Genomic DNA, 57011 nt, shown 5'->3' on the forward strand with positions numbered 1-57011 from the left:
TCTTCTTGTTGTTAGTTGCTTGGTCCTCGTTCTCAGGAACCAGACTCATGTTGATCACCCGCCACTCATAATAGTTGCAGACCCAAGTTTTTGGGCTTGAGGTCATGCATAAACTGATGGTTGTTCACATCCCTCGTCAGCTACTCAAAATATTCGACAATACCTGACGTTCTCCTCTATAATATCGGTTACCTATGTATCGGATTTTAAATATTATTGACAAAAGTCACAAAAAAGGGCCTTTCGTCCTACAAACGAACAGGCCCAAAAGCATATTGATTTTTGTGTTTACTTCTTTTTCCGCATCATATCAAAATAGGAAACCGGCCGATCCACTTTCATTTGGATCCGTTGGAGCGGGTGACGGGCTGCGTCTAGTTCATTGCCGTCCTCGTCATAAATGGTTCCCACCGTCTGCTTAAAGAACGTTCCCCCAGGGCCGAAAAACTCCACTTCCTGACCGGGTTTAAAATGGTTCCGCTGCTGGATCGTCGCCATCCCGGTCGCTTCGTCGTAACCCATGACCAATCCGGCAAAATCGTAGGGAGCTGCTTTTTCCTCCGGCTCGTAGATATGATCCTCATGATCTGGCGTATCGTAGAAAAATCCGGTGTTCAACGGCCGGTTCGCCGCCTTATTGATTTCATCGATCCACTCCGGCTTCAGGACGTAATTTTCCGGATCCGCCATGTAGGCGTCGATCGCTTGCCGATACACGTTTACCACCGTCGCCACATAATGGATCGATTTCATGCGTCCTTCAATTTTGAAGCTGTCCACACCAGCATCGATCAAATCGGGAACATGCCCGATCATGCATAAATCCTTCGATCCCATTGTAAACGCATTATCGTCTTCCTCAAACATCGGCAACTGCGTTACGCCAAGGCGGAACTTCTCCAGCACCTTGTTTTCGCGAGCTTCTTCCTCGGAGATCCATTCGCCTTCCGCGCGTGCGTCCGTGAACAGGTCATATTTCCAGCGGCAGGATTGGCAACAGCCTCCTCGGTTGGAGTCGCGGTCGGTGAAATGGTTAGACAACACGCATCGTCCCGAAAAAGAGGAGCACATCGCACCATGAATAAACGCCTCAATCTCGATGTCCACGTGGCGTTTGATTTCTTCGATTTCCTCTAGGCTGGTCTCTCGTCCCAGAACAACCCGCGGCAAGCCTTGGTCCTTCCAAAATTCAACGGCCTGCCAGTTGACGGTCGATTGTTGGGTGCTCAGGTGAACCTCCAGCTCCGGGACAACCCGTTGGGCTGTTTCAATGATGACCGGATCGGCCACAATGATCGCCGCGATGCCTACCTCGTACAAATTACGCAAATATTCCTCGATGCCCTCCAGATCCTCGTTGTGGGCATAAATATTTGTGGCTACGAACACCTTCGCGCCATATTTTTTGGCAAACTCCACGCCTTCCCGCATTTCTTCAAAACTGAAATTATCTGCATTGGAACGAAGGCCGTAATGTTGTCCCCCGATATATACGGCATCGGCGCCGTAATGGACGGCGAATTTCAGCTTCTCGAGATTCCCCGCCGGGGCAAGCAGCTCGGGCTTCGCCAGCCGATAACGTTTTCCCGCATATTTCGGAATATGCTTTTCCGCAGTTTGCATCTTCGTTCACCTCTCAACATTTTGTTAGTTTTCAGCACTAGACTTCCTCTTAATAGACTTGTTCTTTGTAGAAGAAGCCGAAGGTAAGCTCCCGCTCCGGGTCCTGCACCTCGCGAATCGCCTCGATCCAGCGCTCATCCAGCTCATACCCTTCGGGATCGCGGAAATAGGCTTCAATCGCCTGACGGTAGGAGGAAATCACGATTTCGTTATAGGCCGGCGGCTTTAACAACGTCTCGATTTTGAAGCTGTCCAGCCCCGAAGCCATCAGCACGTGCAAATCCTCCAAAATGCAGATGTCATCCGAGCTCATGATATGCGTCCCGTTGGCATCCTCATAAATCGGGAATTTCTCGTCCGGCCTTTCCGCCTCGACAAGGAATAAACCGCGCTTCAAGCTCAGATCGCTGCCGGGATCAACCGGTCGACCTTGATGCGTCATATAACTCTGCACCAAACGGCGTTTCGAGTGATAAATATTCGTCATCCCGTGCACCTGAACCTCTGCTTCGATGTTCAGCGAAGCGGGCATCGCGGTGATCTCGTCCATGTTCAGCTCACGCGCCAGAACCACGCGGGATGCGCCTTTCGTTCCCCAATAATTGGCCGTGGCATAGTTGGTGGAGGTCATCTCAGCATTCCAATGCAGCTTCAGCTGAGGAGCAACCTTTCGCACCGTTTGAAGCACAGCCGGGTCGCCGAATTCAACGGCGTCTACGCCGCAGTCCGCTAGCTTCTTCACGTAATCGGGTAAACTCTCCAACATGTCGTTGGTCATCAGGTTGTTCAGGCTAACGTAAATTTTAGCTCCACTTTCGCGCGCCACCTGAACCGCTTCGCCGATGTCCTGGGGCGTCATGTCGCCAGGAAGACGCATGCCATACTGCGCTTCACCGATCAGCGCCGCGTCAGCCCCCGCTGCAAAATATCGCTTCAGCTCTTCCAGCGAACCGGCAGTGACCAACAATTCCGGTTTTTTGCTCATCTGTTACTACCACCTTTAAGAGGTTGTTCAAAAGCTCATCCTTAGCTCACGAGGCAAGTCATGAAGTAATACTCGGCATCGAATCTTGAACAACCGCATCATTATTTATTGGCCATGGCCTTGCTAGTCTCGATGTTCTTCAAATGCTCTTTATAAGTTTTAGCAAACAAGTGCTCCCCGCTGCCATCCTTCTTCGTCACGTAAAAAAGATACTCCGAAGCCTTTGGCGCCAGCGCTGCCTCGATGGATTTGAGGCTTGGCGCGGCGATCGGTCCCGGCGGAAGCCCTTCATACAGATAGGTATTGTAGGGGCTGTCCACGCTTCTTAAATCTGAATTCAGCAGACGCTCCTTCGGTTTATCTAGCACATACTGCACCGTAGCGTCGATTTCCAGCTTCATGCCGTCCTTCAAGCGATTATAAATAACCCCGGCCACCATCGGCCGTTCGGCATCCACAACCACTTCCCGCTCCACCAGCGAAGCAACCGTCATCAACTCGCTTAAGGTGAGGCCGCGAGCCTGCAGCTTTTGCTCGAAATCAGGAATGCCGGCAATCCGCGCTCCCGTCTCCTGCAGCATGCGGGCGATGATATCCCGTTCCGTGCTGCCTTTTTTCAGCTCATAGGTTTCCGGGAACAAATACCCTTCCAGCCGATATGTCAATTGCGCATCCGCCGGGATTTGGGTCAACAGCTCGTTGTCCAAACCGGAGGCATCCTTCGCCAGCTGCAAAAATACCTCTTTGTCGGCTAAACCTTCCTCAGCCAGTTTATCCGCCATCTGCTTTACGCTAAAGCCTTCCGGAATCGTAAACCGGATCATTTCCGCCTTAACAACGTCGCCGCTGTTCAGCTTAGCGATGATTTCATCGTACGTTACACCCGGTTTCATTTCGTAAACTCCGGCCTGAAACCGGCTGCCTTCCGACTTCCATTTTAAATACGAAACGAATAAAAAGGAATTTTTAATTAGTCCCTCGTTTTCCAGTAACTCCGCGATTCCCGCAGTTCCCGTTCCCGATTCGATCGTGAACTTGACCGGCTGCTCCTTCGCTTCGACAGGCGACATGCCTGTGTAAACATAAATCCCGGCCGCTCCCACCCCGATGATCACCAGCAGCAGCAGGACGGACAGCCATTTCAGCGCTTTCTTCAAACGACATCCCCCTTTAACAGCCAAAAAGAGCGGAAATTTCCCGCTCTTCCCGGACTGATCTATCGTGCTTCTGCAACGCCTTCCCGTTACTCCGGAAAGGTCAATTCGTCATAAAGCTCGGATACGTTCTCCCATTCCTCGTCGTCATCGATCGTCACCAGCTCCAACTCGTCCCCGGTCGTTACAATCTTAAAAATCTCCGGTTCCTCATCCTTGGAGGCGTCCTCCGGCAACAGTACCGCGTAGGCCGCACCGGCGATGTCAAACTCCTGAACAACTTGGTAGTAGGAGGTTTTGCCCGATTCGTCCTCCAGCTCTACGATCGGGCCGAAAGCGTCGCGAACCCGCGACGTCAGGACCGCTTGGTCTGCCGTAAAATCAGTCATTGCCATCTTCTCCATCAAACTCGTCGACGAGTGTATTAAACGTCTCCTCGACGATTTCCCATTCTTCGTCGCTTTCGATCGTGTACAGCTTCAGGTCATCGCCGTCTTCCTCGTAACGGAACGCGTATACCTCTTCGCTCTCTTCATCTTCATTCCCTGCGGAATCCAAAGGAACGACCATCATATACTTGGCGTCCGAACCGTCGACTTCGAATTTCATAATCACTTCGAACTCTTCTTCATTGCCCTCTTCATCGGGGATATAAATAATTTCCGGTTCTTCTTCATTTCCGATACGATCTTTAGACATTCGCGATCACCCTCACTTTATACTCTTAGAGTCCAAATAATTTTGCAAAATCAAGCTGGCGGCCATCTTGTCGACGACACCCTTGCGTTTCTTCCGACTTACATCCGCTTCCAGCAGCGTACGCTGCGCCGAGACGGTCGTCAGCCGTTCATCCCAGAGGTGCACGGGCAGATCCAGCCTGCTCCGCAATTCCTCGGCAAACGCCATGCATATTTCTCCACGGGGACCAATCGTGCCGTTCATATTCTTCGGCAGACCGACGACGATCTCCTCCACCTCGTGCAACTTCACCAGTTCGGCGATGCGTTCAAACTCGCTGCCTTCCCTGCGTCGCTCGATGGTTTCAAGACCCTGGGCCGTCCAGCCCAGACTGTCGCTTACGGCCACTCCGATCCGCCGATCCCCGTAATCCAGACCCATAATTTTCATGTGTTGCTCCTTTAAACGCGTTCCGCAGCCTTCAGAACCAAGAAGGTTCCCCGTCTTTACCGGTGGCCTGCCATGTAGAAACGCACCAGCTCTTCGATCAGTTCGTCGCGCTCCTTCTTGCGGACTAAACTTCTCGCATTGTTATGACGCGGTATATAGGCCGGATCTCCCGACAACAAATAACCGACGATTTGGTTAACCGGATTGTACTCTTTCTCCTGCAATGCCTGGTAAACCGTAAGAAGAATATCCTGCGCCGACGCTTCTAGTTCATCGCCTTTGACGTTAAATTTGACGGTTTTATCCATGGAGTCCATGATGACACCTCGCTTCTTCGACATACGCCTTGATGATCGCAGCTATTTTCCTCTTAGCCTAATCATACTATACCATATCATGGGTTCCATAAGGAAATTTTCGGTGGATTCCCTCGTCAAAATCACCGCTTTTTCTTAGGCTTGAGAAGCAATCCATTCCGACGCTTTCTTCAAAGCTTCCTCCAGTTTGCTTGCATCCTTGCCTCCGGCTTGCGCCATATCCGGACGGCCGCCGCCTCCGCCGCCGCAGACCGCAGCGACTTCCTTGACGAGTTTACCGGCATGCAGACCGCGAGCCACTTCCTCTTTCGGCACGACAACGACAAAATTCACCTTGTCCTCGCTTGGCGCCCCCAGCACCAAAACGGCTTCCGGCAGCTTGACCTTCAGCTCGTCAGCCAGCGTGCGGAGCGCATCCATACTTCCGGCTTGCACGTGTGCGGCCAGCAGTTGGGTCTGCCCGACGCGAACCACCTGGCTCGTCAACTCGCCGGCTTCGATCACGCTGAGCTTGCTCTGCAGCGATTCGTTCTCGCGACCCAGCTCTTTTAATTGCTGGAACAACCCTTCGACCCGTTTCGGCACGTCGTTCACGTTGGATTTCAACAAGCCTGCCGCTTGCTTCAGCAGGTCCAGCTGACCATCCATGAACAGGTAAGCGCCGCGTCCGGTCACCGCTTCGATCCGGCGTACGCCGGAGCCGATGCCGCTTTCGCTGACGATTTTGAACAGGCCGATCTCGGCGGAGTTGTTGACGTGGCATCCGCCGCACAGCTCCAAGCTGTAATCGGCGATTTGGACGACGCGGACGATATCCCCGTATTTCTCGCCGAACAGCGCCATCGCCCCCATCGCCTTCGCTTCATCGATCGGTTTCAGCGAGGTCGTTACCGGCAGTGCATTCCAAATCTGCTCATTCACGCGGCGTTCGATTTCCACCAGCTCTTCCGGCGAAATGCTGCCAAGGTGGGAGAAGTCAAAGCGCAAGCGCTGCGGTTCAACCAGGGAGCCGGCTTGGTTAACATGGTCGCCAAGCGTCTCCTTCAACGCCTTATGCAGCAGATGGGTTGCGGTATGGTTCTTCACTGTATGACTGCGTTGTTCCCGGTCCACGGAAGCCGTGATTTCCGAACCTACCCGCAGTTCGCCGCTTTCCACCGTCACTTGATGGACATGCTGCCCGTGCGGGGCTTTAAACAAACCTTCCACGACCGCGCTGCCGGAGCCGCTGCGGAGCGTTCCCTGGTCGCTGACCTGACCGCCGCTTTCCGCGTAAAACGGCGTCGAGGCCAGAATAATTTGGCCCGATTGACCGGCGCCAAGCGTATCCACAAAAGCGTCGTCAGCCACGATGGCCACGATGCTGGTAGTAACTTCAAGCTCATTATATCCAACGAATTCCGTTTTAGTCGTAAAATCAGCCAGAACTCCGCCTTGCACCTTCATGCTTCCGCTTTCGTGACGGGCAGCCCGAGCACGTTCGCGCTGCTCCTCCATGGCGGCTTCAAAGCCTTCACGGTCAACGCCAAGCCCTTGCTCCGCTGCAAAATCCTCGGTCAAATCAAGCGGGAATCCGTATGTGTCATACAGCTTAAACGCATCTGCCCCGCTGATCAGCGTACGGCCGGCCGCTTTGGCTTCACCGCTGATGTCCGCCAGAATCGCCAAACCGTCGCTCAGCGTTTCATGGAAACGCTCCTCTTCCGCACGGATGACCTTCTCAATGAATTCGCGTTTGGTCACGACGTCCGTATAGTAAGCTCCCATGATGTCCCCAACGGTCTCCACCAAGCCGAACATAAACGGTTTGTCCAAGCCAATCAGCTTGCCGTAACGCACCGCGCGGCGCAGCAGGCGGCGAATGACGTACCCCCGGCCTTCGTTGGACGGCAGCACGCCGTCGGCCACGGCAAATGTCACCGTGCGGATATGGTCCGCAATGACCTTCAGCGCAACATCGCTGTCTTCGGCTGCTCCATAGGTAACCCCAGCCATCTGAGCTGTTTTTTGAATAATCGGCTGGAACAAATCCGTATCGAAGTTGGAGTTCACATCCTGCAAAATGGAAGCAAACCGCTCCAGACCGGCCCCGGTATCGATGTTCTTGTTCGGAAGCGGCGTGTAGCTGCCGTCCTTATTATGGTTAAATTGCGAGAATACGAGGTTCCAGACTTCCAGGAATCGTTCGTTCTCACCGCCCGGATAACATTCCGGATCGGACAGATCGCCGTAAGTTTCACCGCGGTCATAGAAAATTTCCGTACAAGGTCCGCACGGCCCTTCGCCGATGTCCCAGAAATTGTCCTCCAGCTTGATGATGCGCTCTGCCGGAAGGCCTACTTTTTCATTCCACAGTTTAAAAGCCTCTTCGTCCTCCGGATACACCGTAACCGACAGGCGCTCCGGATCAAAGCCGATCCACTTCTTGTCCGTCAGGAATTCCCAAGCCCAGGTGATCGCTTCTTCTTTAAAATAGTCCCCGATCGAGAAGTTGCCCAGCATTTCAAAAAACGTATGGTGCCGGCGCGTCTTGCCGACGTTTTCGATATCATTGGTGCGAATGCATTTCTGCGAGTTCGTCAGGCGCGGATTTTCCGGCTTGACCCGCCCGTCGAAGTAAGGTTTGAGCGGAGCCATACCTGCGTTGATCCACAGCAGAGACGGATCGTTATGCGGTACGAGCGAGGCGCTCGGTTCGATTTTGTGGCCTTTGCCAGCAAAGAACTCCAGCCATTTGGAACGAATTTCACTTGCTTTCATCGAATTGACCTCCTAAATTATCCTCTAAAAATAACAAAAACGCCCCTGAAAATCAGGGACGATTGAATCGCGGTACCACCCTGGTTATCGCTCCCGATGCGGCTGGACTTTCGTCCGCCAGCGTCTGCAGCGATCGCCTCGTTGGTCCGGTAACGGGGACCTGCCGGTGAATTTATAGCTCACACTCCGAAATTAGCTTTCCGTCCGCACGAGATTTCAGGTTCTCTCAGCCGCTGCTTTTGGCCTCTCCTGCGGGACACCGCTTGCACCGGAACCTGTCTCTGGCAAATCCGCTTACCGAACGTACTTGATTTCATCAACGTTTTTTTAGAATTTACACATAACATTTTAAGTATATAAGGCGCTTAACGCCGTGTCAATGCGGCTGATTCACATCGCTTTGCGCCGAACGTAATAGGCGTAGAAATGCTGGATGACCACCTTCACCACGGCAAAAAACGGCACGGCCAAAATCAACCCCGGCACACCCGCCAATTCCCCGCCGATTAGCAGCGCCAGAATAATCAGCATCGGATGCATATGCAGGCTTCGTCCCACTACCTGCGGGGAGATGACGTTACTCTCGATCGTTTGGCACAGCATGTTAACGACCAGGACAAGCAGGACCATTTTCCAAGAGATCGTAGTGGCCATGACCATAGCCGGAGCCGCCCCAAGAAACGGGCCAAGGTAGGGAATGATGTTGCACAGGGCTACCACCCCGGCCAACAGCAGCGCAAACGGCATGCCGATAAGCATATAGCCGATGTAGGCCAACACGCCGATGATGACGCACACCAGCAATTGCCCCCGGACGTAATTGCCCAAGGCCATATCGATTTCTTTCAGCAGCGTGATAATCGATTTGCGCCGCGAGCGCGGCAGATACTGCAGCATGAACCGTTCGATCAGCTCGATATCCTTCAGCATGTAGAAGACCAGGAACGGAATAATAAACGCATTAAACACCACGCCGATCGTCGTTCCGATATTGTCCAGGAAGCCGGAAATGGCGCTGGCCAGGCGATTTTCGAATTGATAGAACCAGTTGTTCATCCCCATGCGGATGCTCCCCGGCAAAATCCCGTTGTCCCAACGATTCATCATCTGCTGCGTGTGGATAGTCAGCTCCGGCAAATGCTCGCCCAGCTCCTCCAGCTGTTCGACGAACATCGGGATCACGTTCATAAGCACAACGGATAGGCCGGTCAGAAATACCGCGTAGATCAGCAGCACGGCCATCGTCCGCGGCACCTTGCGCCCACCGAGCATCCGGACGATCGGATTCAAGATATAAGAGATGATAATGGCGATCACGAACGGAGCAAAGACCGCTCTGAGAAATCCATAGACGAGGGCAAACATCGGGCGCAACTGCCACACGAAAAACAGGATGATCAGCCCCAGCAGCAGCCAAACGCCATATCGGAACAGCTTGCTTTTGGTGATCGGTTCCATCGGCTTCACGCCTCCTCTCTCCTTTGCGGCAAATGATCGTATAGATCAGTATTTGCCTGGGGAGGGAAATTTATGAGAGGGGCGGCTGCGAAGGGCCGGGATGTAGGAGAAAAGAGTAGAAGAGTGCTCGGAAGGCCGACGGGTGAAATGTTCTTATGATCGCTGTTGCTCGCGGATTTCTCTGATTGAACAAAATTCCTACGATGTAGAAATTCGCTCGCAAAGGCGACCACTTTCGTTTCTTCAGAATCATTTCTCCCTCTGGCTTTTCGCGCTCTTCTTTGTTTGCTCCGCCTGCCCCCGGGTCTTCGCCGCCGGGCGGGGTAGCCGACTGCCCAGCCATCCAGCGAGGCCTGATTGGCTAGGCTGGCAGGTTAGAGAGTGCGCCTCACGCTGCTCGCTTCCCCCCTAACGGACCTAGGAGACGTTATTGGGTCATTTCCCGGCTATTTCCTGATGTAACGGACTCAGCGGTCGTTATTTAGTCGCAAATGCAGCCAACCGGGACAATTTCGCTGGAATAAGGTCATCTCCGTCCGTTAGGTTTCAAAGGTGCGGTTCTCGCGGCCAATAACGCCTCCTGGGTCCGTTAGCCACGCGTATGGCAAACCGATTCAACCCAAACAGCCCGGACGCATCTTGTACTATAGATGCGTCCGGGCTGCTATCTCATCCACCCGCTAGCGGCGATGTAACGTCCGCATTTGGGAGCCGCTTGTCCTCCTTCCATTTCATCCGTGACAAGCGGCGGACAAGAGCGGCCCGAGGTCGTTATTTGCTTGCGTCGACTCCGCATAAGGGTGTCGCCGCTTAGCGACTCTTCAACTCCTCATAATGCGCCAGAACCGCTTGATGAATTGGGTGCTCTGCGTCGAGGCCGGTGTATTTAGCCAGGGTCTGCGAAGCGCCGACTTCGCGCAGCGACGCTTGCAGTTCCGCGGCCTCCGGATCGTCCGGAGACTCGAACCGGAGCGCCATCGCCATCGTCAGCGCCAGGTAGCCGTATCCAAACTCCCGTTCATACGCCTGCGTCGCTGGGGAGACCAGCCGGTCGCCGGCGGATAGCTTGCGGATCGGTGAACGGCCGACTCGCGAAACCTCATCCGTCAGCGCCGGATTAGCGAAGCGCTCCAGAATGGTATCGATATATGCCTGATGCTCGGCTGGCGAAAATCCATGCTTCGCCACCAGCACCGCCCCGGTCTCCGAGAGGACGGCGCGCACATGCCCAACGACTTTGTCATCATTCATCGCTTCCTGAATCGTGGCATGGCCCTGTAGATATCCCATGTAAGCGGCCGAGCAATGGCCGGTATTTACGGTAAACAACTTACGTTCAATATAAGGCTCCAATTGATCGACGTAGTGAACCCCTTCCACCCGGTGGAAGCCATCAAACATTTGCGATTGGTCGACGGCCCACTCGTAGAAAGGCTCCACGACAACCTGCAGCGGATCCTCATGCTGCTGCAGCGGAACGATCCGGTCCACCGCCGCGTCGGGAAACGCGACATTTGCGTCCGCCCACTGCCGAGTTGGTTCATCCAGTTGAGCATACACATGCTCCTTGAGCTGGGAGCTGCCGCCGATGGCGTTCTCGCAAGCAATCACATGAAGGGGGACACCCGTTCCGTTCGTTCTCCGCAGCATCAGCCCTTGGGCGATCGTCCCCGCGATATGCTTGAGTACCGACACGCCAACCGCCGTCGTTACCATATCCGATTCAGCAATTGCCCGGGCGGCACCAACGGGATCGTTCATGCTGTTGATGGCGGTCACACCGCGTACGATAACGGTTTCGCGCTGATCGCTGGCCAGCGTGACAGGATATTCCTTACGCCGCGCCAGTTCGGACACGAGCTTCTCGTTGACATCCACAAAACAAACCTCGTAACCGGAGTTCGACAACAGCAAGCCGATAAACCCTCTCCCGATATTGCCCGCGCCGAAATGGACCGCCTTCATGCTCCCATGCCCCCTTCCAGAATTTCCGCAATCTCTTCTTCCGTTTGAGCGTTCATGATCCGCTCCAGGTTGGATTCCTCGGTGAACACCATGGCGACGTTGGTCAACACCTCCATATGATCTCCGCCGGCAGCAGCAATCCCAATAACGATAAAGGCTGGTTCATCGCCGCCGAAGTCGACGCCTTCCGGGAACCGAACCACCGATAGCCCGGTCGAGGAAATCAGGCTTTTGGCTTCCTTCGTTCCATGCGGGATCGCTAAGCCGCCGCCCATATAGGTGGAGACGATCTCTTCACGCTCGACCATTTTGTCGACATACTCCTCGGTCACGTGGCCGCCGTCAACCAGCAGTTTCCCGGCCATGCGGATGGCCTCGTATTTGTCGTTGGCTTTTCCATTTAGGATAATTTTCTCTTTAGACAGTAATTTCATGATTGTTCTCTCCCTTTCCACTGATTTTCCTATCTTCCTTTGTTCACAGGTTCTCAAAATAAACCAACAGCTCGGTCGCCAAAAAATTCCGGATCTCCTGACTTTCTCCCGTTTCCAGCAGTTCCACCAGCTCCGGCTTCAGCAGCAGGGCGCTGATTTCGCTAAGGACCTCCAAGCTTTCGCGCGTCAGCTCACGTGGCGCAAGCATAAACAACAGCGCGCCGACCTCCGTACCGCCGTCCAGCAGCACAGGCTCCTCCAACCGAAAAAGAGCCAACGAACGGTAATTGACAAACCGGGTTCGCGTATGGAACAACGCCAACGAAGTGCCGGGAATCACCTGACTAGCCATCTTCTCCCGCTCCAGCAAACGGTCGGTGACGGCCTGCACGTCGGAAACAGAAGGCGGAACGAAAGAGCGGTTGATTTCCTCCAGTGCTACCGTGACCGTCTCCCGCAGAGAAGCTCCCCGATTACTCAGGGTACTTACGTCAAATTGCTCCAGTAAGCTAACGACTTCGTTTAGTACCATCGACAACGAACGCACCTTGTCAAAAGCCCGGGTCTTGGTGGATTCCGGCTCCGTTGTCAGCTTACGCGATTTCAGCGTCGTGTGCTGTACGTATTCCAGCAGCCGCTCGCTGTCCTCTTCCGTAAGCAACGGACTTAATCGGACGTAACGATCCTCCGGAAGAGGCAGATCGATCGTCGAGATGATCAAATCGTAATCGGACTCGGGAAGCCGCTTGGCCTCATACCAAGAGACGTTGCCCAGCACTTCGATTTGCGGCATCTCCTTGGCCAGCCGTGTGGCCAGCAGCTTGGAGGAGCTAAGGCCGCTTGAGCAGACCAGGATCGCGCGCACATTGCGACCGAGCTGGTTCAGCCGCTCGATCGAAGCGCCGAAATGCATCACGAGAAAGCCGATCTCCTCGTCCGGCACGTCCAGGCCGGACGCACTATCGTTCATCGCCTCCCGCACGATGCCAAACAATTCCTCATAATCCTTGCGGATGGCACCCAGCAGCGGATTGCGAATCCGAGAGCCTTCGCGAATCCGTTTAAACGCCGGGCCCATATGCTCCAGCAGGCCGCTGCGCAGCAGGCGGTCTTCCTGAAACGGAATGCCGGTTCGCTTTACGACGTTCTCCGTCAGCCGGAACACCGTCTCGACCAGCTCCATATCCGCTTGGACAAGCTCAGGAGAGGCTTCTTTGGCTCGGTTGAACAAGCCGTTCATATAAGCAATCTCCTCCGGCGGGAACGTTAACTTCAACTGCTCGGCTAAGCGCAGGACAAAGCGGGACGTTTCCGCTTCATCCTGTTCCCCACCTCCGCCGGAACCCGACTTGCCTGGGCCTGCGATGTTTCCCACCAATCTCCCGGCGTGGATCCGATTAACCGAAACGGAGAGATGGATCAGCAGTTGGGTGTACGCATTTTCGGACAAATGCTCCGTCCAATCCCAATTCATGGCCCACAGCGTATTCTCCACCGTCATCAGGTTATGCGTGCCGACGACCTCCAGCAGTTTGGCGGTAGCCGAGGAAACCTGGCTTTCCGGCGAGCCCCCGATCAGATCGGAATAATCGAGATGATCAGCCGCTAATTGGCATAACGCTGCGCGTTTCCCCTGCTCCTCCCCGATCAGCTCCACACCGTAGCCCCGTCGGCGGACCAGCTCCAATCCGAAGCGGCGGGCCCAAGGCTCGACCTCATCCAAATCGCTGCTGATGGTTGCCACCGTCACCTTCAAGCCATGCGCCAGCGTAAACAGCTTGCAAGGCTCCTGCTCCTCCAGCAGACGGCATATCAGCAAGAGCTGCCGATCCTCCCCGGAGTAATCGCTTGGCTTATCCACCAGCAGCAAGCGCCTGGCTTCCTGCAGCTTTTCGCCTTCTTCGCTGCCTCCGGTATTGCTCCATACCGAGATCCCGGTGCCGGATTTGCGATGCAGGGCCAAGCCGAAATAAGCTAATATTTTTTCAATCTCGTCCAATTCCCGGTGCACCGTTCTGACGCTGACGTTGATCTCTGCGGCGATTTCCGCAGCGGTCATTCCGTTTTTGCGCCCGAGCAGGAGGATGAGGATCTGCTTTTGTCGTGCGGTCATTTTCCTCATATCAGTCTCTCCCTAATATAGACGCAAAACACCGGCGAAAAATCGCCAGTGTTCTGCCCCCGCATCGTAACCGGCGCGATTTTAGCCTTTCAGCCGTTCGACCAGTTCATCGTATTTGGGACTCTTCAGGAAATTATCAATGGAGATATGCTCGGCGTCCGGTTTGTTCGCGATGGCGCGATCCGTCAGCGTTTTTTGCGTAATTACGATGTCCGCATCGCTTGGGATTTCGCTGACTGCCGAATTGACGACCGTCACCTTCACACCCGCGTCCTGCATTTTCTTTCTCAGGACCGAGGCGCCCATCGCACTGGACCCCATACCGGCGTCGCAAGCGAATACGATTTTGTTAACCGTTTGTTTTTGCACGCCGCCTGCAGCAGGTGCTGCCGCTTCGGTTTTCAAGCCGGCGGATTTCATCTCTTTCATTTTTGCCGAAGCTTCATCCAAGTTCATGTCCTCATCGTTTTGTTTACCCGTTTTGAGCAGCAACGACGCGACAAGGAACGAAACGATCGTCGCCACGATCACACCGCTTAACATCGGCACATAGCCGCCCTTCGGCGTCATCAGGAAGTAAGCGAAGATACTGCCCGGAGAAGGAGAACCTACCAGTCCCGCACCGGTCAATTGGAACGTGAACGTACCTGCAATCCCACCGGCCATCGCGGCCAGAATCAGGATCGGTCTCATCAAGATGTAAGGGAAGTAAATCTCGTGAATCCCGCCCAAGAAGTGGATGACAACGGCGCCTGGAGCGGATTGCTTCACCATGCCGCGGCCAAAGATCCAGTAAGCGAGCAGGATACCAAGACCTGGACCCGGGTTGGATTCAAGCATGTACAGCATCGATTTCCCGACCCGAAGCGCTTCTTCCGAAGCGATTGGCGTAATGACGCCATGGTTGATGGCATTGTTCAGGAACAACACCTTACCTGGTTCAATCAGGATGTTGACCAGTGGGAGCAATTTGGCACTCACCAGGAAGTCAACGCCGGAAGACAACCCTTTACTAATCGCGGTAACGACCGGACCGATGCCACTGTAGGCTCCTAGAGCCATCAAGCCGCCAAAAATCCCGATCGAGAAGTTGTTCACCAGCATTTCGAAGCCGGATTTGATTTTTCCGTCAATCGTTTTGTCAAACTGCTTGATGAGCCAAGCGGACAACGGACCTACGATCATCGCGCCGAGGAACATCGGAATGTCACTGCCGACGATAACCCCCATCGTTACGATCGCAGCGGTTACGGCACCACGTCTTCCATGGACCATGTGCCCGCCGGTGTAGCCGATCAGAAGCGGCAGCAGGTATTTGATCATCGGATCAACCAAGGCGGCAAGGTATTCGTTAGGAATCCAGCCAGTTGGAATGAAAAGTGCGGTAATTAAACCCCAGGCGATAAATGCGCCGATATTCGGCATCACCATCCCGCTGAGTGCACGACCGAACTGCTGGACTTTCACCCGGGCTCCGCCGGTACCTGCAGACGGTTGTTTCGTTTGTGCTATAGCCATAAAGAGAAACCCCCTTAAAAAAATGTACGGACCATCAACAAACTTGACTTGTTGGATTACCGTGTTTCTAACCTCATCCTAAATCAAAGCGCTTTCTTTCTCAATCAAATCAAAACACGGTTTCGTCATGATTATTGTTGACAACATTTGAAGAGTGATTCTCTTTAAGCAAAAAAAAGCCGTCCCCTCACATTGAAACTAAGGGGACAGCTTCTGCATTTTCACAGGATGAACGGAATATATTGTTACGAGGAGGCGTGCATTTGCGGGAAATCCTGCACCATTTCCTCGCCGAAGAACAGATCGTCCAGCGAGCTGAGCGTACCGTCTTCCTCCACTTGATATACGGACATTTTGTCGCCGTTTACCGTCAATTCGATAAAGCAACCCCAGCAGTAAAACTGGTGGGAGCCGATTTTCCCAATATCCTTGGAATTGCAATTTGGACATTTCATCATAGAACCATCACCTATCCATCCACAAAATTCACGGCTTTTCAAGCAGCTGTTCGCTGCCCAGGGGCACCATGATCACGTTTTCCCCTCGGGTCATTTCCGGCATAAAGGGCAGCAGCTTGCGCCCTTCCATCAGATCGGTGAAAAACCCGTCGCTAATTTCAATTCCAGTAATTGTGTTTCCCAATTCGTGCTCAAAATAAACATCCGTCACGTGGCCCAGACGAATTCCGTCTTCGGTCAGGACAGGCAGTTCTTTTAATTTTCCATTTCCCGTTAAAAAGGTGTTCTGTATGTTCTCGGCTTCCCACTTGCGGACAGCCTGTTGATTGCGAATCATCACGGCATCTTCACCGTAAGCCACGATATCGTCCCATCGCACGGCCTTCACGCCGGAATTCCAAAACAATCGATTCTCCAGCTGGATGCCAACGATCGACCAGTCGTGGTTCAGGAGGATGTCAACAACTTTCCCGACCTGCTTGCCATGCTCCACATCATAGACGGTCAGGCCGATCATTTCCTGTATTCTCATGTTGAAAAAGACACTCCCTGCTTGGGCAATTCATGCTGTTCCGAAAACCCTAACCTCCCCTCCGCAAAAGCCAATTTGAGCCCAAAAAGGTGCTCATTATTTTCTTCTACGAAGACGTTCCAGGATGGTTCCAATTTTTTCGGCGGTTTCAAAAATTTCTTCCCTAGTATTACCCATTCCGACACTAAATCGAATCGCTGAACGCAAAAAACTTGCCGGAAGATGCATCGCTTCCAGCACGTGTGACGGCTCCAAGGACCCTGAAGTGCATGCCGATCCGCTGGAGGCGGCGATGCCTTCCATATCCAAATTCATCAGCATTGTCTCCGAATCCACCTCCGGGAAGCTGAGGTTGATGATATGCGGCAGCCGCTCGGTCGGATGGCCGTTCAGGTGGAAGGCCTCTCGGGTGATCCGCTGTTCCAGCGCGGACAGCAGCTCCCGGATCAGCATCTCATCGTGAACGACGCGCACCTCTCGCTCCGCTGCGGCCAATTCCACGGCTTTGGCAAAGCCGGCGATTCCGGCCATGTTTTCCGTGCCGGCCCGGCGTTTACGCTCTTGCAATCCGCCGTGTTGAATCGGCTCCAGCACCAAATCCTTCCGTACATATAAAGCCCCCACGCCCTGGGGACCGTTGATTTTGTGGGAAGAGAAACTCATCAAGTCAACGGGAAGCTCGCGGCAGGAAATCGGCAGCGAACCCAACGCCTGCACGGCATCCACATGAAAGACGATCCCCCGCTCCCTGGCGATGGCGCCGATCTCGGCAATCGGCTGAATCGTACCAACTTCATTATTGCCATACATCACGCTTATCAGAATCGTATCGGGCCGAAGGGCCTCCCGCACTTGATCCGGATGCACCTGACCATACCGATCTACCGGCAAATAGGTCACTTCGAACCCTTCCTTATTCAAGCGCTCGCAGGAGTGCAGCACCGCATGGTGCTCGATCGCGGTCGTGATGATATGGCGCCCGTCGGCCTTCCGAGCGAATGCCGTGCCAAACAACGCCAGGTTATCGCTCTCCGTCCCCCCGCCGGTAAACACCAGCTCATCCGGGCGGCAGCCGATTCGCGATGCAACCGTATCGCGCGCCCCGTTCACCAGGCGTTTGGCCTCTCGGCCGAAATAATGAACGCTGGATGCGTTGCCCACTTGCTCCTGCATCACCTTCAGCATCGCTTCCGCAACCTCCGGATGGAGGGGTGTGGAAGCGGCGTGGTCTAAATAGATATGCTTCATGGCTCTCACCTTGCCCCAAAAACTTTTTGATAAACGTAAATACCGCCCCGGGATCGGGACGGCTACCGAATCGTGCGTTGATTGTATCCTACCGCATTCATGATGGCAAGTCGGTTTGCGAACTAAATGTAGAACATGTAATTTTCCTTCGTACCGTGTTCCTCGAAATTCACCAGATTCTCCAGCGTTGTCGAATCCAGCACTTCAGCGATACTGTCGCGGATGCGCAACCACAAATCGCGTTTCGCCGGATCGTCCTCTTCGGTGAAATCCACCGGAGAAATCGGCCCTTCCAACACGCGAATGATGTCTCCCGCCGTAATTTCACCGGCTTCTTTGGAAAGAATATATCCGCCGTAAGCTCCGCGTACGCTCTTCACCAGACCAGCGTTGCGCAGCGGGGCGATCAATTGCTCCAGGTAATGCTCGGACAATTGGTTTTTCTCGGCGATGCTTTTCAGGGAAGTTGGCCCTTCACCAAATTTCGCGGCCAGCTCCATCATAATGGTCAATCCGTAGCGTCCTTTTGTAGAAATCTTCAAAGAAGGCACCTCTTTCAATTTTCAAATAAACTTTATATAATTGATCTTTGATCCTTAAAAAGACAATCACGGGCCATGCGCCGCGTTCTTCCGCGACATTCACGCCCAAATCCGGGAATTCCTCCCTATTCCTATCTTTACCCTGTGCTTATCGTAACATATCATATGTGTCTTGGAAAATAAAGCAACAAATATGATAAAATAAACGGCGAGCGAACGCCGCTCAAAGGAGTGATAATCATGGCAAAACCTAATAGCGAAACCCGCGTCGTCGTCGGTATGTCCGGCGGCGTCGATTCCTCGGTGACCGCGCTCCTGCTGAAGCAGCAGGGCTACGACGTCATCGGCATATTCATGAAAAACTGGGACGATACCGATGAGTTCGGTTACTGCACCGCCGAGGCGGACGCCGAAGATGTTCGCCGCGTCTGCGAGCAAATCGATATCCCCTACTACACCGTCAACTTCGAGAAACAGTATTACGATAAAGTATTTGCCTATTTCCTCGAAGAATATAAGCGGGGTCGGACGCCAAACCCGGACGTCATGTGCAACCGGGAAATCAAGTTTGGCGAATTTCTGAACAAAGCGCTGGATCTTGGCGCGGATTACGTGGCGACCGGGCACTATGCGCGAGTCGTGGAAGAGAATGGAACGTACAAGCTGCTGCGGGGTGTCGACAATAACAAGGATCAAACGTATTTCCTCAATGCGCTGAACCAGGAGCAATTGTCCAAAGCGATGTTCCCGATCGGTCACCTGCCGAAACCGGAGGTACGGCGGATTGCCGAAGAAGCCGGTTTGTATACGGCCAAGAAGAAGGACAGCACCGGCGTCTGCTTTATCGGGGAACGCAATTTCAAGGAATTTCTGAGCAATTACCTGCCGGCCAAATCCGGCGATATGGTCGACATCGTCACCGGCGAGGTCAAAGGCCGCCACGACGGGCTGATGTACTATACGCTCGGCCAACGCCAAGGCCTTGGCATCGGCGGTTCCGGCACCGGCGAGCCGTGGTTTGTGGCCGACAAGGATCTGGAGCGCAACATTTTGTACGTTGTGCAAGGCGACAAGCACCCGAGCTTGTACTCAACATCGCTGATCGCTTCCGGCGTCAATTGGATCGCCGGCGATGACAAGCTGCCGGAAGGGCCGTACAAGTGCACGGCGAAATTCCGGTACCGTCAGCCTGATCAAGGAGTGACGTTGATGAAGCAGCCGGACGGAACCGTACGGGTCGAGTTCGATCAACCGCAAAAAGCGATCACCCCGGGACAAGCCGTGGTGTTCTACCAAGGCGAGGAATGCCTGGGCGGAGGCACGATCGAAGCCCCGGCCAAACTGCGGGCGGAGATTCCGGCTGTATAAGCCTAACCATAAAGGGGAGCCCCGCGTCAAACAACTGACGTGGGGCTCCCCTTTTTTATGTAGAGCGGGACTCTTGCAACATTGCTTGCGAGCGTCTGACTTCCCCTTCCCTCGCGCTTCCCTTCTACTTGCCGTTTCTGCGGCGCAGCTCCTGGTTATGCTTGATTTTCGCTTCGTTCCCCTGCTCGGTGGCATGATAGAACGTCCGGCCTTCTAAACGTTTCGGCAGGTACTCCTGCTGGACGTAATGACCGGGGTAATTATGCGGATATTTATAACCTTCGTGTCCGAGCTTCACCGCTCCTTTGTAATGGGTGTCGCGCAAATGCAGCGGCACTTCCGCAGATTTGACCTCCTCGATGGCTGCCAAAGCGTTCCCGATCGCCTCCACGACGCCGTTCGATTTAGGGCTTTCGACCGCAAACAGGATCGCCTGAACGACGTTCAGCCGCGCTTCGGGCCAACCATTGTTCCGGTAAGCGTCCAAAGCACTGATCGCCTGCACCAGCGCTTGCGGGTTGGCCAGGCCGATATCCTCGCTGCTGGCGGCGATCAACCGGCGGATAAAGGTCATCGGATCCATCCCCAGCTTCTCCACGGCGTATAGGAACCAGAACACCGCCGCATCGCTGGAGCCGCGAATCGATTTATGGAACGCCGACAACACGTCGTATTGCGTGGATTCGTCCGCTTTGACGAGCGGCCGGCGGATCGATTCCTCCGCCACCTCAAGCGTAATGTGCACCGTTCCGTCCGGTTGCGGCGGCGTGGTCATCGCAGCCAGCTCCAGGGCATTTAACGCACGCCGAATGTCGCCGTTCGCCATGGCAGCAATGTGCAGCAGTGCTTCCTCGTCAACCTGCAGCGCCATGAAGCCAAGCCCCTTCTCCGGATCCGCCAAGGCTCGCCGCATGGCAATCAGCGAATGCTCTTGGGTCAGCGACTCCAGCTGGAATAACGTAGAGCGGCTCATCAAGGCGCCGTTGACGTAGTGGAATGGATTTTCCGTTGTTGCGCCGATGAAGATGATCGTGCCTTTTTCCACCGCTGGCAGTAAGGCGTCTTGTCTTGAGCTGTTGAAGCGATGCACCTCGTCCAGAAACAAGATCGTTTTCGTGCCGTAAAAAGCTTTATCGTTCTGCGCTTTCTCAATCACCTCGCGAACGTCCTTCACCGACGCATCCACCGCGTTCAATCGGACGAACTCCGCTTTCGTATGGTTGGAAATAATGTGGGCGAGGGTCGTTTTGCCGCAGCCCGGAGGGCCGTACAGCAAAATCGAGGAGACCTGGTCGGCCTCGATCGCCCGCCGCAGCAGCTTGCCCGGGCCAACGATATGCTCTTGTCCGATATATTCATCCAGCGAGGTTGGCCGCATCCGGTCGGCTAGCAGCCGCCCCGCCGGGCTTTGCTCCTGATTAAAAGAAAACAAATCCACCTTTAAGTCACTTCCTTGATCATTAACATGATTAACGTGATGAATACGAATAGCATGTATAGCTTGATAAATGAAAGGATACCAAACTTATTCTAGCATACCTTGCGTAAAAAACACTTATAGTCGTTCTTTCGCTTTTCCCGCCGCCGGAAATATGAGTTAATATAGATGTCGGGCCGACGAATCACGGGAAAGGGGGCTGATCGAAGTGATTTCAGTGAGTGAGGTGGCTGCCGCGTAAGCGGCGCCCAATTAAAACGGGGGGCTGGGAACAGCCTCCCTTATTTATGTTTGACACCACCTGTGTTAAGATAGATCCAGATTCAACCAAATTTTGTATGAAGTTAAATTTCAAAAAGTCAAAAATTCGGCTCTTCAACACCGAGAAGATTGGATGAAGCTAGGGACGGAGTAGCGGAGCGTACATGGAGGTACGTGAGCAACGAAATGTTCGAATCAGGTTCATTGAATCACCGTCGTGATGTAAAGACGAATTTGACTACCTACACTAAATTGAAAGGGGGAAGCGAGCATGTTGACTTATGTCGTAACTGCAATCGAGGATGGACCACGAAATAAGGAGGTACATGATCGTGAATTACAAAAATGGAAAGGATGTTCTTCCCCCTAGGCTGCTGCAGGAGCTCCAAACCTACATTCAAGGTGAGCTGTTGTACATTCCCAAACCGGAACGGTCGAGGGCGTTATGGGGAGAACTAAGTGGATCCCGCATCTCCATCGCCAAGCGGAATGAGGAGATTTTCCGCCTTTATCGCGCTGGGAGCACAGTACGGGATTTAGCCGGTAAATTTCACCTCTCCGATGAAAGCATCCGCAAAATATTAACCAAAATGCGCAGCTTAAGACAACCCGCAGCCGTGACCGAATAATCGGTGACAAGGGAGCATCCCATGACGAATCTCATAAAAAACGATAAGCCAAGACCGGCTGGTCTTGGCTATATTTATGGGGAATCAGGTATAATGGAGTCATATCCTACTTACAGTCTATTCCAAACTGAGGTGACTCCCTTGACGCAGCAGCAGCACCCTGAGCACGTTTCGACTTCCGCGAAAGCGGTAAAAATATGCGCCTATTGCGGCCAATCGAAGCCGCTGGGCGAATTCCTGCGCCGCACCGGCAAGCGCTCCGGCAAAGGCTCGCGCCGCGGGGCTTGCCGCAGCTGCCGCGCGCTGAGGTCGAGGGTCCCGACGTCCGGACCCTGCGCCCGAACCGCAACGGTATGATCCGCCTGCGCGGGCGCACTGACAAAGGCCGGCGCTGGCAGCAGGAGATCGACTATGAGCTGGCCGTCACCCTCGTGCGCGAGCATATGGCCGTCGTCGTGAACCCGTTCACCATCCGGCGGTTATACACGAATAAAGCGTTCCGCCATTATATTTTGACGCGGGATCATTATACTTGCTTCTTTTGCGGGGAGTACGGCGATACGATCGACCATCTGCTGCCCAAAGCCAAGGGCGGCCACACGACCCCGGTCAATTGCGTTTGTGCCTGCAACCTGTGCAATCAGAGCAAAGCCGATCGGTGGCTGGACGACTTTATGCAGGATGACGCGCTGTAAAGTTCCGTCCGGCTCATTCCAAGACCTTGACCTTGCTATGCGAATCTATGCGAAAAATCGAATAGAATTGGGCCGCTTTGGCGATTTTGGCCAAATGTATATGAAATTTCATATACATTTGCGCCTACTGAAGCCATTTGCCCTGAATCTATGCGAAAAACCGAATACAATTCGGTTTTTTTGCTTTCTACGGTATTTTAGATATGAAAAATCGAATACATTCACGCAAGTGCATCATGGTGGCGGGTGGTTCATCAAGGCATCTCCCCAAGCGCCCCCCCGCCCCTCCACTCACGCGACTTCTCTCCTGAACAAACGGGATAATGCTGCAAAGTGTCCCTGAAAGACTACTCCGTCCCCACATCCACTAGCATCCACTCCCTCATTCCCTTCTCCCATAATCATCATCTGATTACACTTGCCCCGCACCCCTGAAGCCTCTCGAACCTAAGCTCACCTTGGAAGCGTACTCCGGTGACTCGTCGATGGAGACATAGTCCGGCAGATGCTCGCCGTGCAGCAGCCACAGTTCGTGCAGTGCGCGGGTGCAGCCGACATACAGCAGCTTGGCGTCCTTGGGCCCGTAATGCTCCCGGTCGACGTCCGTCACAATCACCGCATCGAACTCCAGGCCTTTTGACAAGTATACCGGCAGCACCGAGACACCCCCGGCGTATTGCGTCAGCTCCCCGTTGATCAGGTTGACCTCCAGCCCGCCTTCGCTTAATGCGGCATGCAGCCCCTCCGCCTCCCGCATCGTCCGGGTTAATACCGCCGCCGTACGGAACGCGCCGCCCAGCACCTTGTCCAGCGCCTGCCGAATCAACGGCAGCTGCTGCTCCAGCTTGCCTGCTGCATCCAGCAGCCGCACCGGCTCCCCGCTGCGGAACACCGGCACCGCCAGTAAGTCCGCGCCTACGCCCTTTTCCAGGATATCGTTGGCGAATCGAATGATCTCCATCGTTGACCGATAGCTGCGTGTGAGCGCGAAATAAGCCGTTTCCTCCGGCCGGAACAATTCCTTCATCTCATCCCAATGGCGAACGCCTTTATAGTAATGGATGCCTTGCGACAAGTCCCCGAGAATCGTAAATGAGTGGCCCTTCACGAAGCGGTCCAGCACATGCACCTGAAATGGTGTAAAGTCCTGCGCCTCATCGATCACGACGTGGTCGAAGGTCAGATTGCCGTCGATTTCGTGAATCAGGGTATACAGGTACAGAAGGGCGGCCAGATCCTCCTCCTTGATGGCATTTTTCTTCAAGCGAGCCTGCGTCTCTTTCCAGATGCCTTGCGGAATCTGATCCGAAACATCGGCCATCCCTTCCGTGCCGCTGCCTTTTCGAAGGCCAAACAGCTCCCGGTAGAGGCTCAGCGGCGTCAGCTCCGGCCATTTTTTCGCATAGCTTTTTTCCCGCTGCTGCGCTTTTTTCTTCCGATCCTTCAACGCAGCTGCCGATGGCGCCTTCTTTAGCTCCATTTCGATCCAACGATGAATACGCGCCAGCACCCGTTCCTTGCGCCGGGCCACCGGATAGTGGCGGTATTCCCCTTCGAACCAGGCCAGAATTTCCTTGCGTGGCAGCCGTGCTCCTTCCCAAGGCTCAAAATCGCCTTCAGGGACGCAAGCGGACTCCAGCGTGCTCACCGACGTATCCATGATCTCCTTAAACGCCATTGAGCCCTTAAAGCGTCCCGGCAGCTCCGTATCTTGCCACGTTTCCGCCCCTTTCGCCCCGCCATCAAACCAGCGTGACAAGACCTCCGATCCATCCGACGGCACCTCATCCAGCCCCAGCACCTTCGCCGCCCAATCGCTGAACGTGCTCTGCTGGATATCCCCGACTCCCAGCTCGGGCAGCACTTCGGAGATATAATCGATAAACATATGGTTTGGCGCAAAAATGACCAACCGTTCCGCCTTAATCTGCTCCTTATATTGATACAACAAAAAAGCCAGCCGATGCAGCGCCACGGTTGTTTTCCCGCTGCCGGCTACGCCTTGGATAATCAACGCCGTATTTTTTGCTGCGCGAATGATTTGGTCCTGCTCCGCCTGAATCGTCGAAACGATATCGCGCAGGCGATTGTCTTTGTTCTCCCCAAGCCGGTAGACCAAGAACTCATCCGATACGGCCGGGCCGTCGCTGTCGCGGTTATACGTATCCACCACCCGGTCCAGGATGCCTTTGCGGATGACGATGTTTCGCTTCAAGTAGACTAAGCCTTCAATCAGGCCTTCAGGCGCCAAATATGAGGCGTCTTCCCCGCCGGTAAACGAGTAGAACAGGCTAGCCACCGGCGCGCGCCAATCGATGACGATCGGATCTTTGCCGTCCGGGTCGCCCACCCCAACTTTACCGATGTAGAGCGGCGTTTTTCGTCTCCCCTGCTCCTCGAAATCCAAGCGTCCAAAATACGGCTCATGCACCGACTGCTCCAACTGCTTTCGCTGGGTTTCCCGATTCTCCTCGAGAAGCTGTTCCGTAAAATCCTGTCCGGTGTACACCGGTATCGAACGCAGCCGTTGCAGCTGCTGATCGATCTCTTCCAAGGTGCGGTCCAGCCGCGCCTTCTCTTCTTGATAGGCACTTTGAAAATCATCCATTTCAGTTACCTCCTAAGGTTTTTGTGTACTCCAGACTCAAAAGGAGTTTCATTATACCACTACCTCCGGCTAAAAGGCGAATTTTCTCAAAAAAGAAAGACGTCGATCCGGGTTGCCTAACACACTTCCCAGACTAACGTCTTATTGTTCCCATCTTCCCCTATGCTTTGTCAGACGGGCGTTTCAAACCCAGTTTCAGCTTCTCGATGACAGCCTGCAGTGCTTGGGCCGCTCCTGCCTTACGTCCCGGATCGATCGAAAAACCATCTGCACAAATTCATAACTTCCGGCCTGGTGTTCATCCAGGGCGGTATGCTTCGAGCCTAATCCCAGCTGCTCCATATACCCCGCCGGCGCATCCAGCACAAGTACGCGATCGCTATCCGTGGGTAGCCGCAGCTTCTTCACAAGCTCCGAATTCATGCGCGCACGCCTTCGCGCTCCAGCAGCTCGCGCACCGCCACGCTGACCATGATCAAACCAACTACCGGCGGCACAAAGGAATTGCTGGCCGGCGGCTGCTTGGCCTTGCGGATTTTGGCGCCAGCCGGCGCAATTTTCTCCGTGACGTCCTGCCGAGGCTTCACCGGCGGCTCAGTTGAGAAAACAACCTTAACTCCCTTTTTGATCCCGGCTTCCCGCAGCTTTGTCCGAATCACGCGAGCCATCGGATCCATATGGGTTTTGGAGATATCCGTAACTTGGAATTTCGTCGGGTCCATTTTGTTGGCGGCTCCCATACTGGACAAGATCGGAATCCTCCGCTTCAGGCACTCTTTGATCAAATGAATCTTGTAAATGATCGTATCCGAAGCGTCAAGCACGTAATCAATATCGTATTTAAACAGCTCTTCGTAAGTCTCTTCCGTATAAAACATATTTAACGCGATCGTTTCGCACTCGGGGTTAATGAGCTTAACCCTTTCACACATGAGGTCGGCTTTCTTCTGCCCGATCGTTGTCGTCAAGGCATGAATTTGCCGGTTGATGTTGGTGATATCGACAACGTCCTTATCGATCAGGATGATCCGGCCGATTCCGGTTCGGGCCAGCCCTTCGACCGCCATCGCGCCTACACCGCCGACGCCAAGCACGGCTACCGTGCTTTTCTTCAGAATATCCAGTCCCTCTGCCCCGATGGCGAGTTCTGTTCGCGAAAATTGATGAAGCATGGTCTAGTATACCTCCCGATAGGTTGACATCTTAATCGGTTACTTCTTCGCTTCTACCAGCTTGGCAGCGACCTTGATATGCAGCTGATCCAGCTGGGATCCGTCCACCTCGGAAGGCGCGTTCATCAGCAAATCGGTTGCGCTGGCCGTTTTTGGGAAGGCGATCGTTTCACGCAGGTTGGAACGTCCGGACAGCAGCATCACCAAGCGGTCGAAGCCGAAGGCGATCCCGCCGTGCGGCGGCGTACCGTATTCGAATGCGTCCATCAGGTAGCCGAATTTATCCTGCGCTTCCTCCGGCGACAAGCCGATCGCTTTGAACATTTTCTCCTGCACATCGCGTTTGTAAATCCGCATCGAGCCCCCGCCAACTTCATAGCCGTTCAGCACGAGGTCGTACGCTTGAGCGAGGATTTTGCCTGGATCGCTGTCGAGCAACGGCAGGTCCTCCTCACGCGGACGGGTGAACGGATGGTGCTCGGCGATATAGCGTTTTTGCTCCTCGTCCCAGCCCAACAACGGGAAGTCCACAACCCATGCAAATTTATAGACGCTGTCGTCGATCAAACCGAGATCGCGGCCGATTTTCAAGCGCAGCGCGCCAAGTACGTCGGCAACAACCTTCTTGTTATCGGCGGAGAACAGCAGCAGATCGCCTTCTTCGGCACCGGTGCGTTCCTTGATCGCTTCGATTTCCTGCTCGGTAAAGAACTTCACGATCGGGCCGCGGAATTCGCCCTCTTTCACTTGGATCCAGGCCAGACCTTTCGCGCCATAGCGGGCCGCATACGGTCCGAGATCGTCGATATCCTTCCGGCTCCATGTACCGCAGCCTTTGGCGTTGAGGACTTTCACTTCCCCGCCCTTCTCGATGACGGAAGCAAATACCTTCACTCCGCTAGTTGCTACGAGATCACTTACGTTCACCAGCTCAAGGCCAAAACGCAGGTCCGGCTTATCCGAGCCGTACTTATCCATCGCATCGGCATAGCTCAGGCGCTGGAACGGCGTCGGAATTTCGATGCCTTTCGTTTCTTTGAACAGGCGGACCACCAGCTTCTCCATCATCTCCAGCAGCTCGTCGCGGGACAGGAACGACGTCTCGATGTCGACCTGGGTAAACTCCGGCTGACGGTCGGCGCGCAGGTCCTCGTCGCGGAAGCAGCGGGCGATTTGGTAGTAGCGCTCGATACCGCTGACCATAAGCAGTTGCTTGTACAGCTGCGGCGATTGTGGAAGGGCGAAAAATTCGCCCGGATGCACGCGGCTTGGCACAAGATAATCGCGAGCCCCTTCCGGCGAGCTCTTGGTCAGGATCGGGGTTTCCACCTCGATAAAGCCTTCCCCGTCGAGGAAATCTCGGAACACCTTAGCCGCTTTGGAGCGCAGCCACAACGTTTGCTGCATTTCCGGACGGCGCAGATCAAGGTAACGGTATTTCAGACGCAGCGATTCATCGACTTCGACGCCGTCTTCAATGAAGAACGGCGGCGTCTTCGCGGCATTCAACACTTCGATTTCCGTAATTTGTACTTCAATATCGCCGGTTGGTAGATTCGGGTTCACCGTCTCGGCATCTCGGGCCACCACTTTACCGGTAACAGCCAGAACGTATTCGCTGCGCACGCGGTCGGCGATTTGCAACGCTTCGCCGGAATAAGCCGGGTTAAAGACGATCTGTACGATCCCGCTGCGGTCGCGCAGATCGATGAACAAGACGCCTCCCAAGTCGCGGCGGGTTTGTACCCAGCCGTTTAATGTAACGGTTTCTCCGATGTTCGCGGTGCTCAGCGTTCCGCATTGATGCGTTCGTTTCATCGTAACTCCCCTTTTCGCTTTAGCTATTGTTTATAGGTTAATGTGATTTTAACTCTTGAACCAATTCGCTTAACTTCACCGTACGTTGCTCGCCGTTTTCCATCGACTTCAGGGCGATTTCTCCGCGCTGCAGCTCATCGTCGCCGAGAATTGCGGTATAGCGCGCCTGCATCCGGTCGGCGGATTTCATCTGCGCCTTCATCTTCCGGCCCAGATAATCGCGTTCGGCAGAAATTCCCGCTTGCCGGAGCTTAAACAGCTGGGTTGTGATCTCCTTCTCCGCCGCCTCGCCTAGGGCGATAAGATAGACGTCCAGCGGTTTGACGGCGCCAAGTTCGATCTCCTGTTTTTCCAGAATCAGCGCAATTCGTTCCAACCCGATTCCGAACCCGATACCCGGTTGATCAGGACCGCCCACTTCCGCTACCAGCCCGTTATACCGGCCGCCGCCGCCGATCGTATCGATCGCGCCGATGCCTTGAGCCTTGTATTCGAAAGCGGTGTGCGTGTAGTAGTCCAATCCGCGGACGAGGCGAGGATTAATCTCGTAATCGACCTCCATCGCGCTCAGCAGCTCCTGCACCTTGGCAAAATGCGCCGTGCACTCCTCATCCAGGCTGTCCAGGATGGACGGTGCGCCAACGAATTTGTCCTGGTCCGTCTTGCAGTCCAGCACACGCAGCGGATTCCGCTCGATCCGGGCCTGGCAGTCTTTGCACAAGCTGTCCTTCATCGGCAGCAGGAACCCTAGCAGCTTCTCGCGGTAGACCGCCCGGCTCGCCGGGTTGCCGACGGAGTTAATCTCCACCTTCACGCCCTGCAGCCCCAGTTCGCGACAGAACTGGTAACCCAGCGCTACGACCTCGGCATCGATCGCCGGATCCGTTGCGCCAAACGCCTCGATCCCAAACTGGTGGAACTGGCGCTGCCGTCCGGCTTGCGGACGTTCGTAACGGAACATCGGCCCGATATAGTACAGCTTGCTGACATCCGGTTCGCCGTAAAGCTTGTTCTCCACATAGGAGCGGACGACGCCGGCGGTTCCTTCCGGACGCAGCGTCATGCTGCGCTCGCCTTTATCGAGAAACGTATACATTTCCTTCTCGACGATATCTGTCGTTTCCCCTACACCGCGTTCAAAGAGCGAGGTTTGTTCAAAGATCGGCGTACGGATCTCCCGGTAGTTAAAGCGCCGACACAAATCTCTGGCCTTCTCCTCAATAAATTGCCATTTCTCGACGGTTCCCGGCAGTAAATCCTGCGTGCCCGTCGGTTTTTGAAAAGCCATCTCGTTCATCCTCCATCTCAGACTCGTAAGCCAATATAAAAAATCTCCCGTTCCTGTTTGATCCAAACAGGGACGAGAGATCGGTTCGCAATCACCCGTGGTGCCACCCACATTCCGAATTCGATGTCCCGTCGCACAGGTCGCGCGTCGGCTTTCATGCATCGCATTCGCTTTAAGCGGTTATCGCCCGCCTACGCCGTACGTCTACTCTCCAAGCGATGGAACGCTTCAGGATTTCGCCGCCGGTTCTCGGGGAAGTCTTTCGTGCAATCATCACCGGAATCCTTCCAGCCTGCTTCTTATCAGGGGTAACGGATCATCTGTCCGTTCGACCGCTGCTGAAGTCGGGGATTCCTCTCTGTGGATGTGGGGTTGAACTACTTTCTCCCGTCATCAAATCAATATGAGCACTAGTTCACGCCTCCGGAGGTGACGTCAACTGTTATTTTTAGATTGTATGAAACCACCGCGTTAAAGTCAAGTCCGGGCGCGAAAAATGTCCGAACAAAGAAAAAAACCTGACACCAACGGGGTGCAGGTTCAAAAGGTATTATATTAAAAAGGGGGTCATGCTGTTATTATAAACAGGCAATGTTAAGGGAACATGTATCTAATATTACAGTTATATTACAGAGAACCGCAAAAACTATAAAACGGCCTAAGACTCAGCAATATAAGCTCCTTGCTCGCGTAATTTACGCACGACGATCTCATAATCGCTGTCCTTCACTTTTGCGCTAAGTACGTACTTCCATCCCTGCGGCTCGTCACTGGTGTCGATCAGGGACTCCGATGTCACCGAACGCTCCCCTTCAACTGCCTCGCTGCGCTCTCCTATTAGGGAATCGCCCGCATAACGCTCCCCCATGGCTGCAACCGGCAGCACGCTCTGCACGCCGCGAACTGTTCCGGGAACAGGAACGATTCCGGGGTTGTTTGGGCCCGATGCGCTGATCACCCCATTGTTTAGTGGTAACATCGGGACCTGAAGTTGATCGTCCTCTCCCCATTCGTTTGATACATGTCCCGCCTCGACTTCATTGATGTTGTAGGCTTGTAAAGTGATACGCGCGCCTTCCACCTGATCTTCCGTATTGAAATAGGCCTGAATATGTTGGGTCATGCCCCATACCTCCTTATAATCAACGTCAGCTTCCCGGTCGAGGCAGCCAATCGGCAGAGGGTTTCCCCTCCCGCATCGTGGGATCAAAACGCTCCGGCTCGGCCAAACGGGCCGACATTCGGGCTTCGCTGCGGTGTCCCGCCAAGATAAGCGGAATGGACTGCCAATCTCTCGATTTTGCGGACTGATGCACGGACAGCAACTCCTTTGGTCGTCAAGCTCTTTACCACAAGGTTGTACCAAAACCGGTCCGCTTATCCTTTCCAATCGCAAAACCTTCGTTATAATTAGAGGAAAATTTTTCATCTTGAGGTATAATGGGTCAAAAACCCGCAATAAGGAGGGTCTATACGATGAATCATTTGGGCTTTCAACTTCGCCGCCCTACTCTGGAGGATGCCCCGGCTGTCTGCGAGCTGGTGGCCATTTGCGATACCGAGGATCTCGGCGCGCCTGACATCGTCCTGGAGGATGTGCTAAACATGTGGTCAAGCTTTGACTTGGACCAGAACGTATGGGTGGCCGAAGACGAGAACGCTGCTCTGATCGGTTACGCCTTCCTGGAGGAGGACAGCGAGGAGAAGCTGTTCAGTTATGGCTGCGTGCGGCCTTCTGCCCGGGGAATAGGCGTTGGTACTGCGCTTGTTGCCGCGCTTGAATCGCGGGCTGTTGCGCTCAGGAATGAATCCGGGCAAACCAAGCGGCTTCAGGGGATGATTCCTTCCTCTTGTCCCGATGCCGCAGCTTTGTTTGAGGGTTTTGGGTTCGCGCCGGTCCGCTATTTTAAGCGTATGGCCCTCCATTTGGAAGTCAAACCAGCTCCCGCCGTCCTACCGGAAGGATTCACTGTCGAATCGTTCGTGAAAGGACGGGATGAACAGGCCGTCTATGAGGCTTATATCGAAGCCTTTTCCGACCACTGGGATTTTACCGTGCCTGCTATGGAGAAGTTTGTGGAAAGAACGCAGTTGCCAACCTTTGATGAGCATTGGTGGCACCTCGCTCGGGATACCGAAGGTGCCGTTGCCGGATTTGCATTATGCCGTATGAGTGAGGACTTGCTGTTTATTGAACATCTGGGTGTTCGCCGCCCTCATCGGGGGCGTGGGCTGGCACTGGCCTTGCTGCAACACGTATTTGCGTCTTCCTACCAAGCAGGGCAAACCCATGTCTCCTTGGGTGTCGATGCCGCCAATCCGACGGGAGCCTACCGCCTTTACGAAAAAGTCGGAATGAAACCGGATTACGAAATCAGCATTTATGAGAAACTCATCCCGGTCCCGGTCTCCTAAACCAAAAACGGGCCAAGACGCGTTGATCCTTCCTGCGTCTTGGTCCGTTTCGATTTCTCTTCGTATTTATACCTCGCCACCAGGGCTGTCCACGATCAGGGTCACGGGTCCCCAATTCGTCAGCTCAACGTCCATTTCCGCCCCAAAGACGCCGGTTTCCACCGTCAGCCCTTTGGCACGCAGCAGCTCATTTAACCTCTCGTATAGCGGTTCCGCCATCTCTGGTCGGGCCGCCGCCATGAAGTTGGGACGTCTGCCCTTGCGGCAATCGCCATATAGGGTAAACTGGGACACCGAAAGAATCGCCCCGCCGATCTCCGTTACCGCAAGGTTCATCTTCCCCGCTTCGTCTTCAAAAATCCGCAAGCCGGCGATCTTCTCCGCCAAATAGGCGGCGTCTTGTTCGGTGTCCTCATGGGTCACGCCAACCAGCAGCATCAGCCCAGGGCCGATGGCTCCCACCGTTTCTCCCGCAACGTTTACGCGCGCCTCACGGCAGCGCTGCACGACCACTCTCATCCGGTTCGAATCCTTTCTTGTCCGTTACTGCATGATCCGATGGACCGTGTATACATCCTTCACCCGCTTGATTTTCTCCACAACGGACTGCAGATGATCGGTATTGCGGATCAGGATCGTCATATGCACCAAAGCCATCTTGTTCTTATCCGATCGGCCCGAAACGGCCGAAATATTCGTTTTGCTCTCCGACACGGCCTGCAGCACTTCGTTCAGGAAGTTCCGGCGGTCGTGACCGGTGATTTCGATATCAACGCTGTAGTTCGCCTCGATCGCTTCTTCCCATTCCACGTCGATAACGCGCGCCGCTTCCTCGCCGTCTCCTCCGCCCGGAATGTTCGGACAATCGCTGCGATGCACCGATACGCCGCGTCCGCGCGTAATATAGCCGACGATGTCGTCGCCCGGCACCGGGTTACAACAGCGGGCAAAGCGAACTAGCAGATTATCGATTCCCTTCACGACAACGCCGTTCGTTGGACGATGTCGACGTTCTTCCGGCGCCTTGACCTCCTTGACCTCCGAGGTTAACTCGATGTGTCCGGCGGCCTCTTCCTGCTCTTTGCGCAGCTTCTCGGTCAGCTTCGTCACAACCTGCGAGGCCGTGATCCCGCCGAACCCGATCGCCGACAGCATGTCGTCGATGTCATTGAAGGCGTATTTCTTCGCCGCCTCCAGCAGCTTGTCGTCGCTCATCCACTGGGAAGGCTCGATCCCCGCTCGCTTCAGCTCGCGTTCGATCGCTTCGCGCCCTTTTTCCACGTTTTCTTCGCGTTTTTCCTTCTTGAACCATTGCTTGATTTTGCTGCGAGCATGGGAAGATTGAGCGATTTTCAGCCAGTCCTGGCTAGGACCGTACGAATGCTTAGACGTCAAAATCTCCACGATATCCCCGGTTTTCAGTCGATGGTCCAGCGGCACAATTCGTCCGTTCACCTTGGCCCCGATCGTCCGATTACCGACCTCCGTATGGATGCGGTAGGCAAAATCCAAAGGCACGGAGCCCGCCGGGAGCTCGATAACCTCTCCGGACGGCGTAAACACAAAGACGAGGTCCGAGAAGAAATCCATTTTCAGCGATTCCACGAACTCCGAAGCATCCTTCGCTTCATGCTGAAGCTCCAGGATTTCGTTAAAGAACGTGATTTTATTTTCCAAGCCACCTGTTCCGGTGCCTTCTTTATAGGCCCAATGCGCCGCGATCCCGTATTCGGCCGTCCGGTGCATCTCCCAAGTGCGGATCTGAACCTCCGTGGGTTCCCCGTTTGGGCCAACGACCGTCGTATGCAGCGACTGGTACATGTTCGCCTTCGGCATGGCGATATAATCTTTAAACCGACCCGGCATCGGCTTCCACAACGTGTGGATGATCCCCAGGGTCGCGTAACAATCCTTGATATTGTCCACGATGATGCGAATCGCCAGCAGATCGTAAATTTCGTTGAACTGCTTGTTTTTCATCGTCATTTTCTTATATACGCTGTAAATATGCTTAGGACGCCCCGACAAATCCGCCTGTACGCCCATCTCCTCCAGCTTCTCGGCAATACGGGCGATGACGTTCTTGATGTATTCCTCGCGCTCCGCCCGTTTCTTGCGCATCAAGTTGGCGATTCGGTAATACTGCTGCGGGTTTAAATATCGCAGGGCGATATCTTCCATTTCCCATTTGATGGCGGAGATCCCGAGCCGGTTGGCGATCGGACAGAAAATCTCCAGCGTTTCGTAAGCGATCCGGCGCTGGCTTTCTTCCGACTGGTATTTCAGGGTCCGCATATTGTGCAGCCGGTCCGCCAATTTAATGACGATTACCCGGATGTCCTGCGCCATCGCGATGAACATTTTGCGATAGTTCTCGTTCTGCTGCTCCTCTTTGGATTGGAATTTGATCCGCTCCAGCTTGGTTAGCCCGTCAACGAGCAAAGCGCAATCGCTGCCGAAATTCTCCTGTATCTCTTTTAGAGACACCGTCGTGTCTTCAACCACATCATGAAGCAGGGCCGCAATGACCGACAGCGCATCCATCTGCATGTTCACAACAATATCAGCCACAGCCAAAGGATGAAGAATATAAGGTTCCCCGGATTTGCGAACCTGTCCGTGATGGGCTTCGTCCGCAAACTCGTACGCTTCCCGAATCCGATCGAGATCCGGTTCCTTTATATAGGCAGACGCCTTTTCGAGTAATTGCTCTATGCCCATTGAGATCCTGTTGATTCCTTTCTATATGAAAATATACTGAAAAAACGCATACAAGAGCATAATTCGCCTCATTTTGATTTCCTATAATTATGACTCTTGCGTTCCCTCCCGTCAACTCCAGGTATTGTCTCCCCGTCGCGGACACCCCCCTGCGCCACCCCGCAGATTTCCCGCCTGTATGACGGCAGGCAGTGAAAGGGAAAGATGTCTAGAGAAAAACCAAAAGTCAAGCAAATTTCTGTTGAAAATTGTCGGCATTGTCATTATCCTATTAAGGATAGTTATCTTATGAACGTACCTATAGAGGAGTGAATGCGTTGCAACGTGAAATTCAAGTGAATGAGAAAGTCCCGTTTGGACCGGGCGTGCTGTTAAGCCTGCAGCACTTATTTGCCATGTTCGGAAGCACGGTGCTGGTACCCAACCTGTTTGGCGTAGACCCCGGCATGATCCTGTTGATGAACGGTATCGGCACCCTGCTGTACATCCTGATCTGTAAAGGAAAAATCCCCGCTTATTTGGGCTCCAGCTTTGCCTTCATCGCACCGGTTCAAGCGGTGATCATCAGTCACCCGGGGAACGGTTATGCCATGGCCCTTGGCGCGTTTATCGTCACCGGCGTCATCTTCGTCGTGATTGCGATGCTGATTAAATACGCGGGCACCAAGTGGATCGACGTCGTGTTTCCACCGGCTGCCATGGGCGCCATCGTGGCCCTGATCGGCCTCGAGTTGATTCCGGTTGCGGCCAGCATGGCCGGATGGATCAGCGACGGCTCGGAGGGCTGGACGCCCAACGGGACGCACATCACGCTGTCGCTTGTGACGTTAGGCGTTACGGTACTTGGCGCCGTCATGTTCCGCGGATTTCCGAAGATCATTCACATCCTGATCGGGATCGTGGTTGGTTATGTACTTGCTTATTTCATGGGCGAGGTGAACACCGAAGCCATTGGACAAGCCAAGTGGTTTAGCTTGCCGACGGTCACTACCCCGCAATGGGATACCTCCGCAATCATCTCGATCGTGCCGGTTGCCCTGGTCGTTATCGTTGAGCATATCGGCCACCTGTTGGTGACAAGCAACATCGTGGGTAAAGACCTGTCCAAGGACCCGGGGCTTCACCGGTCGCTGATGGGGAACGGGATCTCCACGATTCTCTCCGGTTTTGTTGGCTCGACGCCGAACACAACCTATGGGGAGAACATCGGCGTCATGGCTTTGACCCGCGTGTATTCCGTGTTCGTTATCGGCGGGGCAGCTATCTTTGCCATCCTGCTGTCCTTCTCCGGGAAGTTCTCGGCGATTGTCGCCAATATTCCTCCTGCGGTGATGGGCGGCGTGTCTCTGCTGCTGTTTGGGGTTATCGCGGCCTCAGGCTTGCGGATCTTCGTAGAGCAGAAGGTAGACTTCTCCAAACCCACGAATATGCTGTTGACGACCGTCGTGTTGGTCATCGGCCTCAGCGGAACCACACTGACCATGGGCCATGTAGCGCTGAAGGGGATGGCCTTGGCCACGATCGTTGGCATCCTGCTCAGCTTGTTCTTTAAGCTGATCCAAGTGCTGAAATTAAGCAATGATCACGAAGACGCCGCACACTAGGAGCCTGCGTCATTCAAATAAAAAAGGGACGGTTCCACACAAGCTTGTGGAACCGTCCCTTTTATTACTATTAATATTGAACCAGTGAGAATACATCGATTCCCGGCAGCTTCTTGCGCCCATCCAGCTCGCTGAGTTCAATGAGGAATGCGGTGCCCACCACATTACCGCCCAACTGGCGAACCAGATTCACAGAGGTCGAAATCGTTCCCCCGGTAGCCAGCAAATCGTCGGCAATCAGCACGTTTTGCCCCGGCTTCACCGCATCGCTGTGCATGGCCAACCGGTCTTTGCCGTATTCCAGGTCGTATTCTACCTCAATCGTTTCGTAAGGCAGCTTTCCGCTTTTGCGGATCGGCACGAATCCAACGCCAAGCGCGTAAGCCAATGGGGCACCCACCACGAAACCACGGGCTTCCGGACCGGCGATCAAATCGATCTTGAGGTGAGAAACCAACTGTTTCAGTTCGTCAACCGCCTTGCGATACATCGCTCCGTCGTTCAGCAGCGTGGTAATGTCCTTGAAACTGATGCCGGGCTGAGGGAAATCAGGAATCACCCGGATGTACTCTTTAAAATCCAAACCAATCTCCTCCTAGTTCAAATGCATGCGAATCGTTTCCATCTCTCGAAAAATCATTTATGAAGCACCCTGAATATGGGTTAGCATCCATTCGGTAATTTCGGGGACCCGGCCGTACTGCAGCATCTGCTCGATTTCAGCCAGCAGTCCCAGTTCCCGGTAACGGCTTGACGTTTCCAGCGCCTGCTTGGAAGGAGACGGATGGATCCGCACCATCCCCGCTGCCCGGATAATAAATCCCAGTTCTTCGAATACCCCAAGCGCCATCTCCACCATCCGTCTGGACCACCCGGTGCGTGTCGCCAGCGCAGCGATCAATTCTTCCTCGCGAAGTCCTTGTCCTGCGCCGCGATGGATTAAGCTGTATACCAGCTTGAAATGATCCCGGGAAGGCGGTTCGATCCGCTCTTGCGGCGCGCGCGGGGAATGCAGCAGATAAATGCGCTCCAGCGCGGTAAACCCGGATACCATCCCGGTCCAGCCCATCGGCGATTCCGGCAGCTCCAGGACGAATAGCGTCACCGCAGCATTGAAACCCACCGCTTGTGCGAGGTCATTGCCAGGGCGCACGCCAACGTTCTTATCATATACCCAAACCGGGGTCTCCTTCAAATCAAGGGTCTGAAAAAATGCGGAACCGTCGTTAAGCACCACGGCCGAGGTTCCCGAACCGCAGGCAGGCAGCTTGCCCAGCTTGCCACGCAGTTCATCCAGCAGCAGCCCCGGGTTCCGGGAGCCGCGGTAATCGAACACCTGCAGGTGTGAGACCGCCAGGTCCTGGATCATCAGCTGCGGCTTACGCGAACCGTTCCATTCGTTGATTCCCGCTTCCGCCACGATATCCACTCGGGCTTCCTCCGTCAGCAGTGAAGCCAATTCGCCTTTACCAAAGGCGACCGCTTCAACGGTTTTGCCGTTCTGGCCCAGAACCAGCTTCAAGTGCTTCCCGTCTTTGCCCATCTGCTTGCACTCCAGGAGCTTTAGGTCGCGGAGAAGCAATCTTGGGCAAGTGTTGGCCATACCAAACGGGGCCAAATGCTGGAGCTGCTCGATAGCCTGCAACGTAACGTCCTTCAAGGAACAAGCCAAATCCGTTTGCAACACCGGCACGAAATGCTCCGGTTGAAGCCGCCCGGCGGCAAAGGCATTCAACCGGCGGCCGAATTCCTCCAGCCGCTCGCGGCCAAGAGACATCCCTGCCGCCGAAGGATGCCCGCCGAAATGATCCAGCAGGTCGGCGCAATCCGTTAACGCTTCGTAGATATCAAAGCCGGGAATGGAACGGGCTGAGCCTTTGCACTCCCCCGTTTCCGGGTGGATCCCCAGCACGATTGTTGGGCGATAATAACGCTCCAGCAATTTGGAAGCAACGATGCCAACGACGCCGGCATTCCAGCCTTCGCCGGCAACGACGATAACGTCAGGCAATCCCTCCGCTTCCTCCTGGCTTTCCAGCTGCTGCAGCGCCTCTTGCACCATGTCCTCAACGAGCATTTGACGCTCTTTATTAAGGACATCCAGCTCCTCGGCAATCACCTCCGCTTCTTCCATGCTTTCCGCCGTCAACAAAGCGACGGCTCGGTTCGCATGGCTCATGCGGCCGCTGGCATTAATCCGCGGCGCTAACCCGAAGGCGACAGACGTCGAAGTCACTTCCCCGCTGGACCAGCCGGATGTCCCAAGCAGCGCCGTCATCCCCGGGAAGGCTGAGTGAGCCATCGATGCGAGACCCGACTTGACGATCACGCGGTTCTCTCCGGTTAGCGGCATCAAATCGGCGATCGTCCCCAGTGCAGCAAGTTCCGTCCAGGCTTCAGGAGTGTCCTCCCCCAGAAGGGCCTGAGCCAGCTTGTACGCTACCCCAACCCCGGCCAACCCTTTAAACGGATACGAGCAGTAAGGCAGCTTAGGATTAATTAAGGTATACGCTTCCGGCAAAATGGCCGGCGGCTCGTGGTGGTCCGTGACGATCACATCCATACCGACCGAACGAGCATAAGCTACCTGATCCACCGCACTGATCCCCGTATCGACCGTGACGATCAGCGTAAAGCCCTTCTTATGAAAATGCTCCAGCACCGGAATATGCAAGCCATACCCCTCTTTGGTCCGGTGCGGAATGTAATAGTCATATGTAGCGCCGAGGCGCCTCATCAGATGGATCATTAAAGTTGTGGACGAAACGCCGTCGGCATCATAATCCCCGTAAATCAGGATCCGTTCCCCGTTCTCCACCGCTTGGCGGATCCGAGGGACGGCTTCCTTCATCCCGCTAAGCAGCAGGGGATCATGTTGGTCTGCAAGACTTCCTTTTAAGAATTGCTCCGCCTCCTCCAGGCGATCCATCCCCCGTGTCACCAGTAAAGACGCAAGGAGCGGGGAAATGTTCAGCTGGCTGGCGAGACGGCTGGCAGACGCTTCGTCACAGGGCAGCTGAGACCAACGATATTTGGCATGAAGCAAAAGCGGCACCTTCTTTCTTCCTGTTGATTCTACCCGGGGCCAGCTTATTGAAGCAGGTTCGGTAAGTCACTGTCGGATTCCTCGGTGTTGCTCTTGTACGGATATCCGGCCTCATAAGGCGCGACTTGGATTCGGACGTCGGTGATATGGGTAAATCGGTTAAGCAACAGCATTTTGGCCCGATTGGCGATATCATGGGCTTCCATGACGGTAATCTTCGGGTTGACGCTGATTTTGGCGGTCACCGTAACGTAATGCCCGCTCTCCTGCGCTTTCAAGTCATCTACGGTAATCACTCCGTGCACCCGCTGCACCGTTTCGACTAAGGAAGCGGCATCCTCTTCGCGCAGATGGGACGAAGGCGAACCGTAAACGGAACGTTTCACCAGCCCATAGACTTGAATCAATACATGCAAGGCAACAAGGATCGCTGCACTTGGTTCAAGATATACTAAAGCCGGCACATCCCAGGCTTGCCCCCCCATCGCTCCAAAAACCCCTGCGAGCACCACGACGGAGGAGAATAGGGAATGGCGGTGTTTCTCGATCAGCGACTGCAAATTGACGTTTGACTTTCTGCGGGATAACCGCAGCTTCACTTGAAACAACGATTCCCGTAAAGCCATCGATAGGAGCACGGCTGCCAAGACGAAGGTCTCCGGTGGAGCGGTGTCGCCCTCGGTCAAGTCCGTGAAAGCCGCAATCCCCAGCTGTACAGCGCCCATGAGCAGAAAAACGGAGAAAAAAATGGCCGGAAGCGGCTCGGGCGACTCTTTGCTCGCGGACAGCGATCCGACTCGCTTCACACGGGTATTCCCCGGTCCGGGCAGCTTTGCGGCAACGCTAGCAGCGGCGTCGTATGCGGAATATAAGGCCCCCGCCAGCAATGCCAAGCTGCCGTAGAACAGACCCACCGTCCCCAAAAAGACAGCCAAAACGATATCCCCCACAATGCCAGTCCAGGATACAGGCTCTGGAATAACGGCTTGTTCTCGTGTCATAATCCCCCTCCTGATGCACGTAAAACGGATAAGAGCCGAAAGCCGCGTCCAGAGACGCGGCTCGATCCTTATCCGGCTAAAAGTATTGGCGGTTCACTCAGGCATAGCAGCCGTTTAGGATGCTTTGGCCGGTTTATGCTTTTGTTTGCTCTTCAATACGAACCAGAGCGGGCTGGCGATAAAGATGGAGGAATACGCCCCGAATAACAGGCCGATTACCATTGCCAGCGAGAACATCCGGATCGATTCCCCACCCAGCAGGAAGAGGAAGAAGGCCGCTACGAACACCGTTAATGCGGTATACAACGAACGCATAATCGTTTGCGACACGCTCTCGTTGACCAGCTTGATCAGGTCCTGACGGGTCTTCTGCTTGGAAAACCGCAGGTTTTCACGAATCCGGTCAAAAATAACGATCGTATCGTTAATCGAATAGCCGATAATCGTCAATACGGCAACGATAAAGGTCAAGTCAACCTCAAGCCGGAAGATCGAGAAGACGGCGATCACCATAAAGGCGTCATGCAGCAGCGCCACGATTGCGGCGAGAGCAAACCGCCATTCAAAGCGGATACTCACGTAGATAATGATCCCGAGGCAGGAAATCAACACGGCATAAATCGCATTACGTGCCAGCTCCCTAGCCATTTCCGGATCAACGGTATTCACTTCAAACGAAGCCTTCTCATCCAACTTCGTAATTTCCGCTTTTAATTTCGCATCGTTATCTTCGTTTAAGACTTTTGTAAACCGGATATTCATCCGGTCTTCACCGGCACTGATCGTTGCTCCGTCATCAATGCCCAAGTTCTTCAGGATCGGATCGATTTGTTCAGCCGTCAACGACTTGGATAACGCGATGTCAACATTGGAACCCGCTTTGAAATCCACGCTGTAGTTCAAGCCGAAGAACGACAAACAGATGATACCGGCAATCGTCAAGACGATGGACAGGGTGTAGAAGTATTTACTTAGATGGACATAATCTAGGTTCTTTTTAAAGCTCACGAATGTCACGCTCCTTCACACCGAAATACTTCGGTTTCAACAGCTTGCCGGCTTTAAGCAGCAGGTTCAGCAGGAAACGGGAGAGATAGATATTCGTGGCGATACTGAGTACGATTTCCACGATGAGCACCAAAGCAAAACCTTTAACGGCCCCCGTACCATACGCATACATCACGGCCGCAACGATGATCGTCGTAATCTGCGAATCCAGCACGGTACGCAGGGAATGCTTGTCCCCCGCTTTTACTGCGGACATAATGCTCTTACCGGTCCGCATTTCCTCATGAATCCGTTCATTGGTAATGATATTGGCGTCAACCGCCATCCCGATCCCGAGAATAAACGCCGCAATCCCCGGCAGGGTAAGCGTAAAGTCTGCCCAAACGAACACAAGGATGAGCAACCAAGTGTGTACGATTAGGGTAAACGAGGCAATCAGACCGGGTACCCGGTACATGCCAATCATGAACAACAGAATGAAGAGAGAGCCAATCAGGCCGGCTTCAATCGTCTTGTCCAGCGATTGCTTACCCAATGTTGCGCCGATGCTTTGCGAATATTTCTCCGTCAATTGAAGCGGAAGTGCGCCAAGGTTGATTTTGTCGCGCAGTTCCTTGGCCTTCGCCAAGTCTCCGCCCACGCTGATTTGAGCGCTTCCGTCGCTCAGGACCGCTTGAACGACCGGATCGGAGACCAACTCATCGTTCATATAAATCGCCAGCGGTTGCCCCAGCAACCGTTTGGTCACTTCGGCAAATTTATCCTTGCTGTTCACTTTGATACTGACCACCGGTTCGTTCATTTGGGTGAACTCCAGCTTGGCTCCGTTGGCCGCAAAATCCGTGCCAATCATTTCAATTTTGTTGTATTCATCGGCGTTTTTCTCCGTGCCGTCCTTGCTGCGGAACGTCAGCGTAGCTGGTTCCTTCATCGTCTTACGTACCGTAGCCTCATCGGTAACGCCAGCCAGCTTCAAGCGAATCCGATTGGTGCCTTCCGTTGTGACTTCCGGCTCGCTTGTCCCCAGCTTGTTCGCCCGGTCCTCCAGGCTTTTCGCCGTTTGGATTAAGGATTCTCTCGTGACCTCGCTTCCGCCTTCCAGCGGACTGGCTTCATATAAAATCTCAAAGCCGCCTTTCAGATCAAGGCCGAGACGTACGTTCTTCAACAGGTCGGGGGTTGTCCAAGCCATGATGCCAAACGAGACAACCACGACGGTTATGAATGCGATAATTCTTTTCATCCCGTACTTCTTTCCCCTTTCAAATTCTCAATATTCCTATTATAGCGATGGCCGAAAAACCAGTCAATTTATCTAATATTGTCAATTTGATTAACGACCGGCACGAAAAAAAGACCCCATTCAATCCAAACGGGATCCCCGATAGGCGGACATCGTCATATAGTTCATAAATTGGGTTACTTTCAGAGAAAGAATGTCATTCACCAGTTGATACAAGGGAGGGATTCCACCCTTCTCGTATTTATGGCTGATACACTCCCAAATGTCAGGTCCGGTGATATGCTCGTACCCGATAAGCCGGAACTCCTCGGCTTTGCTGCGACACAAGCTCTCGATAGCCTCGTTAAGTTGTTGGTCCGTCATTTGATCTTCAGCCACGCTCCAAGCCTCCTTCGAAAACCCGTCTTATTACATTCTACCCTAAATCTCTGAATCCTGCTTAGAAGAGTTCTTCCATTTGCGAATCCTGCAAAAAAGACAAGGCATGAACCGGGACAGGTCTGTCATATCCATGAAGAGAGAGGTTGTACCGCCTCGCTAACGAGTTTATTAGGCAGCTGATCGGCAATCAGCTTAAGGAGATCGAAGGCTGCCGGGGGAGTGGAGTTTCGATTGAATAAACAAACCTTTATCCAGGGTACGATGATCCTGCTGGTGGCAGGGATCGTGAACCGACTCCTGGGCTTCATTCCGCGCATCATGCTGCCCCGGGTGATCGGGGCCGAAGGCGTTGGGCTGTATCAGCTCGGATATCCGTTTTTTCTCGTGCTGGTGACGATTATTACCGGAGGGATTCCGCTGGCCGTAGCCAAGTTGGTAGCGGAAGCGGAATCCTCGGGTAAACCCGAACGTTCTGTGTCGATTTTGCGGACAAGCTTGGTGTTTACGACGGCTGCGGGCTTTCTGTTCACCTTTCTCTGCCTGTTTGGCGCGCCGTGGGTGACCCGGTACGTCTTGACCGATCCGCGCGTATACCATACGTTTATCGCCATGAGCCCGATGATTATCATCGTGTCCGTCTCCTCGGTGTATCGCGGCTATTTCCAAGGGAAGCAGGATATGATCCCCTCGGCGGTCTCCTCGATTATGGAGACCGTTGCCCGGATCATCGGCGTCCTCTGGTTTTCCTATCTCCTGCTCCCCATGGGGATCGCTTACGCGGCCGCTGGGGCGATGCTTGGCGTAGTAGCCGGTGAAGTGGTCGGCATGGGTGTTCTGCTGTGGCAATATCGACGGCTGCAGCGGCGCGAGCGGCTGGAAAACACGAAAGCAAGCGAGAAGGCGGAACCCACTGCCACGCCTGCCGACCCTGATGTATCGTCCACCCCTGCAACAGCCCCGTTCGGAGCTACGCTGCGGCGAATTTTGCGTATCGCTATTCCGGTCACAGGCAGCCGGCTGGTGGGTTCGCTCTCCTACCTGCTGGAATCGATTACGACCGCCCGAAGCCTGGCCATCGCCGGCATTGGGGTGGCCGTGGCCACCTCACAATACGGGGCGTTGCAGGGGATGATCATCCCGCTGTTGTTGCTTCCCGGGGCGTTAACCTCATCGCTCGCCGTGTCGCTGGTCCCCTCTCTGGCCGAAGCGCAAGCGAGGGGCGATGTTAAAACGATTCATTTGCGGCTGCACCAATCCTTACGGCTGGCACTGGTTACCGGCGCTCCTTTTGCCGCGATCATGTTCGTTCTGGCCGAACCGATTTGCCGACTCGTTTATAACGACGATACGATTGGCGGCATGCTCAAAATCATGGCGCCATTTGCCCTCCTGCTCTATATCCAAACTCCGCTGCAGGCAACGCTGCAAGCTTTGGATAAACCGGGTCGCGCCCTGATCAACACGCTGGTGGGGGCGATCATCAAAATCTCGTTGATTTTCTATCTGGCCTCCAACCCGGATTTGGGAATCTACGGCGCGATTATCGCCATCATCATCAACTTTGTTGTCGTTACGGTGATGCATGGGTACAGCGTATCCAAGACGCTCCGCTACCGCTTGCCTTACCTGGATATGCTTAAGGTAGGTGCAGCGATGGTCATTATGGCTGCCGCTGCGGACTATTTATATAAGAACCTCGTCCTCAGTTCGCAAATGGGATGGCAGTTCTTAATGGCGGCCCTGTTATCCGGCTTGTTGTATTTGGCGCTCGCCGGAATCATGGGATTGTTTGATCTGCAGGACCTCAAACGTCTCCCGGTGTTGGGGAAATGGTTCCGAAAATGATCGCAATCCCCCCCCCCGCTTACTTCTCGTCCATCGCATTGATATACAACTTTCCGTTATGATCGATGCTGCAGAAGAACACCTGCTTAAAATCTGATAAGCCTTTGGTTTGGATTTCGTTTTTCAACCAAAAGCGGGTTTTTCCGATTTGCCGCAGGTTCTCGTCATAGACCTTGCCGTCCATAATCAGCGGCAGCGGAAGCGCCTCGTATTTGATTTTGGCGGAGAGTTTGGCTTCCTTCTTTTTGGGATGCGCTCCTCCCCCTTCGGATTTCTCTTTGGGGATCACGCTCAGCTGACCGCTTGTTTCCAGCACGGCAAACTCGACATCCGCGACGCTATCGATCTTTTGCGAACGCAGCTGCATCAGTAAATCGTCCAGGTTATAACGCTGGCGCCTCATTTCTTTGCGGTTGATCTGCCCGTTCCGAATAATGACGCTGGGTTCACCGTCAAACCACAGCCGCACTTTACGGAAACGAAGCGACAGCATGGCGATGGCGATTTGAATCAACAGCAGGGTTAACATCGGAACGATTCCGTCATAGATCGGCCGATCGATATCTTCCAGAGCAAAAACGGCGATTTCCGCAATCATTACCGAGATCACCAGGTCGAAGATGGACAGCTCGCCGATTTCTCTTTTTCCCATAATACGCATGACTCCGAACACCAAGAAATACATGAGGACGGTTCGGAAGATATGGTTTGCCATGTGCTCGACCATGCCAATTCCTCCTCCGGCTAGAAGCTCACACAAAACATGGTATAGCTATTCTGACCGCCCCCTCCCCATTCCATGCGAAATATCACAGGTTATTATAAGGGAAGCCTGCAAGAATCTTCCTAGCTCAATTTGGCCAAGTCAGGTCTAACCGGATAAGCTTGACCATAAAATGTGGTAAAACGTCTGTCGAAGACATGGAGGACAGGAGGCCAAACTCGATGCATTTGATCCGCCGATTATTGGGGATTCGTTTGTCCCAGCCCACCGTCGCCGGGTTATGGTACGGATTTTTGTGGATGATGATTGGCGCACTCATTTTATCCTTATTGCTGCAAGGCGACATGCTTGAGGAAGTGGAAATGACGGTTTATACCTATCTCGTTCATGCCGTTGCCGTTCTATTTGGAGGCATCGTATCCGGTAAACGCGCCAAACAGAAAGGTTGGTATCAAGGGGCTCTGACTGGGGCGCTGTATGTACTGCTCCTGCTGCTGATCAGCTTCTTGGCGATGGATACTTCGCTGGGGCTCCAGGAATGGGGGTTAATCTTGCCGGGGTTTGTTATCGGTGCGATTGGCGGCATGATCGGAGTAAATTTGGGCAGGAAGTAACGGGTTTTACGGCGGCCTCCATTCATGGTAAGTTGGACTTAGTCCTATCGATATCTCCATGGGGAGGTCGTCCTGTATCATGTATGTGTATCATTCCATGTCCGGCATATCCTGGCTGACCGCTTTTTCCGTTCTGTTGATCATCTGGGCTAACACGCTTCGCGCGCCCTGGCATGCCGTTATATCCTTGTTTCGTCAACTGATCAAGGCAAGGCATTTGCTGTGGCTCCTGCTGTTGACCGTCGGCGTTTTGCTGTTAAACAAATACGAATTGTTACTGGAAAATCATCTTTCCTATGATATGGATTTTACGCCGTGGATTCTAAAGCTCGAAGGCCATTTCGTCGCCTCATTCCAAAGCCTGTTTCACGACCCTGCCGTAACCGAAGTGGCCGGCTTTTTCTATTTAGTCGTGTTTCAAGCGCTCATTCTTGCTTCGCTGGGGATTTATGCGTCTGATAACCGTCTGCCCATGTTTTATGCCACTTGCTGCACCGTCATTCTAAATTACTTGGTGGCGATTCCTTTTTATTTGCTGTTCCCCGTGAACGAGGTGTGGTCGTATGCTCCATCCGGCGCTTCTTTTTATATGCTGGAGGTCTTTCCGCAATTCGAGCAGGTTTACCGCCCTTTATCCGGTCTGAATAACTGTTTCCCCAGCCTGCACACCTCGGTCTCCGTCTCGATGGCCATTTTGGCGATGCGCTCCGGAAATCGGCGCTGGGGCTGGTTTGCAGCGGTTTGTTCGGCGATCATTCTGTTTTCGATCTTTTATTTGGGGATTCATTGGTTAACGGACATGCTTGGGGGATCGGTGCTGGCCGTTTCGGCCTCTTATTTCGGCCTTGCTTGGGGGAAGCGTTTGGCGAACACTTCGCGGCCCGAAAGCCTTAATCCACATCAAGCCATAAAAAAGAGCCTGTAAAATACAGGCTCTTTGCTTTGATTTCCTAATCGGAAATTAACCTTCCGACTCCTTGATCGCGTGACTGATGGCGCTGCGGTCAAACGTCAACTTGGTGACATCATTAACGCGAAGTACCACCGTATCGTCGGTCAGCTCCATAATCGTTCCGTGCAATCCGCCGATGGTCACGATCTTGTCGCCTTTCTTAAGAGCATTCAGCATCGTAGTGCGCTGCGACTGCTTTTTCTTCTGCGGGCGAATCAGTAGGAAGTAAAAAACGGCGATCATAATAACAAACGGAATGATCATGGTGACCAGCGAACTACCGCCGGCCGGCTGTTGTGCGGCATACTGAAAGAACATGTCTTATCCCCCTTTCCAAAATCGAACTAACGGTATTTCTTAAAATCCTTTGTCATTGCCAAACAGACCGTACTGCTCAAAAAATTCATCCCGGAAATCCAACAACCGATCGTCCATAATCGCCTGACGGACTTTGCCCATCAGATTAATGAGGAAATGCAGATTATGGTATGTAGTTAATCGCAGCCCAAACGTCTCGTCGGCTTTGATCAGGTGGCGGAGATACGCCCTGGAGTAATTTCGGCAGGTGTAGCAGTCGCATTCGGGATCCAGCGGTCCGAAATCGTTGGCATACTGAGCGTTGCGTACAACAAGGCGGCCCTGGCTGGTCATCGTTGTGCCGTTGCGCGCGATCCGGGTCGGCAGCACGCAGTCGAACATGTCGACGCCACGAATCGCCCCTTCAATCAGCGCATCCGGCGATCCGACCCCCATTAAATAACGCGGCTTGTTCGCCGGCAGCAGGGGAACGGTATATTCCAGCATTTCGTACATTAGCGGCTTAGGCTCGCCAACACTCAGTCCACCAATAGCATACCCCGGGAAATCCAATGAAGTCAAATCACGGGCGCTTTGCTTGCGCAGGTCCTCGTACATGCCGCCCTGAACGATGGCGAACAACCCTTGATCCTGCGGACGGGCATGGCTTTGCAGGCACCGTTCTGCCCAACGGGTCGTACGCTCCAGCGAGTTCTTCACATAGTCGTAATCCGCTGGATATGGCGGGCATTCGTCAAATGCCATCATAATGTCCGAGCCCAGCGCATTTTGAATTTCCATCGCCACTTCCGGGGAAAGGAACAGCTTATCACCGTTCAAGTGGGAGCGGAAATGTACCCCTTCCTCCGTGATTTTGCGCATTTCGCTGAGCGAGAACACCTGAAACCCGCCGCTGTCGGTCAAAATCGCGCGGTCCCAATTCATAAATTTATGCAGTCCGCCCGCTTCGCGAATAATCTCATGTCCCGGCCGCAAAAAGAGATGGTACGTATTGCTTAAGATAATCCGCGCATCCATTTCCTTGAGTTCTTCCGGACTCATCGTTTTCACAGTGGCCTGCGTTCCCACCGGCATAAACACCGGCGTGTCGAACGAGCCGTGCGGCGTATGCACGCGCCCCAGTCGGGCGCCGGACTGCTTGCAGGTCTTAATATGCTCATAGGTTATTGCTGCTGCCAATCTGATCAACCGTCCTCTACTTATTTAAATGTGCATTTAGTAAATCAACATGGCGTCGCCGAAGCTGAAAAACCGGTACTTCAAGTCGATCGCTTCCTGATAAGCGTTCAGGATCCGCTCCCGGCCCGCCAGTGCGCTGACCAGCATCACCAGCGTTGATTTCGGAAGATGGAAGTTTGTGAGAAGCACATCCACCAACCCAAACCGATAGCCGGGATAAATAAAGATGCCCGTCCAGCCGCTGCTTTTGACGATGGGACCGTTGCCGCATCGTTGGGCTACCGTCTCCAACGTCCGGGCCGAAGTCGTCCCAACGGCCACGACTCTGCCGCCGCGAGCTTTTGTTTCATTCAGGATGTCGGCGGTCTCCTGCGGCAGTACAAAATATTCTTCATGCATGACATGATCCTCCACCCGGTCCACCGACATCGGCCGGAACGTGCCCAGTCCGACGTGCAGCGTGACGAAAGCGATCGTCACTCCTTTGGCTCGCACCTGATCCAGCAATTCTTCGGTAAAATGCAAACCCGCGGTTGGCGCGGCGGCCGACCCTTCGTGTTTGGAGTACACCGTCTGATAACGTTCGCGGTCATCTAACTTCTCCTTAATGTAAGGAGGTAACGGCATCTGGCCCAGTCGATCGAGAATTTCGTTAAAAATCCCTTCATAAGCGAACCGCAGCACCCGTCCGCCCATATCTCCCTCGGACTCTACGGTTGCACGAAGCTCATCGCTAAATACGATGATCGCTCCGCTTCTAAGTTTCTTGCCGGGTTTGACCAAGGCTTCCCATCGGTCGTCGCCCAAATTTTTGAGCAGCAGCACCTCAGCTTTGGCCCCGGTGTCCTCTTTGACGCCAAACAAGCGGGCTGGAATCACCCGCGTGTCATTTAGCACCAGCGTATCGCCCGGCTGCAAATACGCCAAAATATCGGAAAACGTATGATGGCGAATTTCCCCGGTTTCCTTATTTAACGTCAACAGGCGCGAAGCGGTGCGCTCGGCCAGCGGCGTTTGGGCGATGAGCTCCTCCGGGAGCTCGAAATCGTATAGATCCACATTCATCGGTATCTTCATTCCTTAACGAGAGTCACATTTTGGTAGTAGTGTTGCAAGATTTGCCGGTAATCATACCCGGAGTCAGCCAATCCTTTGGCCCCCCACTGGGAAAGCCCTAGGCCGTGGCCGTTTCCGCGTCCAACGAAGACGAACTGGTTCGTCGGTTCAACCACGCGAGCCGTCTTGTCGCCGCTCATCACAACCAGCTTGCCACTGGCCGTCGTCTTGCCTGAAGCCGACTGAATTGTCGTTGCCGACGTGGCTGTCCCTGTCCCTGCCACTCCTCCTGCACCTTGTACAGTATAACGCCCGGTTTGGACGATATCAAACAAGGTGCTAGGCAAGCCGCCCAGAGCGGAGCGGTACGTATCCGGATATTTGACGTCCAGTGGCTGGCCGTTGGCTTTGACCTGTGTCACACGTCCGGATGGCCCCCGCTGGGTGATCTCCAAATTCAAAATCGGGGAGGGGGCTTCCGTTGACGTTTTGCCCTTCAGGGTCTTCACCAGCTCCTCCGAGCTGTAAGGACCGCGGATCCACGCATAGGAGCTGGATTCTGGCACCTTGTCCAATACGATGGCTTGGTCGCCCGGATTCAGCTTCGCCAGGGGCTCCACATCGGATTGAATAAGCGGCAGCTTCCGAACCAGCACGTTGCTGGTCGTCACCGTCAGCTTCTGCAAACCTGCCGGCGTTGTCCCATTAAGCGCGGTGTTGTCTTCACGAACGTATCCTGTGATTCCGTTCGACAGCAGTACCTGATACCACGATTTCAACGAGGCTTGCGCGGATTCGTCTCCATCGCTGGGCACGCTGGAATAGATCGGATTCACATTCCCCCACACCTCGCTCGAATCGGCCGTCACCCCGCCGCTGTTGGATGCAAAGATTCCTTCCACGATTTGTCCGTTCGCTGTCACCAGCACCTCTCCCGCTGTGGCATCCACGGCCTGCACGATGCTGGACACTTCCTTCTCCGTCCCATTGTACACTTGGCTTAAAGTCGTATCCACAAGTCCGGCGACTTTGAACTTGTTTAGCCCCGCATTATAAAGGGCATAGCTTCGCGCCGCGACCGCCTGAGCCTTCAACGCCTCTTGGGGCCAAGATGACGGGACTTCGCCGGCGACAACGGAATACAGATATTGCTCTAACGGCAGCTCGTTAACGAGTGCCAGTTGACCGTTCACTTTACTAATCTCAAAATCCCCGCGATAGCTGCGCGCCGAACGCTCCACTACCTGAATCGGTGAATTGCCCTGATCCCGGATCGTCAATTTGGCGCCTTCTCCGGTTAACTCGTAATGGTCAACCCCAGCAGGGGCATCCACATTTAACGTCACGTCCCGATGCAGGAGCAAGGCAGGGGCGTTTTCGTTGACCGGAGCCCAGGAATAACCCGGTTGCAGTCCGGCCAACTCGGTTTGGAGCGCGGACTGCTCCGCTGCGCTCAACGCGCCGCCAGCCCATACCGCATATTGCTGCGGCCCGGTCATCGCCACAACCGCCTCCGCATGCTGGGCGGACAACGTTTGGCGAAGATTCTCAGCTTCCGCCTGACTCGCAAACGAGCCGGCGGAGATGTACAATGTCCCGCGAGCTTCCGCCTTGGCGCCTTTCAAGGAAGCGGACAACGTTTGGGTAACTCGTTCCGCCGCTTTTTGCGCTTCCGCCGCACTCACATACGGTCCCGTATACACGCGGTATACCGTGCCGCCTCCAAGATCAACCGCGTAGGCAACCGGCTTATCCGCCGTGCCTTGCAGCTTCTTGACCGCAGCCGCTACCGTGGCCCAATCTGCGGATTCCAACGCTTTAACCTTATATCCGTTGACGCTAAACCTTGCCGTTCCGCCCGCTCCCAATTGGAGCCAAGGCACTCCCCCCGAGTTGAGGTCAAAACCAGCCTCCGCTGCGGCCGCTGTTTTGATGGTCACGGCCGGTGTGGTCGATTTATAGGTGCTGCCCAGGTCCAGGTACATGGCCACGCGAACGCGAGATGTATCCGAATCGTCGGCCGCTGCCGGAAGGTGAAGCATCCCGGCCAGCAGCAAGCCTGCCAGTATTCCTTTCCCCCATCTTGTTAACGAAATTGTCCGTGCTGTACGTTTCAAACCCGCTCTCCTCCTCCATGATGCCTATGGGCTTCGTTAATAAAGTTAAGGTGTCTCCGGCATCGGCAGACCTAAATGCTGATACGCTGCCGGTGTCACCATGCGTCCACGCGGCGTCCGTTGCAGAAATCCGATCTGCAGCAAGTAAGGCTCGTAGACGTCCTCGATCGTTTGGCTTTCCTCGCCGATGGTCGCGGCAATTGTATCCAGCCCCACGGGCCCGCCGCGGAAGCTCGTAATCATCGCGCGCAGCATTTTATGGTCGATCAGGTCCAGGCCCATCGGGTCAACCTGCAGCATCTGCAGCGCTTCTTTGGCGATCTCCGTGGTAATCATACCATCGCCCCGCACCTGAGCATAATCGCGTACGCGCTTCAGCAGGCGGTTGGCGATCCGCGGCGTCCCCCGCGAACGAAGCGCGATTTCCGTCGCCGCATCGCCCACCATTTCGATGCCGAAAATATCCGCGCCCCGCGACACGATATAGCTGAGCTCATCGATGTTATAAAACTCCAGGCGGCTGACAACCCCAAAACGGTCGCGCAGCGGTGCCGACAGGAGCCCTGCCCGCGTCGTGGCGCCAACCAGCGTAAAAGGCGGCAGGTCCAGCCGGACCGACCGGGCGCTTGGCCCCTTGCCGATCATAATATCCAGCGCGAAATCCTCCATGGCTGGATACAGCACCTCCTCTACGGTGCGATGCAGTCGGTGAATCTCGTCTATAAACAAGACATCGCCTTCCTGCAGATTGGTCAACAGCGCGGCCAAATCCCCGGGACGCTCAATCGCCGGTCCCGAAGTCGTGCGCAAATTCACACCAAGCTCGTTGGCGATGATGTTGGCCAACGTCGTTTTGCCAAGTCCCGGCGGCCCGTACAACAGCACGTGGTCCAACGCTTCCTTACGCATTTTCGCCGCTTCGATGTATATTTTCAAATTCTCCTTGATCTGGTTCTGTCCGATATATTCCGCCAAAAAACGCGGCCGCAGGCTTAACTCCACCGCCTGGTCTTCCATCATTAAATTCGCGGAAATGATCCGGTCCTCCATCATGCGCTAAGCTCCCCTTCCTGTCCTTATCCTTAGCCGGCGTACAGCAGCTTGAGCGCCTTCTTCATGACGGAATCCACCGCCTCGTCCGGCCCGACATCGTCTTTCAGGCGATGCCATACCTTGTCCAGCTCCGCTTCGGTATACCCCAGCGCTTTCAAGCCTTCACGCGCCTCCGGCCATCCCGGATTTCCGCCATCCCGCAAGGACTCGCCACGATCCGCAGGCATCGGATCAAACAACGTGCCACCGACGCCCTCCAGCTTGTCCTTGAGGTCCAAAATCATCCGCTGAGCCGTCTTCTTCCCAATCCCCGGCAGCTTCGTCAGAAACGCAATGTTCTCCTGATGAATCGCCGCTACGACATGATCTGGATTGCCGCCGCTTAAAATACCAAGCGCTACACGCGGGCCGATACCGGATACCTCAATCAGCTTGCGAAACAGCTTCTGCTCCTCGCGGGTCGGGAATCCGAACAGCAGGATCGCATCCTCACGCACATGGTGGTGGGTATATACCGTCACCGTTTCTTGCCCTTTAGTTGCCAAAGCGTACGGATTCGGACAAAACACCCGATACCCTACACCCTGCACATCCAAGACGACGTACTCTGTTTCCAAATGGGCAATCTGGCCCCGCAAAAAATCGATCATGAACGCAATACCTCGTTTATTTTAGAATTTAATGTGTAAGAATGCGCATGGCAAACAGCTACCGCTAATGCATCTGCCACGTCGTCCGGCTTCGGGATCGCCTGAAGCTTCAAGAACATCCGCGTCATTTCCTGCACCTGCCGTTTTTCAGCTTTGCCATATCCTACGATCGCCTGCTTCACCTGCATTGGGGTGTACTCCGCAATCGGGAGCCCTTTCTGCGCTGCAGCAAGCACCAGCACGCCCCTCGCTTGGCTGACCGACATCGCCGTCGTGACGTTCCGATTAAAAAACAGCTTCTCGAATGCGACCGCTTCCGGTTTGTATTTGTCAATCAACTGAACCATCGCCTCATACACATGCATGAGTCGTTCTTCCTCCGGCGTATGGGCTTCGGTTTGGATACATCCGTATTGCACCGGCGTAACTTTACTGCCCTGTTTATCGATAAATCCGAACCCCACAATCGCAATGCCGGGGTCAATTCCAAGTATACGCAAGGCTCATCTCTCCCTATCGTTGCTTAAACTCCCCCATGATCCTCGGATGGAGCCCTATCCCGCGTAAAGCGAACATATGTATTCACTTTATTATAGCAAAAGATCGCTAATGATTGAGGAAAAACTTTGTAGCGCCAGAAATCCCTCCGGAAAAACAAAAAAGACGTTACCCGGTAACGTCTTTTCATCAATCATTATTCTTCATTCTGCTGCATGACCCTCTCCGACGGCTCGATCGCAAAGTCGCTGAAGGTGGACAACACGCTATTGTACTCCTCCACATCCTGAATGCGGATTCCCTGCTGCAGTTGTTGAATCACTTCAGCTGGCAGAGCGCTCTCCATCATCTCCACGTCCATTTGAAAAAAAGTGCGGATCACCTTTTCCTTCTTAGGAGGTCCGTCAAACAACGTCAAATTGCCGTCCTTATCCAAACCGATGTACCCTCGAGTTTTGCAGGTGTCGGAAAGGCCGTCGACTTTTTCCTCGATCCAAACGTCGCCGCCTGCCCCAAGCCGTCCTTCCCACGTTGGGTGGTCTTTCATCAGGGTAGCGATTTCCTCCGGCTTCATGATGCCGAGCACGCTGCTTTCTTCACCGCAGGTATATATTTTCGTTAAATGGACGATTCGCGATTTATCTTCTTCCAGGTCCAGCAGCCACTCCTCATCGGCATTTGGGGTAACTTCTTGCCAATTCCCCAAGGTTTCGATCACCATCGGTTCGCGGGCCATCAGCTTCTCCATCTGCTCGGATAACGGCAGCCCCATCCAAGCCATCACCGCAATCAAACCAAGGGCGCTGGCGGTCCATATGGCGCGTCTCCATCTTCTCCATCGTTTTTTCAGATGTTTTTTGATTTGGAAGATATTCACGGTTATCCCCTTCTATCGGACTTTTGTCTCTATTGTGGCCGATAGCGAGAGGCTTTATTCAATTTTGGAAAACGAGGGTGCCTTCCGGGGTCGAAACGAAAAAACAGCCATCCTAGAGAAGGATGACTGCTTTATGGATCGGGACGACACGATTCGAACATGCGACCCCCTGGTCCCAAACCAGGTGCTCTACCAAGCTGAGCTACGTCCCGAAAGCAATGGTTTACCGATCTAAAAAATCGGGCCACTTTTTCTATTATAGCGACCTGTACGCAGAAGTCAACATTTAATATTCGATTTTATCGGTTGAGGTTCTCCAGGCCTGAAAAGGAAGCAGGCTTTGAGCCGTTCGCATCTGCTTCATCGGAATGGTTCGCTGAGTCATAGGAAGGGCGATTTCTTCATAAATAAACTGATCATCAAATCCAATATTCGCAGCTTCCTCTTTCGTACAGGCAAAATACACCGCATCCGGGCGCGCCCAGTATATCGCCCCGATACACATCGGACAAGGCTCGCAGCTGGTATATAGGGTACAGCCCTTCAACTGAAAATCGTTGAGATAGCGGCACGCCTCCCGAATCGCCTGTACCTCGGCATGCGCCGTCGGATCTTTTAAAGCCGTGACGTGGTTGCGTCCGATCCCGATGATCTCCCCGTCCTTGACGACAATCGCTCCAAACGGGCCCCCATGCACATGGTGGACGTTCTCAACCGCTTCACGAATGGCGATTTCCATCCAATCGCTAGGTTCTCTGGCAGTTAACGTCATCGCTACAGCTCCCCTCCGGCGTGCTCCGCACTGTTTTTCTTCGCATTATAACTCGCAACCCCAGGCAGTAACTACGGTCATCTGCGAGGTTTGTGCAAAAAAACAAAAAACAGATTCAAACGCCAGCCCGAAAGCTAACGATGAACCTGTCTTGTTTAATGCCGGTGAAGGGACTCGAACCCCCACGGTTTCCCTCACGATTTTGAGTCGCGCGCGTCTGCCAATTCCGCCACACCGGCAAAGAGTACGCGCCCTAAGAGATTCGAACTCCTGACCTTTTGATTCGTAGTCAAACGCTCTATCCAGCTGAGCTAAGGGCGCGTATGAAGTTATGGAGCGGACGACGGGAATCGAACCCGCGACCCTCGCCTTGGCAAGGCGATGCTCTACCGCTGAGCCACGTCCGCAAAACAATATGAAACTGGTGAGCCATGAAGGACTCGAACCTTCGACACCCTGATTAAAAGTCAGGTGCTCTACCAACTGAGCTAATGGCTCGTACAAATGAAAACGATGAAGATAAATGGCGGAGCCGACGGGATTCGAACCCGCGGTCTCCTGCGTGACAGGCAGGCATGTTAGGCCTCTACACCACGGCTCCACACTTTGATTAGGACATCCTCAAGATTGAGGATAATTGCGGGGGCAGGATTTGAACCTGCGGCCTTCGGGTTATGAGCCCGACGAGCTACCGGGCTGCTCCACCCCGCGTCAGTAAAAAATCGATATGGTGGAGGCTGAGGGGATCGAACCCCCGACCCTCTGCTTGTAAGGCAGATGCTCTCCCAGCTGAGCTAAGCCTCCATACCTGGGATGGTGAAGAATGACCCGTAGGGGATTCGAACCCCTGTTACCTCCGTGAAAGGGAGGTGTCTTAACCCCTTGACCAACGGGCCACGAATAAAGTCCTTGCTGGCGGAGAGAGAGGGATTCGAACCCTCGAGACGCTTGTGACGCCTACACGATTTCCAATCGTGCTCCTTCGGCCAACTCGGACACCTCTCCATATGAGTTGGTTTCCCCAGAAGTGAAGCAAATATGCAAGGCACATTTGCTTCCTTCCAGGAGTACTCCCCGAACAGGACTCGAACCTGTGACAACTCGATTAACAGTCGAGTGCTCTACCGACTGAGCTATCAGGGAACATTGCTTGGCGGCGTCCTACTCTCCCAGGACCCTTCGGTCCAAGTACCATCGGCGCTGGAGGGCTTAACGGTCGTGTTCGGGATGGGAACGTGTGGAACCCCTCCGCCATCGCCACCAAACGGTTCAAGCGTTTTGATCGCCTGAAAACTGGATACGAAACGAATTTGCGTGTTAGTCTCCTCAAGTGCTCGAATCGGCTTGTTCAGCCTGACGCCACTTTTTGGAGTTGTTTGGATAAGCCCTCGACCGATTAGTACCTGTCAGCTCCAT

51 protein-coding genes, 11 tRNA genes, 1 rRNA gene and 1 pseudogene (1 of these 64 cut by a window edge) are annotated in these 57011 nt (G+C 54.1%); 8 read left to right on the forward strand and 56 right to left on the reverse strand.

What is annotated here, in order from left to right:
* The 18 genes from BN3277_RS17195 to cymR form a co-directional block, all read right to left on the reverse strand.
* Positions 1-49, reverse strand: partial view of a methyl-accepting chemotaxis protein gene (locus tag BN3277_RS17195; protein ID WP_059044663.1) — the start only. It extends 2129 nt beyond the left edge of the window; the window shows 49 of its 2178 coding nt (coding positions 1-49); the start codon lies at positions 47-49; its stop codon lies beyond the left edge, outside the window.
* Between the two features lie 239 nt (positions 50-288).
* Complete coding sequence (locus tag BN3277_RS17200; protein WP_059044664.1) at positions 289-1623, reverse strand: peptidase U32 family protein; 1335 nt, start codon at positions 1621-1623, stop codon at positions 289-291.
* Between the two features lie 49 nt (positions 1624-1672).
* The gene (locus BN3277_RS17205) at positions 1673-2608 is read right to left on the reverse strand and encodes a peptidase U32 family protein (protein ID WP_059044665.1); all 936 of its coding nucleotides are present in this window, start codon (positions 2606-2608) and stop codon (positions 1673-1675) included.
* A 101-nt stretch (positions 2609-2709) separates the two neighbouring features.
* On the reverse strand, positions 2710-3765 hold the full coding sequence (mltG, locus tag BN3277_RS17210; protein WP_059044666.1) for an endolytic transglycosylase MltG: 1056 nt from the start codon (positions 3763-3765) through the stop codon (positions 2710-2712).
* A gap of 86 nt (positions 3766-3851) precedes the next feature.
* The gene (locus tag BN3277_RS17215) at positions 3852-4151 is read right to left on the reverse strand and encodes a DUF1292 domain-containing protein (RefSeq protein ID WP_059044667.1); all 300 of its coding nucleotides are present in this window, start codon (positions 4149-4151) and stop codon (positions 3852-3854) included.
* Positions 4144-4461, reverse strand: a complete 318-nt coding sequence (locus BN3277_RS17220) for a DUF1292 domain-containing protein (RefSeq protein WP_059044668.1) — start codon at positions 4459-4461, stop codon at positions 4144-4146. Before BN3277_RS17220 ends, BN3277_RS17215 begins: the two co-directional genes overlap by 8 nt.
* 12 nt (positions 4462-4473) lie before the next feature.
* Complete coding sequence (ruvX, locus tag BN3277_RS17225) at positions 4474-4890, reverse strand: Holliday junction resolvase RuvX (RefSeq protein WP_059044669.1); 417 nt, start codon at positions 4888-4890, stop codon at positions 4474-4476.
* A 56-nt stretch (positions 4891-4946) separates the two neighbouring features.
* The gene (locus BN3277_RS17230; RefSeq protein ID WP_059044921.1) at positions 4947-5207 is read right to left on the reverse strand and encodes an IreB family regulatory phosphoprotein; all 261 of its coding nucleotides are present in this window, start codon (positions 5205-5207) and stop codon (positions 4947-4949) included.
* Between the two features lie 135 nt (positions 5208-5342).
* The gene (gene alaS, locus BN3277_RS17235) at positions 5343-7967 is read right to left on the reverse strand and encodes an alanine--tRNA ligase (RefSeq protein ID WP_059044670.1); all 2625 of its coding nucleotides are present in this window, start codon (positions 7965-7967) and stop codon (positions 5343-5345) included.
* A gap of 390 nt (positions 7968-8357) precedes the next feature.
* Entirely contained in the window at positions 8358-9425 is a 1068-nt protein-coding gene (locus BN3277_RS17240; RefSeq protein WP_059044671.1) for an AI-2E family transporter, read from the reverse strand.
* 810 nt (positions 9426-10235) lie between these two features.
* Positions 10236-11390 carry a mannitol-1-phosphate 5-dehydrogenase gene (locus tag BN3277_RS17245; RefSeq protein WP_059044672.1) on the reverse strand — a complete coding sequence of 385 codons (1155 nt, stop codon included), beginning with the start codon at positions 11388-11390 and terminating at the stop codon, positions 10236-10238.
* A complete protein-coding gene (locus tag BN3277_RS17250) occupies positions 11387-11824 on the reverse strand; it encodes a PTS mannitol transporter subunit IIA (RefSeq protein WP_059044673.1) in 438 nt (145 codons plus the stop codon). The genes BN3277_RS17245 and BN3277_RS17250 overlap by 4 nt, the downstream gene beginning before the upstream one ends.
* A 43-nt stretch (positions 11825-11867) precedes the next feature.
* Positions 11868-13946 (reverse strand): BglG family transcription antiterminator, encoded by a 2079-nt coding sequence (locus tag BN3277_RS17255; RefSeq protein WP_059044674.1) that lies wholly within the window; start codon positions 13944-13946, stop codon positions 11868-11870.
* Between the two features lie 81 nt (positions 13947-14027).
* Positions 14028-15464, reverse strand: coding sequence for a PTS mannitol transporter subunit IIBC (locus BN3277_RS17260; RefSeq protein WP_059044675.1), 1437 nt, complete (start codon positions 15462-15464; stop codon positions 14028-14030).
* A 245-nt stretch (positions 15465-15709) separates the two neighbouring features.
* The gene (locus tag BN3277_RS17265; protein ID WP_026263546.1) at positions 15710-15919 is read right to left on the reverse strand and encodes a hypothetical protein; all 210 of its coding nucleotides are present in this window, start codon (positions 15917-15919) and stop codon (positions 15710-15712) included.
* A 31-nt stretch (positions 15920-15950) separates the two neighbouring features.
* On the reverse strand, positions 15951-16454 hold the full coding sequence (locus BN3277_RS17270; protein ID WP_059044676.1) for a PRC-barrel domain-containing protein: 504 nt from the start codon (positions 16452-16454) through the stop codon (positions 15951-15953).
* A 96-nt stretch (positions 16455-16550) separates the two neighbouring features.
* Positions 16551-17702, reverse strand: a complete 1152-nt coding sequence (locus tag BN3277_RS17275) for a cysteine desulfurase family protein (protein WP_059044677.1) — start codon at positions 17700-17702, stop codon at positions 16551-16553.
* Between the two features lie 122 nt (positions 17703-17824).
* Complete coding sequence (cymR, locus tag BN3277_RS17280; RefSeq protein ID WP_059044678.1) at positions 17825-18244, reverse strand: cysteine metabolism transcriptional regulator CymR; 420 nt, start codon at positions 18242-18244, stop codon at positions 17825-17827.
* Positions 18245-18484: 240 nt separating this feature from the next.
* Between cymR and mnmA the strand changes: the two genes are divergently transcribed.
* On the forward strand, positions 18485-19612 hold the full coding sequence (gene mnmA / locus BN3277_RS17285; protein WP_059044679.1) for a tRNA 2-thiouridine(34) synthase MnmA: 1128 nt from the start codon (positions 18485-18487) through the stop codon (positions 19610-19612).
* Positions 19613-19736: 124 nt separating this feature from the next.
* On the opposite strand, the gene BN3277_RS17290 is transcribed toward mnmA, so the two are convergent.
* On the reverse strand, positions 19737-21050 hold the full coding sequence (locus tag BN3277_RS17290; protein WP_059044680.1) for a replication-associated recombination protein A: 1314 nt from the start codon (positions 21048-21050) through the stop codon (positions 19737-19739).
* A 593-nt stretch (positions 21051-21643) separates the two neighbouring features.
* Between BN3277_RS17290 and BN3277_RS17295 the strand changes: the two genes are divergently transcribed.
* On the forward strand, positions 21644-21940 hold the full coding sequence (locus BN3277_RS17295; protein WP_059044922.1) for a CD3324 family protein: 297 nt from the start codon (positions 21644-21646) through the stop codon (positions 21938-21940).
* Positions 21941-22081: 141 nt separating this feature from the next.
* Positions 22082-22635, forward strand: a pseudogene (locus tag BN3277_RS25355) (HNH endonuclease).
* A gap of 412 nt (positions 22636-23047) precedes the next feature.
* Here the strand turns inward: BN3277_RS25355 and BN3277_RS17305 are convergent.
* The 7 genes from BN3277_RS17305 to BN3277_RS25820 all read right to left on the reverse strand — a co-directional run bounded on the left by BN3277_RS17305 (position 23048) and on the right by BN3277_RS25820 (position 30837).
* On the reverse strand, positions 23048-25243 hold the full coding sequence (locus tag BN3277_RS17305; RefSeq protein WP_059044681.1) for a HelD family protein: 2196 nt from the start codon (positions 25241-25243) through the stop codon (positions 23048-23050).
* Between the two features lie 195 nt (positions 25244-25438).
* The gene (locus BN3277_RS17310; RefSeq protein ID WP_059044683.1) at positions 25439-25666 is read right to left on the reverse strand and encodes a hypothetical protein; all 228 of its coding nucleotides are present in this window, start codon (positions 25664-25666) and stop codon (positions 25439-25441) included.
* Positions 25663-26415, reverse strand: coding sequence for a tRNA threonylcarbamoyladenosine dehydratase (locus BN3277_RS17315; RefSeq protein ID WP_059044684.1), 753 nt, complete (start codon positions 26413-26415; stop codon positions 25663-25665). The genes BN3277_RS17310 and BN3277_RS17315 overlap by 4 nt, the downstream gene beginning before the upstream one ends.
* A 39-nt stretch (positions 26416-26454) precedes the next feature.
* Positions 26455-28233: an aspartate--tRNA ligase gene (gene aspS, locus BN3277_RS17320; protein ID WP_059044686.1), complete on the reverse strand. Its 1779-nt coding sequence runs from the start codon at positions 28231-28233 to the stop codon at positions 26455-26457.
* A 37-nt stretch (positions 28234-28270) separates the two neighbouring features.
* The gene (hisS, locus tag BN3277_RS17325; RefSeq protein ID WP_059044688.1) at positions 28271-29521 is read right to left on the reverse strand and encodes a histidine--tRNA ligase; all 1251 of its coding nucleotides are present in this window, start codon (positions 29519-29521) and stop codon (positions 28271-28273) included.
* Between the two features lie 658 nt (positions 29522-30179).
* Positions 30180-30644 (reverse strand): hypothetical protein, encoded by a 465-nt coding sequence (locus tag BN3277_RS17330; protein ID WP_059044690.1) that lies wholly within the window; start codon positions 30642-30644, stop codon positions 30180-30182.
* A 25-nt stretch (positions 30645-30669) separates the two neighbouring features.
* Positions 30670-30837, reverse strand: coding sequence for a hypothetical protein (locus tag BN3277_RS25820; RefSeq protein WP_187380089.1), 168 nt, complete (start codon positions 30835-30837; stop codon positions 30670-30672).
* 160 nt (positions 30838-30997) lie between these two features.
* Between BN3277_RS25820 and BN3277_RS17335 the strand changes: the two genes are divergently transcribed.
* Positions 30998-31936, forward strand: coding sequence for a GNAT family N-acetyltransferase (locus BN3277_RS17335; protein WP_059044692.1), 939 nt, complete (start codon positions 30998-31000; stop codon positions 31934-31936).
* Between the two features lie 66 nt (positions 31937-32002).
* Here BN3277_RS17335 and dtd read toward each other — a convergent pair whose 3' ends face one another.
* Both dtd and BN3277_RS17345 read right to left on the reverse strand, forming a co-directional pair.
* A complete protein-coding gene (gene dtd / locus BN3277_RS17340) occupies positions 32003-32455 on the reverse strand; it encodes a D-aminoacyl-tRNA deacylase (RefSeq protein WP_059044695.1) in 453 nt (150 codons plus the stop codon).
* Positions 32456-32479: 24 nt separating this feature from the next.
* Positions 32480-34657 carry a RelA/SpoT family protein gene (locus BN3277_RS17345; RefSeq protein WP_059044697.1) on the reverse strand — a complete coding sequence of 726 codons (2178 nt, stop codon included), beginning with the start codon at positions 34655-34657 and terminating at the stop codon, positions 32480-32482.
* A 317-nt stretch (positions 34658-34974) separates the two neighbouring features.
* Here BN3277_RS17345 and uraA point away from each other — a divergent pair, with 317 nt between their 5' ends.
* Complete coding sequence (uraA, locus tag BN3277_RS17350; protein WP_059044699.1) at positions 34975-36261, forward strand: uracil permease; 1287 nt, start codon at positions 34975-34977, stop codon at positions 36259-36261.
* 70 nt (positions 36262-36331) lie between these two features.
* Here the strand turns inward: uraA and BN3277_RS17355 are convergent, their stop codons facing one another.
* The 6 genes from BN3277_RS17355 to BN3277_RS17380 all read right to left on the reverse strand — a co-directional run bounded on the left by BN3277_RS17355 (position 36332) and on the right by BN3277_RS17380 (position 42922).
* Entirely contained in the window at positions 36332-36844 is a 513-nt protein-coding gene (locus BN3277_RS17355; RefSeq protein WP_059044700.1) for an adenine phosphoribosyltransferase, read from the reverse strand.
* Positions 36845-36901: 57 nt separating this feature from the next.
* A complete protein-coding gene (recJ, locus tag BN3277_RS17360; protein WP_059044926.1) occupies positions 36902-39307 on the reverse strand; it encodes a single-stranded-DNA-specific exonuclease RecJ in 2406 nt (801 codons plus the stop codon).
* 44 nt (positions 39308-39351) lie between these two features.
* Positions 39352-40308 (reverse strand): cation diffusion facilitator family transporter, encoded by a 957-nt coding sequence (locus BN3277_RS17365; protein ID WP_059044702.1) that lies wholly within the window; start codon positions 40306-40308, stop codon positions 39352-39354.
* A gap of 114 nt (positions 40309-40422) precedes the next feature.
* Positions 40423-41316 carry a protein translocase subunit SecF gene (secF, locus tag BN3277_RS17370; protein WP_059044704.1) on the reverse strand — a complete coding sequence of 298 codons (894 nt, stop codon included), beginning with the start codon at positions 41314-41316 and terminating at the stop codon, positions 40423-40425.
* Entirely contained in the window at positions 41306-42559 is a 1254-nt protein-coding gene (gene secD / locus BN3277_RS17375) for a protein translocase subunit SecD (protein ID WP_059044706.1), read from the reverse strand. The genes secF and secD overlap by 11 nt, the downstream gene beginning before the upstream one ends.
* A gap of 120 nt (positions 42560-42679) precedes the next feature.
* Entirely contained in the window at positions 42680-42922 is a 243-nt protein-coding gene (locus BN3277_RS17380; RefSeq protein WP_059044927.1) for a post-transcriptional regulator, read from the reverse strand.
* Positions 42923-43171: 249 nt separating this feature from the next.
* Here BN3277_RS17380 and BN3277_RS17385 point away from each other — a divergent pair, with 249 nt between their 5' ends.
* Positions 43172-44785, forward strand: coding sequence for a putative polysaccharide biosynthesis protein (locus BN3277_RS17385; protein WP_059044708.1), 1614 nt, complete (start codon positions 43172-43174; stop codon positions 44783-44785).
* A gap of 19 nt (positions 44786-44804) precedes the next feature.
* Here BN3277_RS17385 and BN3277_RS17390 read toward each other — a convergent pair whose 3' ends face one another.
* Positions 44805-45512 carry a DUF421 domain-containing protein gene (locus BN3277_RS17390; protein WP_059044711.1) on the reverse strand — a complete coding sequence of 236 codons (708 nt, stop codon included), beginning with the start codon at positions 45510-45512 and terminating at the stop codon, positions 44805-44807.
* Between the two features lie 218 nt (positions 45513-45730).
* Here BN3277_RS17390 and BN3277_RS17395 point away from each other — a divergent pair, with 218 nt between their 5' ends.
* Both BN3277_RS17395 and BN3277_RS17400 read left to right on the forward strand, forming a co-directional pair.
* A complete protein-coding gene (locus BN3277_RS17395; protein ID WP_059044713.1) occupies positions 45731-46123 on the forward strand; it encodes a TIGR04086 family membrane protein in 393 nt (130 codons plus the stop codon).
* 79 nt (positions 46124-46202) lie between these two features.
* On the forward strand, positions 46203-47048 hold the full coding sequence (locus tag BN3277_RS17400) for a phosphatase PAP2 family protein (protein ID WP_059044715.1): 846 nt from the start codon (positions 46203-46205) through the stop codon (positions 47046-47048).
* A gap of 36 nt (positions 47049-47084) precedes the next feature.
* On the opposite strand, the gene yajC is transcribed toward BN3277_RS17400, so the two are convergent.
* The 21 genes from yajC to rrf all read right to left on the reverse strand — a co-directional run bounded on the left by yajC (position 47085) and on the right by rrf (position 56860).
* A complete protein-coding gene (gene yajC / locus BN3277_RS17405; RefSeq protein WP_059044717.1) occupies positions 47085-47393 on the reverse strand; it encodes a preprotein translocase subunit YajC in 309 nt (102 codons plus the stop codon).
* A gap of 39 nt (positions 47394-47432) precedes the next feature.
* Complete coding sequence (gene tgt / locus BN3277_RS17410; RefSeq protein ID WP_059044719.1) at positions 47433-48572, reverse strand: tRNA guanosine(34) transglycosylase Tgt; 1140 nt, start codon at positions 48570-48572, stop codon at positions 47433-47435.
* Between the two features lie 36 nt (positions 48573-48608).
* Complete coding sequence (gene queA, locus BN3277_RS17415) at positions 48609-49637, reverse strand: tRNA preQ1(34) S-adenosylmethionine ribosyltransferase-isomerase QueA (RefSeq protein WP_059044722.1); 1029 nt, start codon at positions 49635-49637, stop codon at positions 48609-48611.
* 8 nt (positions 49638-49645) lie between these two features.
* Positions 49646-51670: a SpoIID/LytB domain-containing protein gene (locus BN3277_RS17420; RefSeq protein WP_082691513.1), complete on the reverse strand. Its 2025-nt coding sequence runs from the start codon at positions 51668-51670 to the stop codon at positions 49646-49648.
* A 120-nt stretch (positions 51671-51790) separates the two neighbouring features.
* Positions 51791-52795, reverse strand: a complete 1005-nt coding sequence (gene ruvB / locus BN3277_RS17425) for a Holliday junction branch migration DNA helicase RuvB (RefSeq protein ID WP_059044931.1) — start codon at positions 52793-52795, stop codon at positions 51791-51793.
* 32 nt (positions 52796-52827) lie between these two features.
* Positions 52828-53448 (reverse strand): Holliday junction branch migration protein RuvA, encoded by a 621-nt coding sequence (ruvA, locus tag BN3277_RS17430; RefSeq protein ID WP_059044723.1) that lies wholly within the window; start codon positions 53446-53448, stop codon positions 52828-52830.
* Entirely contained in the window at positions 53445-53948 is a 504-nt protein-coding gene (ruvC, locus tag BN3277_RS17435; protein ID WP_059044725.1) for a crossover junction endodeoxyribonuclease RuvC, read from the reverse strand. The genes ruvA and ruvC overlap by 4 nt, the downstream gene beginning before the upstream one ends.
* A gap of 194 nt (positions 53949-54142) precedes the next feature.
* Positions 54143-54823, reverse strand: a complete 681-nt coding sequence (locus tag BN3277_RS17440; RefSeq protein WP_059044728.1) for a BofC C-terminal domain-containing protein — start codon at positions 54821-54823, stop codon at positions 54143-54145.
* Between the two features lie 138 nt (positions 54824-54961).
* A tRNA-Pro gene (locus BN3277_RS17445) sits at positions 54962-55035 on the reverse strand.
* A gap of 74 nt (positions 55036-55109) precedes the next feature.
* Complete coding sequence (locus BN3277_RS17450) at positions 55110-55595, reverse strand: nucleoside deaminase (protein WP_059044730.1); 486 nt, start codon at positions 55593-55595, stop codon at positions 55110-55112.
* Positions 55596-55754: 159 nt separating this feature from the next.
* Positions 55755-55834: transfer RNA gene (locus BN3277_RS17455), tRNA-Leu, on the reverse strand.
* 8 nt (positions 55835-55842) lie between these two features.
* Positions 55843-55916, reverse strand: a tRNA-Arg gene (locus BN3277_RS17460).
* Between the two features lie 11 nt (positions 55917-55927).
* Positions 55928-56002 (reverse strand) — tRNA-Gly (locus tag BN3277_RS17465).
* 15 nt (positions 56003-56017) lie between these two features.
* Positions 56018-56093: transfer RNA gene (locus BN3277_RS17470), tRNA-Lys, on the reverse strand.
* Between the two features lie 26 nt (positions 56094-56119).
* A tRNA-Asp gene (locus BN3277_RS17475) sits at positions 56120-56196 on the reverse strand.
* Between the two features lie 36 nt (positions 56197-56232).
* A tRNA-Met gene (locus BN3277_RS17480) sits at positions 56233-56306 on the reverse strand.
* 17 nt (positions 56307-56323) lie between these two features.
* Positions 56324-56399, reverse strand: a tRNA-Val gene (locus BN3277_RS17485).
* Positions 56400-56419: 20 nt separating this feature from the next.
* Positions 56420-56491, reverse strand: a tRNA-Glu gene (locus BN3277_RS17490).
* A gap of 17 nt (positions 56492-56508) precedes the next feature.
* Positions 56509-56600, reverse strand: a tRNA-Ser gene (locus tag BN3277_RS17495).
* Between the two features lie 65 nt (positions 56601-56665).
* Positions 56666-56738 (reverse strand) — tRNA-Asn (locus BN3277_RS17500).
* A gap of 5 nt (positions 56739-56743) precedes the next feature.
* Positions 56744-56860, reverse strand: a 5S ribosomal RNA gene (gene rrf, locus BN3277_RS17505).
* Between the last annotated feature and the right edge of the window lie 151 nt (positions 56861-57011).

Origin of the sequence: Paenibacillus rubinfantis (genome assembly GCF_001486505.1) — a bacterium.
GTDB lineage: Bacteria > Bacillota > Bacilli > Paenibacillales > Paenibacillaceae > Fontibacillus > Fontibacillus rubinfantis.

Coding starts and splice junctions, on each gene's coding strand:
- BN3277_RS17220 (WP_059044668.1), bottom strand. CDS start 4,461: ATGTCTAAAGATCGTATCGGAAATGAAGAAGAACCGGAAATTATTTAT.
- BN3277_RS17315 (WP_059044684.1), bottom strand. CDS start 26,415: ATGCTTCATCAATTTTCGCGAACAGAACTCGCCATCGGGGCAGAGGGA.
- alaS (WP_059044670.1), bottom strand. CDS start 7,967: ATGAAAGCAAGTGAAATTCGTTCCAAATGGCTGGAGTTCTTTGCTGGC.
- BN3277_RS17345 (WP_059044697.1), bottom strand. CDS start 34,657: ATGGGCATAGAGCAATTACTCGAAAAGGCGTCTGCCTATATAAAGGAA.
- BN3277_RS17245 (WP_059044672.1), bottom strand. CDS start 11,390: ATGAAGGCGGTCCATTTCGGCGCGGGCAATATCGGGAGAGGGTTTATC.
- hisS (WP_059044688.1), bottom strand. CDS start 29,521: ATGGCTTTTCAAAAACCGACGGGCACGCAGGATTTACTGCCGGGAACC.
- BN3277_RS17380 (WP_059044927.1), bottom strand. CDS start 42,922: ATGACGGACCAACAACTTAACGAGGCTATCGAGAGCTTGTGTCGCAGC.
- BN3277_RS17365 (WP_059044702.1), bottom strand. CDS start 40,308: ATGACACGAGAACAAGCCGTTATTCCAGAGCCTGTATCCTGGACTGGC.
- BN3277_RS17275 (WP_059044677.1), bottom strand. CDS start 17,702: ATGAAGCATATCTATTTAGACCACGCCGCTTCCACACCCCTCCATCCG.
- mnmA (WP_059044679.1), top strand. CDS start 18,485: ATGGCAAAACCTAATAGCGAAACCCGCGTCGTCGTCGGTATGTCCGGC.
- BN3277_RS17260 (WP_059044675.1), bottom strand. CDS start 15,464: ATGGCTATAGCACAAACGAAACAACCGTCTGCAGGTACCGGCGGAGCC.
- ruvA (WP_059044723.1), bottom strand. CDS start 53,448: ATGATCGATTTTTTGCGGGGCCAGATTGCCCATTTGGAAACAGAGTAC.
- BN3277_RS17230 (WP_059044921.1), bottom strand. CDS start 5,207: ATGGACTCCATGGATAAAACCGTCAAATTTAACGTCAAAGGCGATGAA.
- ruvB (WP_059044931.1), bottom strand. CDS start 52,795: ATGGAGGACCGGATCATTTCCGCGAATTTAATGATGGAAGACCAGGCG.
- BN3277_RS17330 (WP_059044690.1), bottom strand. CDS start 30,644: ATGACCCAACATATTCAGGCCTATTTCAATACGGAAGATCAGGTGGAA.
- BN3277_RS17265 (WP_026263546.1), bottom strand. CDS start 15,919: ATGAAATGTCCAAATTGCAATTCCAAGGATATTGGGAAAATCGGCTCC.
- BN3277_RS17205 (WP_059044665.1), bottom strand. CDS start 2,608: ATGAGCAAAAAACCGGAATTGTTGGTCACTGCCGGTTCGCTGGAAGAG.
- queA (WP_059044722.1), bottom strand. CDS start 49,637: ATGAATGTGGATCTATACGATTTCGAGCTCCCGGAGGAGCTCATCGCC.
- BN3277_RS17270 (WP_059044676.1), bottom strand. CDS start 16,454: ATGAGAATACAGGAAATGATCGGCCTGACCGTCTATGATGTGGAGCAT.
- BN3277_RS17215 (WP_059044667.1), bottom strand. CDS start 4,151: ATGACTGATTTTACGGCAGACCAAGCGGTCCTGACGTCGCGGGTTCGC.
- BN3277_RS17390 (WP_059044711.1), bottom strand. CDS start 45,512: ATGGTCGAGCACATGGCAAACCATATCTTCCGAACCGTCCTCATGTAT.
- dtd (WP_059044695.1), bottom strand. CDS start 32,455: ATGAGAGTGGTCGTGCAGCGCTGCCGTGAGGCGCGCGTAAACGTTGCG.
- BN3277_RS17250 (WP_059044673.1), bottom strand. CDS start 11,824: ATGAAATTACTGTCTAAAGAGAAAATTATCCTAAATGGAAAAGCCAAC.
- ruvX (WP_059044669.1), bottom strand. CDS start 4,890: ATGAAAATTATGGGTCTGGATTACGGGGATCGGCGGATCGGAGTGGCC.
- BN3277_RS17310 (WP_059044683.1), bottom strand. CDS start 25,666: ATGAATTCGGAGCTTGTGAAGAAGCTGCGGCTACCCACGGATAGCGAT.
- secD (WP_059044706.1), bottom strand. CDS start 42,559: ATGAAAAGAATTATCGCATTCATAACCGTCGTGGTTGTCTCGTTTGGC.
- BN3277_RS17200 (WP_059044664.1), bottom strand. CDS start 1,623: ATGCAAACTGCGGAAAAGCATATTCCGAAATATGCGGGAAAACGTTAT.
- aspS (WP_059044686.1), bottom strand. CDS start 28,233: ATGAAACGAACGCATCAATGCGGAACGCTGAGCACCGCGAACATCGGA.
- BN3277_RS17395 (WP_059044713.1), top strand. CDS start 45,731: ATGCATTTGATCCGCCGATTATTGGGGATTCGTTTGTCCCAGCCCACC.
- BN3277_RS17450 (WP_059044730.1), bottom strand. CDS start 55,595: ATGACGTTAACTGCCAGAGAACCTAGCGATTGGATGGAAATCGCCATT.
- BN3277_RS17240 (WP_059044671.1), bottom strand. CDS start 9,425: ATGGAACCGATCACCAAAAGCAAGCTGTTCCGATATGGCGTTTGGCTG.
- BN3277_RS17400 (WP_059044715.1), top strand. CDS start 46,203: ATGTATGTGTATCATTCCATGTCCGGCATATCCTGGCTGACCGCTTTT.
- BN3277_RS17305 (WP_059044681.1), bottom strand. CDS start 25,243: ATGGATGATTTTCAAAGTGCCTATCAAGAAGAGAAGGCGCGGCTGGAC.
- BN3277_RS17255 (WP_059044674.1), bottom strand. CDS start 13,946: ATGAGGAAAATGACCGCACGACAAAAGCAGATCCTCATCCTCCTGCTC.
- BN3277_RS17335 (WP_059044692.1), top strand. CDS start 30,998: ATGAATCATTTGGGCTTTCAACTTCGCCGCCCTACTCTGGAGGATGCC.
- yajC (WP_059044717.1), bottom strand. CDS start 47,393: ATGTTCTTTCAGTATGCCGCACAACAGCCGGCCGGCGGTAGTTCGCTG.
- BN3277_RS17420 (WP_082691513.1), bottom strand. CDS start 51,670: ATGCTTCACCTTCCGGCAGCGGCCGACGATTCGGATACATCTCGCGTT.